The sequence below is a fragment of the Mesorhizobium sp. CNPSo 4670 genome, from assembly GCF_057784235.1.
In genome coordinates, this window is the sequence record NZ_JBWJFQ010000003.1 from 219,374 (window position 1) to 274,237 (window position 54,864).

General features: G+C 64.4%; 57 protein-coding genes and 2 pseudogenes (1 of these 59 running past the window's edge). 27 read left to right on the forward strand and 32 right to left on the reverse strand.

All coding sequences use genetic code 11. The features are described 5' to 3' along the window. The first annotated feature begins 49 nt into the window (after positions 1-49). The gene (locus tag AC0ZT5_RS07365; RefSeq protein ID WP_477283100.1) at positions 50-256 is read left to right on the forward strand and encodes a hypothetical protein; all 207 of its coding nucleotides are present in this window, start codon (positions 50-52) and stop codon (positions 254-256) included. Between the two features lie 378 nt (positions 257-634). Here the strand turns inward: AC0ZT5_RS07365 and AC0ZT5_RS07370 are convergent, their stop codons facing one another. The 14 genes from AC0ZT5_RS07370 to AC0ZT5_RS07435 form a co-directional block, all read right to left on the reverse strand. Continuing rightward, a complete protein-coding gene (locus AC0ZT5_RS07370; RefSeq protein WP_488495881.1) occupies positions 635-1,186 on the reverse strand; it encodes an isochorismatase family protein in 552 nt (183 codons plus the stop codon). Positions 1,187-1,228: 42 nt separating this feature from the next. After that, entirely contained in the window at positions 1,229-2,836 is a 1,608-nt protein-coding gene (locus AC0ZT5_RS07375) for a WD40 repeat domain-containing protein (protein WP_488495882.1), read from the reverse strand. Positions 2,837-2,981: 145 nt separating this feature from the next. Next, entirely contained in the window at positions 2,982-3,752 is a 771-nt protein-coding gene (locus AC0ZT5_RS07380; protein WP_488495883.1) for an exodeoxyribonuclease III, read from the reverse strand. Positions 3,753-3,756: 4 nt separating this feature from the next. Further along, positions 3,757-4,401 (reverse strand): alpha/beta hydrolase family protein, encoded by a 645-nt coding sequence (locus tag AC0ZT5_RS07385; protein WP_488495884.1) that lies wholly within the window; start codon positions 4,399-4,401, stop codon positions 3,757-3,759. 230 nt (positions 4,402-4,631) lie between these two features. Next, complete coding sequence (locus AC0ZT5_RS07390) at positions 4,632-5,312, reverse strand: hypothetical protein (RefSeq protein ID WP_488495885.1); 681 nt, start codon at positions 5,310-5,312, stop codon at positions 4,632-4,634. 5 nt (positions 5,313-5,317) lie between these two features. Then, positions 5,318-6,433 (reverse strand): tetratricopeptide repeat protein, encoded by a 1,116-nt coding sequence (locus AC0ZT5_RS07395; protein WP_488495886.1) that lies wholly within the window; start codon positions 6,431-6,433, stop codon positions 5,318-5,320. Next, positions 6,430-7,338: a non-homologous end joining protein Ku gene (gene ku, locus AC0ZT5_RS07400; protein WP_488495887.1), complete on the reverse strand. Its 909-nt coding sequence runs from the start codon at positions 7,336-7,338 to the stop codon at positions 6,430-6,432. The genes AC0ZT5_RS07395 and ku overlap by 4 nt, the downstream gene beginning before the upstream one ends. Positions 7,339-7,540: 202 nt before the next feature. Further along, positions 7,541-10,033, reverse strand: coding sequence for a DNA ligase D (gene ligD / locus AC0ZT5_RS07405; RefSeq protein WP_488495888.1), 2,493 nt, complete (start codon positions 10,031-10,033; stop codon positions 7,541-7,543). A gap of 69 nt (positions 10,034-10,102) precedes the next feature. Then, a complete protein-coding gene (locus AC0ZT5_RS07410) occupies positions 10,103-10,327 on the reverse strand; it encodes a hypothetical protein (RefSeq protein WP_184875376.1) in 225 nt (74 codons plus the stop codon). Positions 10,328-10,448: 121 nt separating this feature from the next. Next, positions 10,449-10,625, reverse strand: a complete 177-nt coding sequence (locus tag AC0ZT5_RS07415) for a Flp family type IVb pilin (protein WP_477283080.1) — start codon at positions 10,623-10,625, stop codon at positions 10,449-10,451. Between the two features lie 178 nt (positions 10,626-10,803). Next, positions 10,804-12,021 carry a GNAT family N-acetyltransferase gene (locus tag AC0ZT5_RS07420; protein ID WP_488495889.1) on the reverse strand — a complete coding sequence of 406 codons (1,218 nt, stop codon included), beginning with the start codon at positions 12,019-12,021 and terminating at the stop codon, positions 10,804-10,806. 155 nt (positions 12,022-12,176) lie between these two features. After that, complete coding sequence (locus tag AC0ZT5_RS07425; protein WP_488495890.1) at positions 12,177-13,271, reverse strand: GNAT family N-acetyltransferase; 1,095 nt, start codon at positions 13,269-13,271, stop codon at positions 12,177-12,179. Between the two features lie 153 nt (positions 13,272-13,424). Beyond that, a complete protein-coding gene (locus tag AC0ZT5_RS07430) occupies positions 13,425-14,738 on the reverse strand; it encodes an MATE family efflux transporter (protein WP_488495891.1) in 1,314 nt (437 codons plus the stop codon). After that, positions 14,735-15,904 (reverse strand): glycosyltransferase family 4 protein, encoded by a 1,170-nt coding sequence (locus AC0ZT5_RS07435; protein WP_488495892.1) that lies wholly within the window; start codon positions 15,902-15,904, stop codon positions 14,735-14,737. The genes AC0ZT5_RS07430 and AC0ZT5_RS07435 overlap by 4 nt, the downstream gene beginning before the upstream one ends. A gap of 315 nt (positions 15,905-16,219) precedes the next feature. Between AC0ZT5_RS07435 and AC0ZT5_RS07440 the strand changes: the two genes are divergently transcribed. From AC0ZT5_RS07440 to gloA2, 4 genes are all read left to right on the forward strand, one after another. Next, on the forward strand, positions 16,220-17,389 hold the full coding sequence (locus AC0ZT5_RS07440) for a DUF1972 domain-containing protein (RefSeq protein WP_488495893.1): 1,170 nt from the start codon (positions 16,220-16,222) through the stop codon (positions 17,387-17,389). Beyond that, a complete protein-coding gene (locus AC0ZT5_RS07445; RefSeq protein ID WP_488495894.1) occupies positions 17,386-18,642 on the forward strand; it encodes a glycoside hydrolase family 5 protein in 1,257 nt (418 codons plus the stop codon). The genes AC0ZT5_RS07440 and AC0ZT5_RS07445 overlap by 4 nt, the downstream gene beginning before the upstream one ends. A gap of 230 nt (positions 18,643-18,872) precedes the next feature. Continuing rightward, on the forward strand, positions 18,873-19,106 hold the full coding sequence (locus AC0ZT5_RS07450) for a hypothetical protein (RefSeq protein WP_488495895.1): 234 nt from the start codon (positions 18,873-18,875) through the stop codon (positions 19,104-19,106). Between the two features lie 167 nt (positions 19,107-19,273). Next, positions 19,274-19,657, forward strand: coding sequence for an SMU1112c/YaeR family gloxylase I-like metalloprotein (gloA2, locus tag AC0ZT5_RS07455; RefSeq protein ID WP_488495896.1), 384 nt, complete (start codon positions 19,274-19,276; stop codon positions 19,655-19,657). A 288-nt stretch (positions 19,658-19,945) separates the two neighbouring features. On the opposite strand, the gene AC0ZT5_RS07460 is transcribed toward gloA2, so the two are convergent. Then, complete coding sequence (locus tag AC0ZT5_RS07460) at positions 19,946-21,469, reverse strand: winged helix-turn-helix domain-containing tetratricopeptide repeat protein (RefSeq protein WP_488495897.1); 1,524 nt, start codon at positions 21,467-21,469, stop codon at positions 19,946-19,948. A 332-nt stretch (positions 21,470-21,801) separates the two neighbouring features. Between AC0ZT5_RS07460 and AC0ZT5_RS07465 the strand changes: the two genes are divergently transcribed. Then, entirely contained in the window at positions 21,802-22,404 is a 603-nt protein-coding gene (locus AC0ZT5_RS07465; protein WP_477283059.1) for a DUF924 family protein, read from the forward strand. Positions 22,405-22,557: 153 nt separating this feature from the next. Next, a complete protein-coding gene (locus AC0ZT5_RS07470; RefSeq protein WP_488495898.1) occupies positions 22,558-22,893 on the forward strand; it encodes a hypothetical protein in 336 nt (111 codons plus the stop codon). Positions 22,894-23,143: 250 nt separating this feature from the next. On the opposite strand, the gene AC0ZT5_RS07475 is transcribed toward AC0ZT5_RS07470, so the two are convergent. Together AC0ZT5_RS07475 and AC0ZT5_RS07480 are read right to left on the reverse strand one after the other, a co-directional pair. After that, positions 23,144-24,478 (reverse strand): VpsF family polysaccharide biosynthesis protein, encoded by a 1,335-nt coding sequence (locus AC0ZT5_RS07475; RefSeq protein WP_488495899.1) that lies wholly within the window; start codon positions 24,476-24,478, stop codon positions 23,144-23,146. A 13-nt stretch (positions 24,479-24,491) separates the two neighbouring features. Further along, positions 24,492-26,546 (reverse strand): GumC family protein, encoded by a 2,055-nt coding sequence (locus AC0ZT5_RS07480; RefSeq protein ID WP_488495900.1) that lies wholly within the window; start codon positions 26,544-26,546, stop codon positions 24,492-24,494. Positions 26,547-26,861: 315 nt separating this feature from the next. On the opposite strand from AC0ZT5_RS07480, the gene AC0ZT5_RS07485 reads away from it, so the two are divergent. Both AC0ZT5_RS07485 and AC0ZT5_RS07490 read left to right on the forward strand, forming a co-directional pair. Beyond that, the gene (locus AC0ZT5_RS07485; protein WP_488495901.1) at positions 26,862-28,388 is read left to right on the forward strand and encodes a glucosamine inositolphosphorylceramide transferase family protein; all 1,527 of its coding nucleotides are present in this window, start codon (positions 26,862-26,864) and stop codon (positions 28,386-28,388) included. Between the two features lie 89 nt (positions 28,389-28,477). Continuing rightward, on the forward strand, positions 28,478-29,698 hold the full coding sequence (locus tag AC0ZT5_RS07490; RefSeq protein WP_477283049.1) for an FAD-dependent oxidoreductase: 1,221 nt from the start codon (positions 28,478-28,480) through the stop codon (positions 29,696-29,698). Between the two features lie 18 nt (positions 29,699-29,716). Here the strand turns inward: AC0ZT5_RS07490 and AC0ZT5_RS07495 are convergent, their stop codons facing one another. Next, complete coding sequence (locus AC0ZT5_RS07495) at positions 29,717-29,848, reverse strand: hypothetical protein (protein ID WP_488495902.1); 132 nt, start codon at positions 29,846-29,848, stop codon at positions 29,717-29,719. A gap of 69 nt (positions 29,849-29,917) precedes the next feature. Between AC0ZT5_RS07495 and AC0ZT5_RS07500 the strand changes: the two genes are divergently transcribed. Further along, positions 29,918-30,145, forward strand: coding sequence for a hypothetical protein (locus tag AC0ZT5_RS07500; protein ID WP_477283045.1), 228 nt, complete (start codon positions 29,918-29,920; stop codon positions 30,143-30,145). Between the two features lie 19 nt (positions 30,146-30,164). On the opposite strand, the gene AC0ZT5_RS07505 is transcribed toward AC0ZT5_RS07500, so the two are convergent. Then, complete coding sequence (locus tag AC0ZT5_RS07505) at positions 30,165-31,244, reverse strand: LacI family DNA-binding transcriptional regulator (protein WP_488495903.1); 1,080 nt, start codon at positions 31,242-31,244, stop codon at positions 30,165-30,167. A gap of 193 nt (positions 31,245-31,437) precedes the next feature. Between AC0ZT5_RS07505 and AC0ZT5_RS07510 the strand changes: the two genes are divergently transcribed. Further along, positions 31,438-32,469, forward strand: coding sequence for a hydroxyacid dehydrogenase (locus tag AC0ZT5_RS07510; protein WP_488495904.1), 1,032 nt, complete (start codon positions 31,438-31,440; stop codon positions 32,467-32,469). 142 nt (positions 32,470-32,611) lie between these two features. Here the strand turns inward: AC0ZT5_RS07510 and AC0ZT5_RS07515 are convergent, their stop codons facing one another. Further along, positions 32,612-32,827: a hypothetical protein gene (locus AC0ZT5_RS07515; protein ID WP_477283039.1), complete on the reverse strand. Its 216-nt coding sequence runs from the start codon at positions 32,825-32,827 to the stop codon at positions 32,612-32,614. 429 nt (positions 32,828-33,256) lie between these two features. On the opposite strand from AC0ZT5_RS07515, the gene AC0ZT5_RS07520 reads away from it, so the two are divergent. Further along, entirely contained in the window at positions 33,257-33,982 is a 726-nt protein-coding gene (locus AC0ZT5_RS07520; RefSeq protein ID WP_477283037.1) for a Crp/Fnr family transcriptional regulator, read from the forward strand. Here AC0ZT5_RS07520 and AC0ZT5_RS07525 read toward each other — a convergent pair whose 3' ends face one another. Then, positions 33,983-34,435 carry a hypothetical protein gene (locus tag AC0ZT5_RS07525; RefSeq protein WP_488495905.1) on the reverse strand — a complete coding sequence of 151 codons (453 nt, stop codon included), beginning with the start codon at positions 34,433-34,435 and terminating at the stop codon, positions 33,983-33,985. It abuts the gene before it with no gap. A gap of 94 nt (positions 34,436-34,529) precedes the next feature. Here AC0ZT5_RS07525 and AC0ZT5_RS07530 point away from each other — a divergent pair, with 94 nt between their 5' ends. After that, a complete protein-coding gene (locus AC0ZT5_RS07530) occupies positions 34,530-35,270 on the forward strand; it encodes an XRE family transcriptional regulator (RefSeq protein WP_488495906.1) in 741 nt (246 codons plus the stop codon). Positions 35,271-35,449: 179 nt separating this feature from the next. After that, positions 35,450-37,489: an acyltransferase family protein gene (locus AC0ZT5_RS07535; protein ID WP_488495907.1), complete on the forward strand. Its 2,040-nt coding sequence runs from the start codon at positions 35,450-35,452 to the stop codon at positions 37,487-37,489. Positions 37,490-37,507: 18 nt separating this feature from the next. Here AC0ZT5_RS07535 and AC0ZT5_RS07540 read toward each other — a convergent pair whose 3' ends face one another. After that, the gene (locus tag AC0ZT5_RS07540; protein ID WP_488495908.1) at positions 37,508-38,257 is read right to left on the reverse strand and encodes a glucose 1-dehydrogenase; all 750 of its coding nucleotides are present in this window, start codon (positions 38,255-38,257) and stop codon (positions 37,508-37,510) included. A 134-nt stretch (positions 38,258-38,391) separates the two neighbouring features. Here AC0ZT5_RS07540 and AC0ZT5_RS07545 point away from each other — a divergent pair, with 134 nt between their 5' ends. Together AC0ZT5_RS07545 and AC0ZT5_RS07550 are read left to right on the forward strand one after the other, a co-directional pair. Beyond that, positions 38,392-39,285 carry a LysR family transcriptional regulator gene (locus tag AC0ZT5_RS07545; protein WP_488495909.1) on the forward strand — a complete coding sequence of 298 codons (894 nt, stop codon included), beginning with the start codon at positions 38,392-38,394 and terminating at the stop codon, positions 39,283-39,285. Between the two features lie 162 nt (positions 39,286-39,447). Next, positions 39,448-39,759 (forward strand): hypothetical protein, encoded by a 312-nt coding sequence (locus AC0ZT5_RS07550; protein ID WP_488495910.1) that lies wholly within the window; start codon positions 39,448-39,450, stop codon positions 39,757-39,759. A 49-nt stretch (positions 39,760-39,808) separates the two neighbouring features. On the opposite strand, the gene AC0ZT5_RS07555 is transcribed toward AC0ZT5_RS07550, so the two are convergent. Further along, entirely contained in the window at positions 39,809-40,411 is a 603-nt protein-coding gene (locus tag AC0ZT5_RS07555) for a DUF6456 domain-containing protein (RefSeq protein WP_488495911.1), read from the reverse strand. Between the two features lie 243 nt (positions 40,412-40,654). Here AC0ZT5_RS07555 and AC0ZT5_RS07560 point away from each other — a divergent pair, with 243 nt between their 5' ends. Further along, positions 40,655-40,936, forward strand: a complete 282-nt coding sequence (locus tag AC0ZT5_RS07560) for a DUF982 domain-containing protein (RefSeq protein ID WP_488495912.1) — start codon at positions 40,655-40,657, stop codon at positions 40,934-40,936. Between the two features lie 123 nt (positions 40,937-41,059). Next, on the forward strand, positions 41,060-41,368 hold the full coding sequence (locus AC0ZT5_RS07565) for a DUF982 domain-containing protein (protein ID WP_457150586.1): 309 nt from the start codon (positions 41,060-41,062) through the stop codon (positions 41,366-41,368). A 177-nt stretch (positions 41,369-41,545) separates the two neighbouring features. On the opposite strand, the gene AC0ZT5_RS07570 is transcribed toward AC0ZT5_RS07565, so the two are convergent. Next, on the reverse strand, positions 41,546-42,202 hold the full coding sequence (locus tag AC0ZT5_RS07570; RefSeq protein ID WP_488495913.1) for a GcrA cell cycle regulator: 657 nt from the start codon (positions 42,200-42,202) through the stop codon (positions 41,546-41,548). A gap of 624 nt (positions 42,203-42,826) precedes the next feature. Here AC0ZT5_RS07570 and AC0ZT5_RS07575 point away from each other — a divergent pair. Then, entirely contained in the window at positions 42,827-43,531 is a 705-nt protein-coding gene (locus tag AC0ZT5_RS07575; protein ID WP_488495914.1) for an XRE family transcriptional regulator, read from the forward strand. A 28-nt stretch (positions 43,532-43,559) separates the two neighbouring features. On the opposite strand, the gene AC0ZT5_RS07580 is transcribed toward AC0ZT5_RS07575, so the two are convergent. Beyond that, complete coding sequence (locus AC0ZT5_RS07580) at positions 43,560-43,862, reverse strand: hypothetical protein (protein WP_488495915.1); 303 nt, start codon at positions 43,860-43,862, stop codon at positions 43,560-43,562. A 185-nt stretch (positions 43,863-44,047) separates the two neighbouring features. Between AC0ZT5_RS07580 and AC0ZT5_RS07585 the strand changes: the two genes are divergently transcribed. Further along, positions 44,048-44,416: a hypothetical protein gene (locus AC0ZT5_RS07585; RefSeq protein WP_488495916.1), complete on the forward strand. Its 369-nt coding sequence runs from the start codon at positions 44,048-44,050 to the stop codon at positions 44,414-44,416. 101 nt (positions 44,417-44,517) lie between these two features. Here AC0ZT5_RS07585 and AC0ZT5_RS07590 read toward each other — a convergent pair whose 3' ends face one another. The 4 genes and pseudogenes from AC0ZT5_RS07590 to AC0ZT5_RS07605 all read right to left on the reverse strand — a co-directional run bounded on the left by AC0ZT5_RS07590 (position 44,518) and on the right by AC0ZT5_RS07605 (position 48,216). Next, positions 44,518-45,534 (reverse strand): ABC transporter permease, encoded by a 1,017-nt coding sequence (locus AC0ZT5_RS07590; RefSeq protein WP_488495917.1) that lies wholly within the window; start codon positions 45,532-45,534, stop codon positions 44,518-44,520. Further along, positions 45,531-46,604: a sugar ABC transporter ATP-binding protein gene (locus AC0ZT5_RS07595; protein WP_488496104.1), complete on the reverse strand. Its 1,074-nt coding sequence runs from the start codon at positions 46,602-46,604 to the stop codon at positions 45,531-45,533. The genes AC0ZT5_RS07590 and AC0ZT5_RS07595 overlap by 4 nt, the downstream gene beginning before the upstream one ends. Further along, a pseudogene (locus AC0ZT5_RS07600) lies at positions 46,599-47,027 on the reverse strand (ATP-binding cassette domain-containing protein); the annotation flags it as partial. The pseudogene AC0ZT5_RS07600 and the gene AC0ZT5_RS07595, both read right to left, overlap by 6 nt. Before the next feature lie 241 nt (positions 47,028-47,268). Beyond that, positions 47,269-48,216, reverse strand: coding sequence for a substrate-binding domain-containing protein (locus AC0ZT5_RS07605; RefSeq protein ID WP_488495918.1), 948 nt, complete (start codon positions 48,214-48,216; stop codon positions 47,269-47,271). A gap of 376 nt (positions 48,217-48,592) precedes the next feature. Here AC0ZT5_RS07605 and AC0ZT5_RS07610 point away from each other — a divergent pair, with 376 nt between their 5' ends. The 7 genes from AC0ZT5_RS07610 to AC0ZT5_RS07640 all read left to right on the forward strand — a co-directional run bounded on the left by AC0ZT5_RS07610 (position 48,593) and on the right by AC0ZT5_RS07640 (position 53,609). Next, on the forward strand, positions 48,593-48,928 hold the full coding sequence (locus AC0ZT5_RS07610; RefSeq protein WP_477283004.1) for an ArsR/SmtB family transcription factor: 336 nt from the start codon (positions 48,593-48,595) through the stop codon (positions 48,926-48,928). Beyond that, positions 48,925-49,419: an SRPBCC family protein gene (locus tag AC0ZT5_RS07615; protein ID WP_488495919.1), complete on the forward strand. Its 495-nt coding sequence runs from the start codon at positions 48,925-48,927 to the stop codon at positions 49,417-49,419. The genes AC0ZT5_RS07610 and AC0ZT5_RS07615 overlap by 4 nt, the downstream gene beginning before the upstream one ends. Next, positions 49,409-50,233, forward strand: coding sequence for an alpha/beta fold hydrolase (locus AC0ZT5_RS07620; RefSeq protein WP_488495920.1), 825 nt, complete (start codon positions 49,409-49,411; stop codon positions 50,231-50,233). Before AC0ZT5_RS07615 ends, AC0ZT5_RS07620 begins: the two co-directional genes overlap by 11 nt. A gap of 137 nt (positions 50,234-50,370) precedes the next feature. Next, positions 50,371-51,162 carry a pseudouridine synthase gene (locus tag AC0ZT5_RS07625; RefSeq protein WP_488495921.1) on the forward strand — a complete coding sequence of 264 codons (792 nt, stop codon included), beginning with the start codon at positions 50,371-50,373 and terminating at the stop codon, positions 51,160-51,162. A gap of 133 nt (positions 51,163-51,295) precedes the next feature. Next, a complete protein-coding gene (locus tag AC0ZT5_RS07630) occupies positions 51,296-52,042 on the forward strand; it encodes an SDR family NAD(P)-dependent oxidoreductase (RefSeq protein ID WP_488495922.1) in 747 nt (248 codons plus the stop codon). A gap of 42 nt (positions 52,043-52,084) precedes the next feature. Next, a complete protein-coding gene (locus AC0ZT5_RS07635) occupies positions 52,085-53,131 on the forward strand; it encodes an RNA polymerase subunit sigma-70 (RefSeq protein WP_488495923.1) in 1,047 nt (348 codons plus the stop codon). A gap of 76 nt (positions 53,132-53,207) precedes the next feature. Next, the gene (locus tag AC0ZT5_RS07640; protein WP_477282992.1) at positions 53,208-53,609 is read left to right on the forward strand and encodes a VOC family protein; all 402 of its coding nucleotides are present in this window, start codon (positions 53,208-53,210) and stop codon (positions 53,607-53,609) included. Positions 53,610-53,746: 137 nt separating this feature from the next. Here the strand turns inward: AC0ZT5_RS07640 and AC0ZT5_RS07645 are convergent. The 3 genes and pseudogenes from AC0ZT5_RS07645 to AC0ZT5_RS07655 form a co-directional block, all read right to left on the reverse strand. Continuing rightward, positions 53,747-53,976: pseudogene (locus AC0ZT5_RS07645) on the reverse strand (GDCCVxC domain-containing (seleno)protein). Between the two features lie 128 nt (positions 53,977-54,104). Next, the gene (locus AC0ZT5_RS07650) at positions 54,105-54,287 is read right to left on the reverse strand and encodes a hypothetical protein (RefSeq protein WP_488495924.1); all 183 of its coding nucleotides are present in this window, start codon (positions 54,285-54,287) and stop codon (positions 54,105-54,107) included. A gap of 154 nt (positions 54,288-54,441) precedes the next feature. Further along, positions 54,442-54,864, reverse strand: partial view of a histidine phosphatase family protein gene (locus AC0ZT5_RS07655; RefSeq protein ID WP_488495925.1) — the 3' portion only. Its footprint extends 159 nt past the window's final position; the window shows 423 of its 582 coding nt (coding positions 160-582); the start codon falls outside the window, past its right edge — the gene reads right to left on this strand; its stop codon occupies positions 54,442-54,444.

The window sequence follows — 54,864 nt, forward strand, 5'->3', positions numbered from 1 at the left end:
TGTCGCGATGTCTCCGGCGCCGCCGGATCCATATCGGGAGGACAGAACGATGCCGCATCGATCCACCATCGTCAAAACAGGCAACGGCCCGGTCACGGCGATTGCCGTGCTGATGGTGGGATTGATGGCGGTGGGGATGGTGTTTCTCGTCCTGGGCGGCGCGCTCTACCTCAACGAGCAGCCGTCGGATCAACGTGCGCTGTCGTCCGTTCCCGCCCGATCGATTCAGGCGGCCGATCGCAGTGCGGCAAACTGATCGGGCCCGCGCTCGGCGGAACATCCAGCCCTATTCGAATCGACAGCGACCCGCCGGCCAGTTTGGCGTTGAGGAAAATCGTCCGATGCGGCAAGAACGAGAAACTGTTTCACGCCGTGGTGACCAGGACGCCGAATCTGCACTTTGGTCCCGGCCTATTCCGCTTTCGCGGAAGTGTCGGCCGGCGGGCGATGTGCAATGGTGTCAATGCGGCGGTACGAGCCGCCCTGGTTGACGCGGGCGCCCGAGCCATCCCAACAATGCGCCCCCTCGTCCGCGTCGACCACGGCATGCCCTTGGCGGTATCTTCCGATCCGCAACAGCGGACATGGCGTGGCGCGAAGCGACGATCAGCCTGCCGCGAAATTCGTTACAACTTCAGCCGCCGACCAGCGCCTTCGTCGTCACCAGATTGACGCCGCCCTCGGCGAACTCGCCATTATGGCGATCGATGATCTGCCGGGCGCTCTCACTGGCGCTGTCCAATGTGCTGTGCGCATCGGAGACCACGGTGACGCCGAGCCCTTTGGCCATCGCGCCCTTGATGGTCGCAGCCACGCAAAAATCGGTCTGCGCACCCAGCAGCACGACAGCACCTACGCCCTGCTCAGCTACCCAGTCGCCAAGGGCTGCATTGCTGAAGGCATTGCGGACGCTCTTGGCGAAAGTCGGCTCGTCTACGGCCTGACCGAGATTGGGCCACACCGGCCAACCCGGTTCACCGGGTGCCAGCGGATCGCCCGCCGGTCCGTCATGCCTGACAAAGGCGACCTTGCGCCCGCCGCGCCGCGCCCAGTCGATCACCGCCCGGGCACGCTCGGCAATGGCTGACGCGTCATGGATCGGTGGCTCGTGCACGCCGTCGAACATGCCTGTCTGCAGGTCGATCACGATGAGCGGCGCTTTGTCCGCGAGGCTGGATGCTGACATGGTTTTTACATAGCACGACGGGCAAGGTGATCAAGATTGCATTCACCCCGGCGCGCCCGCAAACAGCACCACGCCGTCGCCTCCTGCGGCCGGCCAGTCGCGGATGGTACGGTCATAGCCGCCGGTCAGCACCGTGCCGTCGGCGGCGAAGGCCACCGCATAGATCGGGCCGGTCTGGCTGTCGAACATGGCGATCTGGTTGCCGGTTTCCATGTCCCACAGGCGCGCCGTGCCGTCGAGCGAACCGGAAACCAGGCGCTTGCCGTCGGCCGACAGCGCCAGCGTGTAGACGGTGCCCTCATGGCCCTCGAAGCGACGCAATTCGCGGCCGCTGTCGAGATCCCAGAGCTTGATCGTGTAGTCGCCGCTGCCAGTGATCAGATGGTGGCCGTCGGCGGTGAACACCGCGCCGTAGGTGCCTTGCTCATGCCCATGCCAGCTGCGCAGCTGCTTGCCGCTGTCGATGTCCCAGAGTTTGAGCGTGCCATCGATGCTGCCTGAGACGGCCCGAGTGCCATTGGGCGAGACGGCCACCGCACTGACCGACCAGTCGTGCCCGCTCATCACATGCAGCACGGCACCCTTCTCGAGGTCCCAGACGATGACATTGCCGGTCCCGTGGCCGGTCACGGCGCGTTTGCCGTCGGGGCTCATCGCCAGCTTGTTGACACCGCCATTCTCGCCCGCCGAAAAGACATGCAGCACCGCGCCGTCGGAAAGTTTCCGCTGCACGATCTCGCCGTCGTCGCCGGCGGTCAGCGCGCTGACGCCATCGGGCATGAACAGCGCGGTGCGAGCCATGTCCTTGTGGGCGCCTAGGGTGCGGATCAGGTGCTTGCCGGCGATGTCCCAGAGCTTGATCGTGTGGTCGGTGCTGGCGCTCATGATCGAACGGCCGTCGGGCGCCACCGCCAGCCAGACGACGGCGTCGCGATGGCCCTCCGGCTCAGTCGGCAGCGGTGGCGGAGCCGGGGGCAGCGGCGCGACAGTCGGTGGCGGAATGACCGCGACCTCCGGTGGCGTCGGTGCGGCGGGCGTCGGCGGGTTTGGCGGTGGCGGAGGCGCGAGCGCAGGCGGAGTCGGCGGCGGGTTGGTCGCTTCCGGTGGTGGGGCGGGTGGAGATGGCGCCGGCGGCGCGGCTGCCGGTGGAACTGCCGGCTCTTGGGCCGGCGGCGCGCTGGCGACGTCCTGCCCCTTCGGCTCGGCAGGCTTGGGTTCATTCTGCTTGGGCGCGACGGGCTTGGGTTCGCCGGGCTGGCTGGCAATCTCGCCATCGCGATCATGCCAGGGGCCGAACCGGTCGACGGCCAGCACCGCAAGCACAACCAAGGGCAGGGCGAGAAACGCCTTGCGTAGGCCGGGCCTGCCGGTGTCCTGCACTTCGGCCGCGCGGCCGAACAGCGGCGCGCCGGCCTGATGGTTCGGCCGCCCCGGCAGAAGACCGGCCCAGAACAGTAGCGCGCCAAGCAGGCAAGCGAGTGCCGCCGCCAGCAATGCGGCCAACCGCATCGAGGCGGGATCCCCGGCGAACGACGAGACACCCCGCCAGACGACGACTGCATCGCCAAGCACCAGATAGGCGCGCCAGACGCAAGCTACGGCCATCACCAGCAGGATGATTGCAATCAGCCTGTCGACGACTCTGTTCATCGCCCCCCCTCGGCGCCATCGCAACTTTCGCCCTGCGTGGCACGCCGCACAGTTCAGTTCATGAGATTACCAGTGGAAAAGGTGTTCGCAAAATGGCGCATGCGAAAGGGGCGGCGTCGAGGCTCCCGGCAAGTTTACCCCGCGCTCATCTGAGTTCCACCCAGACCGGCGCGTGGTCGCTGGCGCCGTCTTGCCCGCGCACCTCGCGGTCGATGCCGGCGGCGGTGAGACGGCGCGACAGTGTCTTCGACAGCAGGATATGGTCGAGCCGGAGCCCCGCGTCGCGCGGCCAGCGGTTGCGGCGATAATCCCAGAACGTATAGAGCGTCTCCTTCGGGTGCTTCTTGCGCAGCGCGTCGGTCCAGCCCTGCTCGATCAGGCGGGCGAAGGACGCCCGGCTTTCCGGCTGCACCAGCGCATTGTCGTCATAGGAGCGGGTGGCGTAGATGTCGCGCGGCTCGGGCACGATGTTGTAATCGCCGGCCAGCACCACCGGCAGGCCGGTATCCAACAGCTGCTCGGCGTGTGCCTCCAGCCGTTCGTGCCAGGCGAGCTTGTACTGGAATTTCGGGCCAGGCTGGGGGTTGCCGTTAGGCGCATAGAGGCAAGCGATGACGATGCCGTTCACCGCCGCCTCGATGTAGCGGCTCTGCTTGTCGGCATCGTCGCCGGGCAGCACGTCGCGGGTCAGCACCGGTTCCGAGCCCCGCGCCAGGATGGCGACGCCGTTCCAGGTCGGCTCGCCCTTCCACACCGCGCCGTAGCCTGCCGCGGCCAATGCCGAACGCGGAAACTGCGTGTCGCGCGCCTTCAGCTCCTGCAGGCAGACGACATCGGGTTTTGCCGTCACCAGCCACGCCAGCAAATTGTCCAGCCGGCTGTTGATGTTGTTGATGTTGAAGGAGGCGATCTTCATCGGCTCAGGAAACGATCCGGCCCGTCCACGCCTTCACAGCCTCAGCCAGTGTCTTCAGATGATCGGCGGTGGAGAAACCGGAGATGCTCTTGCGCGGCTTGAGATCATGGTCGCCATCCTCCAGCCAGATAATCTCGATCTGGTCGGAGAGCGCATAAGTCGCGACCTCATCCTGCGTCCCGAACTCGTCGCGCGTGCCCTGGAAGATCAGCGTTGGCGCCTTGAGGTCGGCCAGATGTTTGGTCCGCAACTGCTCCGGCTTGGCCGGCGGATGAAAGGGATAGCCGAGGCACAGCAGGCCCGAAACCTCGCCCTTGGCAAACATCTCGTCAGCAATCATCGAGGCGACGCGCCCGCCCATCGACTTGCCGCCGATGATAATCGGGCCGGTTACGCCCTTCGCCCTGAGGTCGGCGATCGCCTTGACATATTCCGGGTTCACCGTCTCGGCCCGCGGCGGCGGCTTGCGATGTCCGTAGCGGCGGGCGGCCATATAGTGAAATTCGAAGCGCGCAACGCGGAACCCGGCAACTGCCAGCGCCTTGGCGGTGGCCGTCATCGAGGCCGAGTCCATCGGCGCCCCCGCGCCATGGGCGAGCAGGATGGTGACGGAGGCGGTGTCAGGGCCGTCGAAGAGGAAGGTGGTCATGTGGCGGCCCTCCCTGAAAGGTCGCGTTCAGTCCCACCCCCCTCTGGCCTGCCGGCCATCTCCCCCGCAAGGAGGGAGATTGGCTGTCGCCATCGCTTTCGCCAACCATCAACGTTGGAAGACGAGCGGAGCGTTAAAGCTGCTGATCTCCCCCCTTGCGGGGGAGATGTCCGGCAGGCCAGAGGGGGGTGTTCAAGCGCGACCATAGCGATCCTTTGTTCGGGCAATCGCTATGATTGCCCGGAGACTCCACTGCAAACCTGCGACTGCAAATACTCCACCTGCGCGGCCAGCAATCCGGGCCAGCCGGCGGCATCAATACCGCCTATCCATGTGCATGCGGCTTCGCGCCCATGAACTTGCTCCAGCAAGCAGAAATAGGCTGTGTAGCGCCATGATCCACACAACTGCTTATTGCCGTTCATCACCTCCAGCGCCGAAGGCCAGATGAACCATCTCCTGATCCATTCACCGACCTTGCCGTCGAGGTCGGCGGCACACCGGGCTATGAACGCATCGAGATCACCTTCATCTGCCACCCAGAACGAGCCACGACTTCTGACGAAATCGCCGTCAATGGCATCGAGCCCTACCCTGAGAAATGATTTGCTCGATCGCCGAGCGCTTTGGGTTTTGAACTGGGCCGAACTTGGATCCTTGACTTCATACCAGGCGTCAAAATCCTTCCACAGCTTGGCAAACTTCTTCCACTTGAAGACAGCGGCGATCGAGCAGTCATACTCCCCGTACCGGCGGTCCGTGTAGCAATCCAACTCGATGCTGAAGTCCGTCTGACTGTCTGCAGATTTGACCAAGAGCTTGCCACTGTCCGGCTTGAACCATTTCGCGCCGAGGCGGGCATGGAGTTCTTCGGCAACCTTTGTTCGAATGGTTTTTGAATCGAGGACCACGCCCCTCACCCCGCCGACTTCTGCGCCAGTTGCAGATCCACGAACTGTACCCCCTTGGCCGCCACGCGCGCCCATTCGGAATCCGTGTCGAGTTCGAGATAGCGCGCCCAGTTGCGGCGGGCCTCCAGCAGATTACCGGCGTCGAATTCCAGCCGGGCCAGATTGAACACCGGATCGGCATAGTTCTTGTCGAGCGCGATCGCCTTCTGCAGGTGCCGTCGCGCCGAAGCCTCGCGGCCTTGCTCGCTCATCAGCCCGGCGAGGTTGAACCACGCCTCGACGAAGGCCGGGTCGAGCTTTATCGCGCGCGCATAGTCGTGCGCTGCTTCCCTCCCGTGCCCGCCGGCGCGCAGGCAGTTGGCGCGGTTGAAGGCGGCAATGGCATCGCTCGGATCGATGGCGAGACATCGCTGGTAGAGCGCGGCTGCTCCGTGATGGTCGCCGCCCCCCTCAGCCGCTTCGGCCTCGGCGAACAATTCTTCCAGCGTGTCGTCGCCCTCTGAACCGGCGTTGCCCAGATCGAACAGCAATTGCCCGTCGAGCTCGCTCTGGCCGCCCTCGAGATAGATCGCGTCGGGCCGCCCACGCTGCGAGCCGACATTGAGCGACTTGGCGGTCAGCGAAGCCACCGGGCCCGAGCGATGCACGGAGCGCGCAATCGCGCCCCACGTTGCGCCCCCGGCCACCAGCCCGGCATATTTGCGCGCCAGGATCAGGTCTCGGAAAGAATAGGGTTCGCCGTCATGCTCGAAAGCATCGAACAGCGACAACAGGTCGAGGTCGGCGCCTGACAGCCGCGACTGCTCGATCAGTGATTGCCTGGAGAGCGAGGACGCCTCCGGCGCCTTCATCAGCCCGAGCAGGCGCAGGAAACCGTTCTCGCTGATCGGCGTACGTCCGGCGGCGCGCTCGGCGGCGACGCGGCGCTTGATCTCGGCATCGCCGGATTTTGCCAGATGGGTCCGCCCGAACACGACATGCGTGGTGCGCCTGGTGACACCGCGCCGCAACTGGCCGTGCTGGCGCTCGACCTCGCGTGCCGCCAGCCTGAGCGGAAACGCCGCCAGCGCGCCGATCGTGCCGAAGACGGCGCCGGGGACCAAACCGGCCTGTGCCGTCATTTCTTGCTCTTGCCGACCGCCTTCAGCAGATTGGCCTTCAGCGGATTTTCAGCCGCACCGCCTGCTGCCGCCTTGACCTTGGCCGCAGGCTTGGCGACCTCGTCAGCCTTGCTCTTCGACTTGGCCGGCGGCTTCGACTGCGACAGGCTGGCCTTCAGCGCGTCCATCAAATTGATGACATTGCCGCGCTCGGGGGCGGCAGCGATGATCGGCTTGTGGCCCTTCAGCTTCTCGCGGATCATCGCCATCAGCGCGATCTCGTAGCGATCCTCGTAGTTCTTCGGATCGAAGGTCGTTTCCTTCTGCTTGATCAGCGCTTCGGCCAGTTGCAGCATTTCCGCGTCTGGCTTGCCGGCCGGGATATTGCCGAAATATTCAGCCGTGCCACGCACTTCGCTCGGATTCCTCAACGTACACACGAACATGCCGTTCTCGCGCGCGCCGATCGTGACCACGCGCTCGCGGCTGGAGAGCACTAGCCGGGCGATCGCCAGCTTGCCGGATTTGCGCATCGCTTCGCGCAGTACGGCGAAGGTTTCCTCCGCCATCGCGCCATCGGGCGCCAGGTAATAGGGCGCGTCCTGATAGATGACGTCGACCTCGCCCTCATCGACGAAGGCCTCGATGTTCATCGTGTGGTTGGATTCGATGCGCACCGCGTCGAGATCGGTATCATCGATGATGATGTACTGCTTGTCCTCGTATTCGTAGCCCTTGACCAGATCCGAGCGCTCGACCAGCCCCAGTTCAGGATCGACCGGCTTCATGTTGATGCGGTTGTGGGTCTTCTTGTGCAGCTGATTGAAGCTGATGCGCTCGCTCGCGCTGGTGGCGGGGTATAGCCGCACCGGACAGCTGACGAGGCTGAGCTTGAGGTAACCTTTCCAACTTGCCCTGGGCGCCATGAAACACTCCTACGCGGCCATGCACTGTCACACCGGTGTAGCGCTGTTCGTCCGAAGGACGAGCGACGCCACTGAAATCCTACACCGACCCCGCACAATACAGGCAAATCCCTGACGAAATGTTTTAGGTCGGCACGATGTCGAGATGGAAGAATAATTCAAATTGTCGGGACCGTCGATGGACTTCGGTGCCTCACCTCATTCATGGGCGCGAGGAACCCAACTTGTGAAGGGGCAAATCCCGTGCGAACTCATCGATCTCCGCCCAAGGATCACCCGATGTCGCCAAGAGCCCCGGCAGCGAGGAATAGTTCAGATCCTGCGGTGCATCGATCGACTCCAGATCCGCCCAGCTCACCGGTGTCGAGGCCGGCAGATTGGTGCGGGCCCGCAGCGAATAAGGGGCGGCCGAGGTGTGGCCGCGCGCGTTGCGATGATAGTCGATGAAGATGCGCTTCTTGCGGTTGTCCTTGCCCATGGTGGTGGTGAACGTGTCGGGCGCGGTTGCCGCAAGATGCGTGGCGATGGCGCTGGTCGCCTGGTGCAGCTTCTTCCAGTTCTGCTTGCCCGTCACCGGCACGGTGATGTGGATGCCGCTGCCGCCCGAGGTCTTGGCGAAGGGCACCAGCCCGAGCCCCTCGAGCTCGCCCTTGATATGCACCGCCGCATCGACCACCTCGCGCCACGAAATCCCCTCGCCCGGGTCGAGGTCGAAGACGATCTGGTCGGGCTTGTCGAGACTCGTGCGATGCGTGCCCCAAGTGTGGAATTCGACGACGCCGAACTGCGCCAGCGCCAGATAGCCCTTGGCGCCTTCGACCGAGAGATAGGATTTGGTCTCGCCCTCGGAATTGGTCGCCTCGAAGGTCACCACCGAGGGAGGCATGCCGGTGAAGGCATGGCGCTGGAAGAAGCAATCCTTCGGCAGGCCGGTCGGGCAGCGCACCAGCGACACCGGCCGTCCCAGAATGTGCGGCAGCATGAAGTCGCCGACCAACGCGTAGTAGACGGCGATATCGAGCTTGGTCGGCCCGGTCTTGCCGAACAGCCGCCGCGTCGGGTTGGTCACCCAGATGGTGGCGAGATCGGCCTCAGAGATCAGCCGCTTGCGCTTGGCCGACACCGGCGTCGACAGGCCGACATCCCTCAAGCCGCGAAACACCGCGTGGCGCAGCGCGTTGTCCGCGGTGCGGTTGGCATAGTGGATATGGGCCGAAAACAGCGGCCGCACCCAGTGCATCTCGCGCATGATTTCGCGCGGCACCCCCTCAGGCGCCGTCGCGCCTGAGGTGAGCGGCTCTAGCCTGGCCAGCAATTCGGCAGCGGTCCCGGTATCGAAGCCGGTGCCGACCTTGCCGCGATAGTGCAGTTCTCCGTCCTCGAATTCCGCAAGCCCTAGGGCTGCCAGCCCCTCGGCCGCGTCGGAGGTGGTGTAGCCGGCGATGACGAAGTCGCCGGTCGCCAGCGCCTTGGTCTTGGTCCAACTCTTGGTGCGGCCGCTCTGGTAGGTCGCGGTGGCGCGCTTGGAGACGACGCCTTCCAGTCCGAGTTCCGACGCCTGGTCGTAGAGCCCCTGCCCCGAGCCTTCGACATGGTCGGAGAACTGGATGGCGGAATTGGCGCCGAGGCCCGACAGCAGCTGTGCCAGCAACGCCTTGCGCCGGACCAGCGGCGCCTTGGTCAGGTCCCAGCCGTCGAGATGGAGCAGATCGAAGGCATAGAAATGCAGTCTGCTGCCGGCGCCTCCGGACAGCGCTTCCTGCAACAGCGCGAAACGGCTGATGCCCTTGGCATCGAGCACGACGATCTCGCCGTCGATGATGGCGTCGCGGCACGGCAGTTTGGCGAAGGCATGCGGCAGGTCGCCATAGCGCTTCGTCCAGTCGATGCCGCCGCGAGTGATCAGCCTGACCACGCCGTCGGTCAGATGCGCCATGGTGCGGTAGCCGTCGAATTTGATCTCGTGCAGCCAGACCTGGTTGGTGTCCTCGCCATCGGGCGGCTTTGACACCTGCGTCGCCAGTTGCGGCTCGATGCGGCTGAGTGCCGGCGCCTTGAATGCGCCCGGCAGCGTGCCCGGCTTCAGTGCGCCCGGCTTGGGCTTGGCCACCGGCTTCGCGGGCGCCACCAGTTCCTCGATACGCCTACCGGACTTCACGCTTTCCGGCCGCGCTTCAAGGATGTCGAGCGCGGTGTCGGCGGCAAGGTCGCGCTCCTTGAACAGCAGCCAGTTCTTCTTGTTCTGGTCCTCGCCGGGTTTTGGTTTGAGCCTGGTCAGCATCCAGCCGCCATTCAGCTTCTCACCGGCCAGCCGAAACTTGAAGGCGCCGGTCTGCAGGCTCTTCTCGACGTCGTCCATCGGTGCCCAGCTGCCGGTGTCCCAGACGATCATCGGCCCGCCGCCATATTCGCCCTCGGGGATGACGCCCTCGAAGTCGATATATTCCAGCGGATGATCCTCGGTCTCGACCGCCAGCCGCTTGTCGGCCGGATTGAGCGACGGTCCGCGCGGCACCGCCCAGCTCTTCAGCACGCCGCCAACCTGCAGCCGGAGATCATAGTGATCGGCGGTGGCGTGATGCTTGTGGACGACAAAGCGGTTGCCTTCGCCGGCGACGAGCCCGCCAGCGGGCTCCGGCGTTTTCGAGAATTCGCGCTTGGCGCGATAGGCTTTGAGCTTGGGTGGGGTTGTCATGGCATGGATCGAAGCGCAGCCGCCAGGTGCAAGCGTCCCGACAGAGCGCTGCTCTTGAGCCTCACGCTCTCAATCGTCGGTGGCCGGCGTCAACTCGAGCTCGGCCGGCGACAAGCCTTGCTGCAGTTGGGCGAGCCGGAATTCGTCGACCCAGTAGGCTTCGCCATCGACCAGCACGCGCGCCTGGTAGGCGCCGGCCGAAAAACTCTGCGCGGTGATGTAGACCTTGTGGCGGTCGAGCGCCTTGCGCACCGCGGAGCGCTTTGCATTCTGGCCGATGACGGGACTGAACATGACGCTGCCCTCGGTCGCCCCGACACCCACATGGCCGCGGTCCGCAGCCTGGCGACTGGAGTTAAGGATGACGGAGACCCGCCGTCCTGTCAATTTCGCGGAGACGAACCAGGCCCGAGGCTTACGACCCGCTGCTGTTGACCGCGTTGCCGATCACCTTGAATTTGGTGTTGACCGCATTGCCGAGCGCGCCGGCGCCGGCGATGATGGCAAGCGCGATCAGCGCGGCGATCAGCCCATACTCGATGGCGGTCGCCCCGGATTCATCGCGGATGAAACGGGAAAATAACTTCGGCATATTATTCCTATCTTCTAATCCCTCCCGCATCTAATAAACCCCACAGATTGCAGTTCGGTTAAAATTTGACCAAGCTAATGAAGGTGCTCGGACCCCGGCTTGAATTAAGACATCAAGTCGTGGGGCTGCCTGCTGCCGGAGGCGGGACCGCTCGAACCCTCGCCTCGGAGAACTGGCTTCAGTCCTTCAATCGCCGCAGGCGGCGCGCCATGCCTTGGATGGTCTTGAGCAGCAGCGGTCTCGTGCGCACGTAACGCTCAGCTCGGCTGCGAAACAAGATGGCGGCATTCGCCCCCCTGCCCCGCAGTGTCATCGGTTCGCAGATCTCGGACAGGACCGAATTCGCGGCACCAATATGTTCCTTGTAGCCCTGACCGCCAACCGACAGGTCGAAGTAATCGAATCCCCGCTCGCGCCCCCACATCATCAGCTTGGCGATCGTCGTCAGGCCGGGTGACACATTGGCGACCGCATCCTTGTCGATCGCGAGCAGGATGCCATGAAGCGTGCCCTTTCTGGCCAGCACGAGCATGGAGGCGAGCCAGGCTTGCCCGACGCGCAGTCCAAAGAGCCGCACCGATCCGTCGGACAGGCCCTGGAGGGCCGCGTTCCGGTAGAAGTCGACGGCCGATTGCTGCGTCAGGAGATCGAAACGCGCAAGCTCGCGAAAGCGCTTCAGCCGCAGCTCGAGCAGCGTACCGAAAAGCTCCTCCGTCAGGGCGGGCGTGTCGGCCTCTACCAGGCTGAGGCCGCCCAGTTGTTCAAAGCGGCGGCAGTGCTTGCGGAAGTCCTTGGCGAAGGACGGCCTGCAGATGCGCTTGATGAGATCCTCGGGCTCGCCGTGCAAGACCAGGCCCGAGGTGACCTGGATGGAATCGCGCGTCGTCGAAAGCAGAGCCAGCGGATTGGCCACGCCAAAAACCTGTTGCGGGATGCCGGCGATGTGGATGCGATCCACCGGCGGCAGCACCGACAAGACCGCCGCCCAGGCGGCTTCAGCGCCCTGCCTTGTCCACGGGCTGGCATCCGCCAGCAGCGGCGCGGAATAGTCGCAGACGCCGCAGCTCAGCCATTCGACCACATAGTGGCGGTAGGCCCGGCGCCGCATTAGCGGCACCAGCATTCTGGGCTCGCCGGTCGCGGCGTCGCTCACCTCGACGACGAGCAGTTCCACACCCTTGGGCATCAGCCGCGTGGCGATCCCTTCGGCCCAGGCGTAATGCTGATGGGCGGTGCAGATGCCATTGGCCTGCCACTCTAGCCAGAGCGGCTTGATCGCCTCAAGGCTGGTGTGCAGCCGCGCCGTATAGGCGCGTTCGGCGGCGTCAGTACTGGCGGCGGGAGCAGGAGCCTGCGCCGCCGAAATCGGTGCCATCCGCATTGCCTGGCTCGACATATCTGCCTCCTGCCTTTCTCCCGCGACGACCGGATGCGGTCGCCGGCGATCCTGTTTTCAGCCGCATGGACCCGCCTACCAGCGTTCTTCCAGACCAGACAGGCGCATCAACGCGAGCCTCTTTGGTATGGATCAAGCAGGAAATGCGGCCGCCCTCAGCCCTTCGACTTTCGCAACCCGCGCATGACGCCCTGGGCGGTCTTGAGCAGCCGCGGATGAGACCGCACGAAAACCTCGGCCCGGTCGCGAAGCGAAGCGACGGCTGCTACGCCCTTGCCAAGCGGTGTCAGCGTTTCGTCGATCTTGGCCAAAACCGAACTCACGGCGCCGAACTGTTCCTTGTAAGGCTGGCTGCCCACCGACAGGTCGAAATAGTCGAACCCCTGCCGCAGTCCCCAAACCATCAGCTCGCCCATCAGCCCCAGACCCGGTGAGGCGTTGGGCACCACCTCCAGGTCCATGCCGATCAGCAGGGCATGCAATGTGCCTTGCCGGACCAGCATGTACTGGACAGAGACCCAATCCTCGCCGACCCGCAGTCCGAAGATCCGCACCGATCCATCGGACAGGCCCTGGAGTGCTGCGTTTCGATAGAAATCGACAACCGTCGGCTGCGCCAGGAGATCGAAACGCCCCAGTTGGCGAAACCGCTTGAGCCGCATTTCGACGAGGGCGCCGAAGACGAGCTCTATCAAGGCCGGCGTGTTGGCCTCGATCATATCCACGGTGCCGTGCCGTTCGAGCCGGCGCCAATCCTTGTAGTAGGTTTTGACGAAGGACGGTCTGCCATGGCGCTTGATCAGGGTCTCAGGGTCGCCATCCAGCACGAGGCCGGACGTGATCAGGCTGGACCCTTGCGCGATCGCCAGCAGCGCCAGTGGATTGGCCACTCCATAGACCTGCCGTGGAATTCCCGTGATGTGGATGCGGTCCGCGCGTGGCAGGACGGATCGGACCGCCGCCCAGGCGGCTTCGGCAGCCTGCGGGGTCCACTGGCTCCTGTCCGACAGAAGCGGCGCTGAATAATCGCAGACGCCGCAGCTCAGCCATTCGATCACGCGATGTCCGAGCCTCGATCGCCGCATCAGCGGTACCAGCATCTTGAATTCACCGGTCCCGGCATCGGCCACTTCGACGATGAGCAGCTCGGCGCCTTCGGGCATCAGCCGTTTGACGATCCCCTCGACCCATGCATGGAGCTGATGGGCGGAGCACGTCCCATTCGCCTGGCATTGAAGCCAGCGCGGCATGACGGCTTCGAGACTGGTGTGCAGCCGCGCCGTGTAAGCTCCCCCCGCAATGCTTCGGGAAGCATCGATAGCTTTCCCGGCCGGTACTGGCGCTCCAGCCGTCGGCGCATCGGGCGGTACAGTCGTCAACGTCCGTATCGACACGTCCATCTCCTACCTTTTTCCCGTGGCGAGCGGGGCGGGTTCGGTGCGTCGCCACGATTTCGGCTGGCTGTCATGCAGGCCATCCGCACCCTCAAGCGCGAGTATGTGGCGGTGTGCGAAATACCATGAGGCCACGAGCACGACGGTCTCGGAGACCGCGGCACCCGCAAGCGACCATGACGGGGAAGCAATAGCGAGCAAGATTGCGATCAAGACCAGGCCAACGACCGCGCCGGCCGTTGTGATGAACGCCACGACCCGGAATTCGCCGAGTATCTCGAGGACGATGCGCGGCATGATGTAGAGCATGATCGGCACGAAGTTCGCCACTGCGAGAAGCCCGATGACGCTGACCGAAGCTCCCGCGAGCGACTGGGATTTTATCGTCGGCAGGACAAACAGGATGCAGGCTCCGTAAACCAGGCTGCCGAGCCCCATGACAAGCGACCATAGCTTGGCATGCATCCACACCCTCCTGACTTCATTGTTCCCCATCATCTTCGCAAGCTCCGGCTGCAGCATGTTCACAAAGGCCAGGCTGACGATGCGCAGTGGGGCAAACAGGACGATAACCGCCGCGATGGGCGCATAGGCCGCCGGACCTGCGATGCCCGCGACCAGCAGCGCCAGGCACTGACCCTGAATGTTGGTGGTCGTCGCGCTGAATCCCGACCAGCGCAGTTGGCGCCAGAGCCTGGCATAGCGTCGCCGCACGGGCGCTCGGAAACTGATGCGAAGCGGACGGGGCGCCAGGCGGGCAAGCACGGCTATGCCGATCACATTGGCCGCTGCAAGGGCATAGAACACCATTTGCAGCACATTCGGCGCCGTGTAGATCGCCAGCGCAGCCATTGCGGCACCGGCAACGGTGAAGGCGAAATCGCTTATGCTGACGACCATCTGTTGGCGGCGCGCGAAGAACGCCGTGCGCATATGGCTGCGCAGCGACCACGCGCCGACGAAACACCCGGCGGCGATACTGCCCGCGTCACCCCACAACAGCATCAGCAGCGCTGTCGCGGCGCCCATGATCGACGCGACGACCACCGCCGCCCCTCCAAACGTCACGTCGTGCGCGTCGACCCCGGCCCTGTTGGTGCTCTTGCCCATCCATATGCTGGCGGGGACGGCGGTCAGTGATCTGATGTAGGACAGGCCAACGCCCCCCATCACCATCGCGATGGCGAAGATGCCGTAGCCTTCCGCCGACAGCACATGCAGCAGCGCGATGTTCAGCGCGAAGTGAAAGCCGCTCTGTATGGCCTCACCGCCGATCATCAGCACAAGGCGTCGCAGCAGATGGCCTGGAAAAACGAACTTCACGGACTGGTCTCCGCTTCGCGGGCGGCATGCGCCCGGCCAGGCTTCGCCAGCGCCACCCTCAACTTGTCGGTAGCGATCGCCGCGATCGCCGCCGCCGCCACCGGTTCGCTGAAAATCTCCTCGTATCGCGACCGCCCCGCGGCGACGAAACCGCGCCAGGCATCTGGCCGCAGGACGATCTCCCGCAGTTTGTCGGCCAGAGCCGTCGGGTCGCCGGGCGGAACATGCCAGCCGGTCACGCCATCGCTGACCACTTCCACCAGGCCGCCGATGGCAGACACCAGCGGCGGTCGCCCATAGGCCATTGCCTCGATGGCGACACGCCCCAGCGATTCCGGACGCCGCGACGGCACGGTGATGATGTCGGCCCAGCGGTAATGCGCCGAGGGGTCCGTCACGACAGGCAACACGCTGACCCGTTCGGCCAGGCCCATGCTTTCGACCAGTTCGGCCAGCGCGCGCTCGCGCTCGACGCTTTCGAAGGCGCCGCCGACCAGCCGCACCTCGATTCTCGACCGCAATTGCGGTGACATCGAAGCGATCGCCTGGAGCAGGATCTCCTGGCCCTTGATCCTGTTGACGCGGCCGAGCAGCAGCACCCGCAACGGGCGCTTGCCGTCATAGGTCATTGGTTCGGCGGACGCTGGCCCCTCGACACCGTTGTAGACGACATGCGTGCGCGAGACCTTGGGATCGCCGAACGCGGCGCGTGTCGCGCGCGAGTTGAAGATGAGATCCGCATGGCTCCAGCGCATCAGGCCGACGAGTATCCTGCGCATGACGCCTTCGGGGATCTCGTGGATATGCAGGATGGCCTTGTCAGGGAGAAGGCGCGCGGCCAGAGCATAGTCGGCCACGATCGAGGTGTTGACGTAGGTGAGATCGCAATCCCGGAGCCGTCGCCATGCCCGAAGCACGGCCATCGGCAATCGCGCCATCTCGACCGTCGCCAGCCGCAGGATGGCCTGGCGCCTCAGCACCCAGAGCGGCTCGAAGACGATGCGGCTGGCATGGCGTTCCAAGATCTGCACGATCGGCCCGCTGCGCGGCAGCACCACCTCGATGTCGGCGGACGGAAACGCGGCGCGCAGCGCAGCAACGCTCTCCGCGAAGCTGCGGTCGGAACCATAGAGTTCATAGCCCTGATGAACGCAGGCAATCCGCATCTTTGTATCCCGCCAGGTGCCGCAGCCATCGCACCAGGCGCTGGAATGCGGGAACCTTTTCGCAAGAACCATGCCTGATTGATCCGCCCGACTGGCGGACGCCCAATCCCTGGCAATGCCTCGTTTCGACACAGATACGCACAGAAGGGTTGACCGATAATGAAACAACCACGGGGTTCAATACAGTTTTTTTACAACCCCGCGCGATGATCATCCGCCCGAACGCCGAAATCGTCGGATGGCATGGAAGTTGCCCATCCGATTTTGATGATGCAGCAATCGCTAATATATAAAGTTCCGAAAGTGCCAGCGGCCATGAAACCAGAGACGCCTGCCATTCTGATCCTGGGGACGCGCGGCATACCCGCTGCCCATGGCGGCTTTGAAACCTTCGCCGAAAGACTGGCATTTTTTCTTGCCGGGCGCGGCTGGAAGGTCGGCGTCTATTGCCAGGAGGAGGTCGAGCGGATCGACCAGAGGGCACGCAGCGAAACCTGGCGCGGCATCGAACTCATCCACGTCCAGGTTGCGTCGAGAGGGCCGCGCGCGACCTTGGAATTCGATTGGCAATGTGTGCGCGACGCCGCCAGGCGGCCGGGCGTCTGCCTGGTGCTCGGCTACAACGGCGCGGTCTTCCTGACCTGGCTCAGGCTGAAGGGGCGCAAGATCTTCACCAATATGGACGGCATCGAGTGGCGGCGCCCCAAATGGGGGATGGCGGCGCGCGGCTGGTTCTGGCTCAACGAATGGATTGGCGCCTGGGCCTCGCATCGCCTGGTTGCCGATCATCCTGCCATCGCAGACCATCTGGCGACGCGCCGGCCGCGCAGCGCCATCGCCACCATCGCCTATGGCGCCGATCCGGTGACATCGGCACCAGAGGCGCCGGTCCGGGCACTGGGCCTGGAGCCAGGGCGCTATCTGATCTCGATCGCGCGGATCGAACCCGACAACAACATCCTGCCGATCGTCGAAGCCTTCTGCAGCCGCAAACGCGACATGAAGCTGGTGGTGCTCGGGACGCTGTCCGACGAAATCCCCTATCATGTCGCCGTCCGCAAGGCGGCCAACGGATCGGTGGTTCTGCCGGGCGCCATCTACGACCAGGCGACGGTGAAGGCACTGCGCTATCACGCACGAGCCTATCTGCATGGCCACACGGTCGGCGGCACCAACCCGTCGCTGGTCGAGGCGCTGGCGGCCGGCAACATGGTGATCGCGCACGACAATCCGTTCAATCGTTGGACCGCTGGTGCCGCCGCGATCTACTTCACCGACACCGACAGTTGCGCCGAGCGGATGCAACAGGCGCAGGACGATGACGCCCTGGTCCGGAACTGCGGCATCGCGGCCAGGGTGCGCGCCCGCGAAGCCTTCCGCTGGGAGGATGTCCTGGCTGCCTATGAGCGTGAAGCCTATCGGCTTCTCGGTGTCACCGCCGACGAGGCCGTCGCGGCCAATCGCGCATCGCCCGGCACTGCATGACAGGCTGGTCGCGCCGGCGGGTGCTGCGGACGGCGCTGTCGACCGCGGCACTTGGCTCTCTCCCGTTCGCGCCGCTCGCCCGCGCCGACGAGCCTCCCTTTCGGCGCGGCGTCAACGCATGGCCCTGGTTCTCGCTGACGCGTGAATTCCCGGCACCGCGCACCGACTACGGCTGGCCGCCCTTCCAGCAGCAGCGGCCGGTTCCGACCGCCCACGACCTGCGCCGGTTGCGCGACACCGGGCTCGATTTCATCCGCCTGCCGGTCGATCCCGGCCCGTTCATGGCGGCCGACGCCACCACGCGCGGCCTGTTGCTGGACATGCTGGACGCGGCGGTCACCGCCACCCTCGATGCAGGTCTCGGCATCATCGTCAACGTGCAAGCCAATGGCGCCACCCATTATTGGAATCCTGACCGCATGGTCGCCAGCGTCACCGCGCCCGCCTTCGATCTCTATCGCGGGCTGATCGGCGAGCTCGCTGGCAGGCTGGAGCGCTTCCAGCCCGGCAAGGTGGCGCTCGAAGCCGTCAACGAGCCGCCGCAGGCCTGCGCTTCGCAGGCCTGGTCGCAGGTCCAACTCGCGCTTCTGACCGCGGCAAGGGCATCGGCCGCAACCTTGCCGCTGGTCGTCACCGGAGGCTGCGGCTCGATGGTCGGCGGGCTGACCGCGCTCGATCCGGCACCGCTGTCGCCGTTCGAGCCGATCCTGTTCACCTTCCACTTCTATGAGCCCTATCTGTTCAGCCATCAGGGCGCGCCGTGGATGCGCGAGCCCATCTACCGCTCGCTCAACAACGTGCCGTGGCCGGCGTCCGCAGGCTCGTTGGAAGCGACGCTGGCGTCGGTCAGGGCGCGCATGGCGCAGGATGCCGAAACGACGGATGAGGCCAAGAAAGCCGCTTATGCGGAAACCGAGCGCGTGCTGAAGGTCTATTTCGACGCCCAGCCCGACCGGCGCTTTGTCGACAAATATCTCCGCCAGGTTCGCGCCTGGGGCGACAGTCACGGCCTTGCGCCGGAACGCATCATCATGGGCGAATTCGGCGCGCTGCGCACCGACGCCCGCTATGTGGCGGCGCCCAATCCCGATCGGGCACGCTACATCGCCGACGTGCGCCAGGGTGCCGAGGATCTCGGCTTTGGCTGGGCATTCTGGAATCTCTTCGACGGCATGGGGATGATGGACGACACCACGCGGGCCCTCGACCCGGACATCATCGCAGCACTTGGCCTGACCATGCCGGCGGACTAGGGTCAAAACCGACCTACGTCTTCCATGCCGCGAACGGCAACTTCGCGCCGCAACTTGGACGTAGAGTCCAATTTTGCGGTTGCCCGAAAGCAGACATCTCCAGCGACCATCTTGGGGTCGGGATGCGCCAGGATCCTGCTATGCCGGTGGAGACGACTTCAGTCTCATCGGTATCGCCAGAGCCGCGAAACTGTGGTAGCCGCCGCTCAACAAACCAAAGGACGACACCAGTGAACGAACCAACCGTGGCCCAGGCGACCGAAAGTATCTATGTCTCGCTCCGGGCGGACAATGCCGACATCGACGCACATATCGCGACGCTGAAGGCGGCGCTGACCCGAGAAGGGCTAAAACAGGCGGTGTTCGATCCGACCAAATTGGCGCAGAACAACCGCTCGGGCCGCAAGTTGATGCAGGCTTATTTTCGCCAGCGCGGCGTGAGCGTTAAGTTTTCGGACCAGTAGAGCCGCGCGCGGGTCTCAAGCGCGTCGGCGGCAACATCATGCCGCCGATTGGGCGCAGATGAAAATCCGTATGGACGAGGCGGCCTGGCGAACGACGACATCAACAAAAAGCCGCGCACCCAATGGCGACCTTGGCCTCAAATCCCAGCTTGGCTAGAGTTCGCGGCATGCTGAACGCCATTCACCACGTCGCGCTCATCTGCACCGACTACGATCGGTCGCGACGGTTCTACGTCGAACTCCTCGGCCTCGAACTGATCCGGGAGGTCTATCGGGAGGAGCGGCAGTCATGGAAGGCCGATCTGCGGATCGGGTCCGTCCAGCTGGAATTGTTCTCCTTCCCTGCACCAGTGATGCGGCCGTCCCATCCAGAGGCGACAGGCCTGAGACATCTGGCATTTGCCGTGGCAAATCTTGATCCCGTAATCATGCGCCTGGAAGCCGCCGGCGTTCCCGTCGAGCCAATCCGGATCGACCCATATACAGACCAACGGTTTACCTTTTTCAGCGACCCGGATGGATTGCCGCTGGAACTCTACGAAACCCCGTAAGGAACGGTTCGCTTTTGCGACCATGTCATCGGAGGTGGGAACGGCGGTCGGCAATATGATCCGTCAACTCGGGTGCGCCACCGGGCTCCTTGCCACGGGCCAGGAGGCCGACGGCTCTGCGCCGCATATCGGTCGTTGAGCAGACCCTAGCCGCATCCCGAATGCGGACATCCGAGCGAACAGCCGAGGCGGCACGTTTGCCAACCAGCTTCGCAACTGGCCTTATCCGCGCGGCTTCCTTCACAGGGACTAGGGGAATATCCGAGGATCCACCACCGGAATTGTGCGCTAGATCGGCAAACCTGCTTTGGCGGCACCTTCAACAATTCGCTCCGGATCGGACGGACTGGCGAACCAGAAGTTCGAAAGGCGTTCCCGAAGTGAATACGCTGGGTTGATGGCAGTTAGATCGTTCCAGACTCGGCGGGCCTCCTCAACTTGACCCAAATGACCAAGCGCCGAGCACAAGTAGCCGCGCGACATATCGGTTTCTGGGACCAGCAGGATGCGCGCCCGGAGCAGCGATGCTGCCGTTTCGTAGCGTGCTCCGAACAGGTATGCCGTTGCAAGGTGGTGCAGGTTCTGGTGAGTCAGCGCCGGGTCGAGCCGGATGGCCTCCTCAAAGTAGGGGATAGCTTCCAGTGGTCGGCCGCCATGCGTGAACGCATTGCCGCGTCCCACTTGAACGAGGGTATGGTTGGGGTTGATTTCGAAGGCCTTGAGGGAGTCGCTCTCGACGCGGGCGCCGTCCTTTTCCATCAAGGCCACTATCGACGAGATGCCGTAGCCCAGTGCAAAGTCCGGATCGATTTCGACGGCGGCATCGGCGCATCGGCGTGCTTCAGCGATCCCGGCGGTGACGTCCGGTAGCCAACGGTTCACGGCCATGGTCAAGAACGCTATTGAAAGGGCGACGTAGGGCCCGGGCAGGGTGGGATCGACGGCAAGCGCACGGCGCATGAGTTCGATGCCGGCGCGCGCCCGGTCCAGAGATGGACTCTCTGCAAACAGTATCGCTCTGCCTCTAAGGGAGAGGTCCAACGCTTCGAGGTTCGCCGACTTTCCTTCGAGCTCGACTAGAGTGGTGCGCGGAGATATCGAAAGGCGAAGCGCGTCCGCGACCTCGCGAGCAACCTCATCCTGGATCGCGAAAATGTCGGTAAGATCGCGATCGAACCGCGTCGACCAGACCTGCGAGCCATTTGCGGCGTCGGCCAGCTCTACATACATGCGCAGCCTCTGGCCGGAACGCTGCACGCTTCCGGTCAGCACGAACCGGACCTCGAGGTCGGCGCCGACTTTTCTCACGTCAATGTTCCGGTCGCGATAAGCAAAGCTCGAGTTGCGAGCGATGACCGACAGTCCCGGAACCTTGCCCAAGACACCGATGATTTCTTCCGCCAGGCCGTCGGCGAAGTAGGCTTGCTCCTGGTCTTCGCTCAGGTTGAAGAAGGGAAGAACCGCCACCGACGGCCTTTCGCTGAGCGGCGAGGCAGGACGGCCAGAGACGTCGGGCAATGCCAGGCGATATCCGATGCGGGGCACCGTAACGATGATGTCGCCGTGAGAGCCCTTGCCGAGGATCTTCCTTAGCGAGGCAACCTGTACCGAAAGGTTGCTTTCCTCTACGGCTCGCCCTTCCCATGCAGCATCCATCAGCTCCGATTTGGTGAGAATGTCGCCGCGGCGACTAAGCAGGGCTGCAAGGAGACGGGAGCCTCGAGAACCGAGCGACCATGTTTCGCCGTTGCGGCGGACCGATTCCGTCGCCGGATCAAATTCCAAATCGCCAATATTCAAGCGCGGGTGCATGTCGCCGGTCGATCTTGCTGGCTCACTTTTCGGAAGTATTTCGGACCCTCTTCGATACTCGATCCGCGCCCTTACGCCAATCTCCCATAATCATCGATCAATACGGGAGGAGGCCCCGATGTTTCCCTACGTTTGGCATGACCCCTTCGCCGAGCTTGCACTGCTCCGTGACCAGAGTGCGCTGCAAAGAAAGACAATAGAAACCCAGCACGAGACAGCCAGGGGGCCATCGACATGCTTGCTGCTGGCGATCCTCTTCAACTTCGCAACGGCTGCGCTGGTGGTGGCGCACTGGATCTTCCAACCCGCATCAATCGAGAGGAGCTCATCGGATGGACAAAGCGGATCTCAGCCACATCTACCAGTTCTGGTTCGGAGGACAGCCCTGCACTGAGGCCATGGCAGGCGAGCGCGTCAGGTTCTGGATGGAACAATCCGACGCGACCGACAAGGTCATACGCGGAAGGTTCGGTCACTTGATCGCTGCAGCTGCTGGACAAACGTGGGCCCCGGAGCAACTGGGCCGTCAGGAAGCGATAGCGCTGGTCGTTCTTTTCGACCAGTTTCCACGCAATATCCACCGCGCCAGTGCCGAGGCATATGCCTACGACCCGCTCGCCCGAGATCTCGCGAGGACAATGGTTGCGGATGGATGGGAGGCTTATGAGACGCTCGAGCAATTCACGCTGGGCCTTCCTTTCGTGCATCACGAGGACCTAGACGACCAGAACTACATCCTGGGCCTAGCCGAAGGCAGGCTGGTGGCGGCGTCCGCCGAATCTCGGCCCCTCTGGCAGCCGACTGTCGACCAAATCCGGAAGCATCGCGATATTATTGCGCGCTTCGGTCGCTTTCCACATCGGAACGATGTCCTCGGGCGCCAGTCCACGGTCGAGGAAAGGGCGTTCTTGTCGAGGTGCGGGAGAGGCTTCTGAACAGTACGTTTTCGCCGAGCCAGCCTGATAAAGGGAAACTACGACGAGGCGCTCGCTCACAACTGCAACGCGATCGAACTCAACCCGACAGACGCCTACATCAAAGCAAGATGCGCAGCGATTTTCACGTTCGTCGGAGAAGGAGAGAGATCGTTGCGGCTCCTCGACGAAGCCGAAATGCTTGACCCGTTCCTCCCGGTGTGGTGCGTCGAGGAACGCGGCGTAGCCCTTTTCGCACTGGGCCGATACCACGACGCACTTGCATCCCTTGGCAAACTCACCTTTCAAACCAATCGGTCGCGGCTTTACCGCGCCGCGGCGTTCATACAACTCAATCGAGCCAACGAAGCTCATCGCATGGCGAGAGAGGCTTTAGGGTGCAAGCCCGATCTTACCGCCTCCGGCTTCGCGCGTGGCGAGCGATACCGAGATCCCGAGAGGGTTCGCGAACTCGAGCGTTTGCTGGTAGAAGCAGGTCTGCCCGCATGAGCCAAATTCCCTGTGGCTCTCAGCAGGTTCATCGCGCGGAAAGTAGGGAAATGGCTCGAATCGGGTCCTTCCACGCTGCAGGCTCGAACGTCTCGAAGGGGTCACGTCACGACATCTGACCTTGGAGGTTGAAGGTCCGCTATCGTAGTTCCCTCCACCACAAGCTGACCTACTGCTTCCGACCCATCTCGGCCATTGGCGGCAGCCGGTTGATTGAGCTTTGTGAAACGGCTTTCCGTCCGCAATTGCATCAAGAAGATGTGGAGCGGTTCTGCGGTTCCGCGAAAGGACGAACCACGCTGACCGGCCTGATCACCGACCGTGCTGGCCGATAAAGGGCAAGGCACAGCACGGCGACCTTGGTGAGCAGCGTGGTCTTGGAGGAGATGCTTTCCGAGGTGTTGAGAAGAATGAGCCAGCCCACCACCGGCAGCCACACGCCAGGATGGCAGCGGCGCGCCACCTCATGCATGAACAGCCCGAAGCTGGACATCATCAGAAGGGTGAAGAAGGCGCCCTGGTACACCGTCATGCGCACGAACGGGTTCTCGATACCCCATTCGAGGCCGTTGATCCGGCGCAGGCTCTCGACGAGATCGACACTCGGCCCGACGATCACATCGCGCAGCTCCAGATAGTTGAAGATCTCGAACATCTCGACGCGGGCATTTGCACTGCCTCCATCCGACACGAAACGGCCAAGCAGCGCATCGAAAAAGCCCTGCGAGGCCAATACGGCGATGGCAACCGGCAGCAGCGCGGCCAGCATCATCGCCAATGCGGCGCCGAGCAGGTTGACGCGTCCCGTGCGCAATTTGCGAAAGCCGTGGAAGAGCAAATAGCTGCCGCCGAGGAGTATAGTCACCACCATCGCCGACCGGCCGCCGAACGCAACGAGCGCCGCGCACTGCAGGCCGATCATCGCCAGCCGCAGCGGAGCCGGCAGCGATCTTGAGCCGCTCAAAAGGGCAAGCACATAGACCGACGTCACCGTGGCATTGACAAGCGGATGCCCCTGCAGCGCGCTCGAGCGCGGATCGGTGGCAAACACCTCGCCATCGAAACGATAGGGAAACACCAGCGTCTTGGTGGCGAATTCGACAAGGGCGAGCAGCCCATTGACCGTCATGACCGCATGAATGACGGTGGGCAGCCGGGCGAATGTCCATTCGTCATCCTCGCCGAGCATGAGCACCAGCAGCCCGGAAGCCACGAAAGTGTCGATCATGCCGGCCATGCCCGGACGTTGCCTGACGATGACGACGACCAGGAGCACGACGGCGATGACGCTCATCAGTGCGGTGGCGGGCCGCCTGTCGGCGACGTGGACGCAATAGCCGACCGGATTGCCGAACGTGCACGAACGCCAGGCAAACAGCAGAATGATGAGATAGGTGGAGGGATGTATCTTGGTCGCCGCGCTGCCTGACAGGCCGTCGTAATTGTAGCCCAGCAGCCAGAGCATGCCGCCCGAGACGGCGAACAGCACCAGCACGGCTACGATCAGTCCAACCTGGGTCACCGCATCGACGGAGGTGCCGGCGCGGGGCGCGGCAGCGCCGAAATTCGAGGCTGTTCCGCTCAAGCCGGACGCCATGTCAGGCCGCCTCGTCGACCAGCAACGCGCCTGTCGGCACCCGCCCCATGACGGAAATCGCCTGCATCGTCGCCGTCACATCGCGCATCGGCGTGGCGTTCAGCCTGGCGACGACTACGATCTCGTCGACCATGGCGACAAGCGGCGAGGCATTCAGATTCTCGGCCAGCGCGCCGCCATCGACGACAACGAGTTCGAAACTCCGGCTCGCCTGGGCCAGCATATGCTGCGCGAAGTAGACGCCGTGCGCTTCCTGGAAGATCGCCTTGGGTCGGCCCCTGCCTAGAAGGGCGACGTTGCTGCCCGGGGCGTACCGGCTGACGGCTTCAAACGCATATTCGCCGCGCAGTACATCAAGGATGCCGGGCTGCGGGTCCTTCTGGCCGTTGCTGGTGTTGGTATCGACGAACAGGACCCGGCTGCCCCTGGCCGCCGCGGCGTTGGCGAGCAGCCGTGCGATCCTGTGGCGCTGCTGGCCATCTTCTGGCGGCGACGTCACCAGGATCGACGGCACCAGCGGCCAATCCGCCGGACGCCGGCCCGAGCTGAACATGCGCCGGAGCGCGAGACCGATGACGGCGTCCGTCTTCTGGTTGGTCGCGACGGTCGGGCTGGTGCCGAAAGGCCACCAGCGCCGTCCCGCCTTCGCTCCCGCAGGCAGGATGCCAAGCACCGGGGCATCGATCGTGAATTGCATCTGGGCGCTGGAAAGCACAGTCGGCGAGGAGTATTCCGCAATCAGCGCCAGGCCGGTGCCCAGCCCCAATCCGCCAAACACCGCGCCAAACAAAAGCAGCCCCAGCGGCGGCCAGCTCTTCTTCTGGGCCGGCATGGCATCCGAAATGACGCGCGCGTTGGTGCTGTCGACGTTGATCTGCTCGCGTGTTTCCTGAGCCCGCTGCAGGTAGGTTGCGTAGACGGAACGGACCGCCTCGAGATCGCGCTGCAATTCGCGCAGCCGCACGGATGCCTGGTCGGTGTCGAGCGACTTGTTCTTGAGGCTGGCGACTTTCGTTTCAAGCGCCTGCTGGTTGGCAAGCGCCCGCTCGTAATCGGTCTCGGTGGCCGTCTGGATCCGGCCGAGTTCGCGCGCGATCAGCTGCCGCGTGTCACGCAGTTGCTGCTGCGCGGCGATCATCGACGGATGGCGCGGCCCCAGTTCCGTGCCAAGCTGCGAGACCTGGTCGACAAGTGTTGCTTCCTGCGAGCGCAGGCTCGAAATCACCGACGAGCGCATCGCTTCCGAGGTTGCATCGGGCGTGCCGCTCTGCTTGCGCATCTGGTCGACCTGCGCCTTCAGCGTCGCCGTGCGGCTTTGCGCCGCCGAAAGCTGCGTATTGAGCTCGGTCAGTTCCTGGTCGCTGACCAGATTGCCTGCCGCCATCACCATGTTGTTGGCGGACTTGTAGGCTTCGACGGCATTCTCGGCCTGCTGAACGCGCTTTCGCTGTTCGTCTAGCCGCGCGGTGATCGACTTCGACGCATCGGTGGCGGCCTGCGCGCGCGAACTCGCCTGGTCGGCCAGATAGGCTTGCGCGATGGCATTGGCCAGAAGTGCCGCCTTGTCGGCGCTCTTGGCGGTGACGATCACGTCGATGACCAGGACCTTGTCCGCCCGCTTCACCGCCAGGCGCCGGCGCAGGGCGTCGAGCGTTGCCACCGTCCTGTCGGTCGCGACCGAACCGGAACCGAGGACGCGCGACACCATGCCCTGCCCGTTGAATTCCGGATCCTCGGTCAGTTTGGTCGCGGCGATCGCCCGCAGCAGCACGCCCGTCGATTGGACGACGCTGACCTGGCTTTCAACCTGGGTGATGCCGCCATCGGGCGCCAGTCCGCTCGGATTGATATTGTTGGTGACCACTTGCAGGTCTTGCGGATCGATGATGATTTCCGCCACGGAGCTGTACAGCGCCGGCGTGAGGAGGCCGTAAAGCAGGGTTGCGAGCGTCAGCAGTACGGCGGTGCCGATGATCCAGAGACGGCGGCGCACCAGAATGCGTTTCAGATCGCCAAGCTCGACGGTCGAGGGTGCGTATGATCCCGCTGGTTCCACCGATCCTGCTTCCGGAAAGTATTGCTGAGGCACAATGGGCAGAGATGATAGCATAGCTGCCTCCTACAATACTCCATTTGCCTGCAAGACCAAATCGCGGGCATGAACCTAGCTATTACTCCAATTGTTAAAACATTATTAATTATGTTTGGAACCCGCATGAATTTTGGCACGGAGTTTGCTTAGGTAAACGCACTGGGGTGTTGACACCACGCAGCTGAACGAGAGACGGACGAAAATGGGGCAACACTTCAACCGGGCCGACACCAGTGTCCCATGTTCTGACGTCGGCCACGAAAATGCCAGGTGTTCAACATGCGGCTAAGCCTGCGCCTGGACGGCGATTGCGTCCGTGGCTTCCATGTCCTGCTCGCTCAACGCCTGTCCGCGCTCGCGGATGTCGAGTTGTTCGTCGATGCCGGGCCGGCTGGCGGCGGTATCCCGCGCAGCGCCGAGGCCTTGTTCCAACTTGAAACGGCAATCCATGGCCTGCCCCGCGATGGGCTGGCAAAGCGCGTGCCGCGTTCGGCGCTTGCCCGCTATGGCTCGCCGCCCGCTTCGGTCGATCTGGTGGTCGACCTCTGCGGTGACGTTCAGCTCGAAGGCACACGGATCTGGCGCGTCACCTATGGCGGCGCCAGCGGCGAAGCGGCCCTGCTCGCCCTGATCCTCGCCGGCCAGACGCCACTCGCCCGCGTCGAGGAAAACGGGGCTGCGATTGCCGCCGGGCGCCTGGGAACCGAATATGGCGGCATCGCGCTGGCGTCCTTCCAGGACATGCTGGCGCGTACGGCAAGCCTGATCGTTGCGGCGATGTCAGGCGCAGCGTCGGCCGTGCCGGTTCTGCCCGAGCCGGCGCGGGCCGGTGCCCCGCCAACGATGCCCTCGGCCGGCAAGCTTGGCGTCAAGGCGGCCAAGGCGCTGGCGCGGCGGATCGTCCAGAAGATCTACCATCTTTGCTACAACGCGCCGCACTGGAAGGTTGGCTGGCGCGAAACCAAGGGCCGGGATCTGTTCGACCTTCGCGCGCATCCGGCATCGGGCTGGCAGGTGCTGCCGGACGATGGCAGCCGCTTCTACGCCGATCCGTTCCCAATCCTCTATCAGGGCCAGCTGACCCTGTTCGTCGAGGACTATATCCACCGGCTCGGCAAGGCCATCATCTCGGCTGTGCCGTTCGGTCCGGACGGCCCGCTTGGCCGCCCTGAGCCGGTGCTGGAACTGCCCTGCCATCTCTCCTACCCCTTCGTCTTCGAGCGCGACGGCGAGGTCTGGATGGTTCCGGAAAGCTGTGCCAACGGCACGGTCGATCTTTACCGGGCGACTGCCTTTCCCGGCGGCTGGGTCAAGGAGGCGACGCTGCTGTCCGACATCGTCGCCAGCGACGCCACTCTGGTCGAGCACGGCGGCAGCTGGTGGATGTTCGCCACCGTCCGGGACGGTGAACCCACCGTCCGGGATGGTGCAGGCGCCTTCTCCGACACGCTGCATCTGTGGTCGGCGCCGGATTTTCGCGGTCCCTGGACGCCGCACCCGAACAATCCGGTGCTGATCGACATCGCCTCGGCGCGCCCGGCCGGCCGCATGGTGAAACGAGGCGATCAATTGCTGCGCCCGGTGCAGGACTGTCGCAGGAGCTATGGCGCGGCGCTCGGCATCGCACGCATCTCTCACCTTGATTTGATCGGCATGGAGCAGGTTGTTGAGACGATCTTAAATCCAGGTGCGCTATGGGATGGGCGCAAGCTCCACACGCTCAACGAGGCGGGTGGTTTCGAGTTCATCGACGGCTCGGCGATTGCACCGCGCTGGAGGCAACGAGGCGGCCCGGTATTAACCTAAACATTGGTTACTACCAGCCGCGCGTGCAGGTTGCTTGAGGTTGATTTGAGACCGGACGTATTTTCCACCAAAGGTTGCAGAGCGGAAAGATGACCAGCAGAAAGGGCGGTGAAATGAGTATCGCAGAGGCTGGCCCAGCCGAAGTCGATGTGGCGATTGTCGGCGCCGGGCTGGCCGGAACCACCCTGGCGACGGTGCTTGGAAAAGCCGGGCGCAAGGTGGCGTTGATCGATCCGCACCGCGTCCATCACGACGAGTTCAGGGCTGAGAAGATCGGCACGAAGCAGATGCAGCAGTTCGAGAGGCTGGGCCTCGACGCGACGCTTCTGCCTCTCGTCACTCCGATGGACGAGGTCCATGTTTTTCGCCTCGGACAATTGTTCGCGCGTGAAATGCACCGCGAGTTTGGATTTTCCTACGGCGCGCTGATCAACGGCCTGCGCGACGCGCTGCCGCCGCAAGTTCCGTTGACGGTGGGCAAGGTCGCCGAGATCACCACCGGACCGGACAAGCAGCGGCTTGTGCTCGCTGACGGCTCCGTCATTGACGCGCGGCTTCTGGTGGTGGCCACCGGCTACAGCGAAGCGGTGCGGCGCGCCATCGGCGTGAACCGTATAGAAGAATCCAAGGCATTTTCGCTATCGATCGGCTTCGACCTCGCCATCGCGCCGCGTGACTTCGCCTATCAGTCCGTCACCTGCTACGCCAAACGGGCCGGGGACCGTGTCGCCTACATCAGCGTCTTTCCGATTGGCAACAAGATGCGGGCAAACATGTTCGTCTACCGGCTGGTGGCCGAGCCGTGGACCAGGGCGTTTCGCCAGGAACCGCAAAAGATGCTTTGCGAACTGATGCCCGAGATATCAGCGCAATGCGGGAACTTCGAGATGGCAGGCCCTGTCGAGGTCAGGCAGATCAATCTGACCACGACGCAAGGCCATCGCCGCGACGGGGTCGTCTTCATCGGTGACGCCTTCTGGACCACATGCCCGACGCCGGGCGTCGGCATCGAGCGGGTGATGACCGATGTCGATCGGCTCCATTCGGTTCACATTCCGCGCTGGCTCGAAACACCTGGAATGGCGGCTGACAAGATCTGCGCCTTTTATGACGACCCGGTCAAAATCGCCTCCGATGAGAACGGCATGCGGGTGAGCTACTATGCCAAGGAGATCACCACCGGCACAGGGCTGGAATGGCGCATCCGCCGCCTGCGCAACAACACCGCGCGCCAGCTGATGATCGTCGGCCGCAAGATACGGCATTTGGGCCTGCGGCGGGCAAATGCTGTCGCTGGCGAAGCGTCATAGAACACACCGTCGCCCGGATCACCCCAGCGTCAGCCCCGCCTTGCGTGCTTCGGCGCGCAGGAACGGCAATCCGACGCCAATCACATCGTCCGGATCGTCCGGCCACCGGCCGCTACGCCGCCAACCCGCCGGCAATGTCCACATCGACATGGTTCATGTTTCGCGCCGTGTGCGCAGGAAGCGGGAACGAAATCGCCCGCCAGGTGTTAGAAACTTATGATGAACACCACGGAACCCCACGGTCACGGGATGGTGGCCGATATTTTGAGCTTGGAAGTTGCCAATGCCAGGCAGCGCATCAACCGGACCGAGCTCGCGATTCAACGCACCGAAGAAATGCTGGCCGAGAACATTGCGCTGCGCAGCAGGATACAAACCGCGCAATGGCGCCTGGTCGAGGCTGCGGAGCGCTTGGTGAAGATTTCCAGCGCAACGGCGCCGCTGTAGCCGATAGCGGCGATCGCCTTCACCGTCGGTTTCCTCCCCCGGAATGCGGACTGTTGCCTGGCGAGCCAACGGATTCCCGCATCAAAACCTGGCAAGGCTCGAGCTGTGCTCTCGGCGGCCCCTCCCCGCCTTCAATCCTGGCAAACAGGGCGTCCATGGCGTGGCCGGCGATCTGGCGCACCGGCTGCACCACGGCGGCGATGGCCGGCCATGTCACCTGCATCCACTCGGCATCGTCGAAGCCGACCAGCGAAATGTCGTTGGGACAATGCCAGCCACGCCGGCGGAATTCGGACAGCGCCACCAGCGTGCCCTTGAGGAACAGCGAATAGACGGCGGTCGGGCGTGGGCCCCCGCCCCCACCTTCGCCTTGATTGAAATAGTCACGCAATTGCGACCTGAGCGGTTCGACATCACTTTCGGCAAGCACGACGTCGATGCGCACATCCGGCGCCAGCGCCAACGCGGTGCCGCGAAAGCCGTCGAGGCGAGCGTGCATCGTGGCTGCCTGTTCGCCAAGGCCGACAACCAGGATGTGGCGGTGGCCCTTGCCGATCAGTTCGCGCGCCACCTCGGCACTTGCCGCCGCGCTGTCGGCCGACACGGTGTCGAACGCATCGTCCGACAGCACGCGGTCGATCAGCACGCCGGTCATGCCGTTGGCCTTCATGAACCCGGCCGCCGGGCCGTGCTCGTTGCGCACCGGCGCCAGCACGACGCCGGCCACCCGCCAGTCATGCATGCGTTCGAGGATTTCCTTCTCACGCGCCTCGGATTCACGGCTCGATGCGGCCACCAGCGTATAGCCGCGCTGCTCGGCCAGGCCTTCGAGCTGGGTGATCATCTGGCCGAAGAACTCGCTCTCGAACTCCGGCATGATGGCACCGATGATGCGGCGCTTGGCCCGCCGCATGTCGGAGGCCAGCGGATCGACGCGGTAGCCCAAAAGCTCGACGGCGTCGAAGACACGGCGCGCATTCTCGGGCTTCACCGTGGTGACGCCGGCCATGACCTTAGAGACGGTGGCGGCCGACACGCCGGCATAGCTTGCCACGTCGTGGATCGACGGACGCCGCCGCTGGCCCTGCCTATGCGCCATTGGTCCTCCTCACGAGGCGCGGACGTCAGTATTTTTCGTCCGCTACCACACGAGTAAATCGATTTTTCGTGATTGTAAATCGTTTAATCGGAGGTATTTTGTCTCCGTGCATGTCGCCCAAAAGTGTGCAACGGGATAACGACATGTGCAAACTAAAAATGTGCGATGAGGTTCGCGCCCGGAGGAAATTGCTATGTCAGACAGCACCTTGCCGCTGGTCATCAGCGCGCCGGAACCGCGCACGCTCGACCTCATCTTCACGCCTCCGCAGTTGGCACGCTTCCGGAAAACATACCGTATCGTCGAGACGACACTCGACGGCGTCGCAAAATTGCCGGCCGATGTGCTGGCCGAAGCCCGCTACATCGTCGGCCAGCCGCCGATCACGCCTGAAACGCTGGACAAGATGAAGGCGCTGCGCTGCGTCTTCAACGTCGAGACCAACCTGATCAACAACATGCCCTACGAGACGCTGTTTGCGCGCGGTATCCATGTTGTCACCACCGGCCTGGTCTTCGCCGAGCCGGTGGCCGAGCTTGGCCTTGCCATGGCGCTCAACCTCGCCCGCGACATCGTTGATGCCGACCTCGCCTTTCGCCAGGGCAAGGAACTGTGGGGCGGCGACGGCAACCGGACGGCCCGGTTGCTGTCGGGCGCCGATGTCGGCATCATCGGCTTCGGCGATCTCGGTCGCGCGCTGAACCGGCTGCTGTCGGGCTTCCGCACCCGCACAAAAGTCTTCGATCCCTGGCTGCCGCCGTCGATCTTGATCGACAATGGCGTCGAGCCAGCCTCGCTCAACGAGGTGCTGTCGCAGAGCGACTTCGTCTTCGTCGTCGCTTCGGTGACCAGCGAGAACCAGGGTTTTCTCGGCGCCGATGCCTTTGCCGGCATGCGCAGGGGTGCGGCCTTCATCCTGCTCAGCCGTGCCGGCGTCGTCGATTTTCCCGCCCTGATGGCGGCGGTGAAAAGCGGCCATATCGTCGCCGCCAGCGACGTCTTCCCGGAAGAGCCACTGGCGCAAGACCATCCGGTTCGTGCCTTGCCCGGCTTCCTGCGCTCGGCCCACCGCGCCGGCGCGCTCGACAGCGCCTTCAAGCGCATGGGCGACATGGTGCTGGAGGACATGGACCTGATCGATCGTGGCCTGCCGCCGCTGCGCTCCAAGCGCGCCGAGCGCGAGACGGTATCGAGGATGCGTTCGAAGCCGGTGGATAAGAACTGAACCTGCCCGGTTGGCGCGCCATTCGATCCGGAGCTCAATCAAATACCGCCAGGGGATGTCGCGCGCGATCTCCGCCCGATACTTGTCCTGGCCTCGCAACTCAATGCCGCCCGGGTGTCCGAGAACATGACCCGGACTTTGGTCACTGGCGGGTCCGCCTGAAACTCTCAAGCAACTCGGTTTCATTGCTGCAGCCATTCTCGAACAGCGAGAACACCGTGGCTGCGAGCCGCTGCACGTCCGGCTCCGGCGACTTCGGATCAAGTTTGCGTTCAGAGCAGACCTGGTCGAAGACGCGTTGGCACAGTTTCAGATCGGAAGGATAGAAGCCGGGATGGCGCTTGTTAAGGCTCGACATGAGAAGCCCCCTCTTGGAACAGCGGCCACTTGCCTGACGATGTCCGCGCCGCCAACCGTAAAAATCGTACACTTTCCCGCCTGCCAAAGAAAGACGCGAGTCATCAGCCACGCTTCGAACGGATGACCAGTTGTGACATGGTGCCTTTGTCGTTAGCCGGCGGATTTTATCGACCGCCCCCGTGATCCGGCGTTCCGACTGGATATGTCGGTTTTGTACCAAGACGGGTTTGGTACGTTTCCGACACTAACGTTCAGGTCGATCTTTTCGTATGCGAACGGTGGTGGGGGCCGCCGTGCATCGAAATTCATACCGCATTCCTAGGTTTTTTAGTTCAAACTCCCTATATACGGGCCATCGTCGGCACGTTGATACGGGGCGCGGACGGCTGGGAGATGGGATGGCTCTTGCCCTGTATTGGGCCGCGCCATGACCGATCCTGATAAAAACCATCAATACCGAAATCAACTGCTGCGGCGCATGCCGGCGGATGACTTGGCGCTGCTCGAGCCCCATATGCAGCGCTGCGACCTGCCTTTGCGCCAGATACTGGTGAGCCCCAATACTCCGATCGAGGCCGTCTACTTCATCGAACGGGGCATCGGCTCGGTGGTCGCCAGCACGACCAGCGGCCACGAGGCCGAAGTGGGCTTCATCGGCTTCGAAGGCATGACGGGATCTTCCCTGGTGATGGGTGACGACCGTGCGGTGCATGCCTGCTATGTGCAGCTTGAAGGCGAGGCCATACGCATCGAAGCCGGCCCTTTCAATGCAGCCCTTGCGGCAAGTGCGACCTTGCGGATGTTCCTGCTGCGCTTCGTCAACGCGCTGCAGACCCAGGCCGGCTGCACCGCGCTCGTCAACGCGAGGCTGAAGCTCGAGGAGCGGCTGGCGCGGTGGCTGCTCATGTGCGACGACCGGGTGCCTGGCGAAACCCTCTCCATCACGCACGAATTCCTGGCCATCATGCTTGGCGTTCGGCGGCCAGGCGTCACCGTTGCCCTCCAGTTGCTGGAAGGCCGCGCGCTGATCCGTTCGCGCCGCGGCGAAATCGTCATCCGCGACCGCGCCGGACTGGAAGAACTCGCCAACGGCAGTTACGGCGAAGCCGAGGCCGAATATGTCAGGCTGGTCGGCGAGATCGATGCCGACTGATCAAGAACGCCGTACCGACGGCTTGCCCGATGACGTCGCTTTGCCGGGCCGCGTCGCACCGACTTCATAGGCATCCGCCGCGCTGTTCCGGCTCATCGGCCCCTCTCTGCCGATTGGCCCATCTCTGCCGATCGGCAAGCCTGCATGCTCCAGGCTCGCGAGCTTGCATTTCGTCTGTTCGGCCGCCGCTCCGACAAGGCAATCTATGGCGAACATGTCGCCGACGTGATCGCTCGCGGCCACCGCCTGGCGTATCTTGCTCAATTGCGTCTGCGTATAGTCCAGAAGCTCGACCAGGCGGGTATGATCCAAACCGCCCTCCATCATAGGATGTCGAGTGGCCGATCCAGGTCGCTCTTGGCTTTTTGAAATACGCCCATTTGCCTGGCTTGCATAGGCGGATTGTCGAAAACGTACAGTTTGCAGCTCGCAGCCGGCCGCGCTATTGGCCAAAGGTCCCTCTTCGCGAGGCCATTGCGGCATGCGAGGTTGAGAAATATAAGCTATCGCTTGGATAAGCGCTCCGTACGTCGCGGGGGGCGATGTCGTGCCAATTCGCGAGAATCTCGCCGCCAACCTCAGGCGGCTGGTGCAACGCCACGCTTCCGTGAGCGCGGTGTGCCGTGAGCTTGGCATCAACCGCACCCAGTTCGAGCGCTATCTGCAAGGCCAGGCCATTCCGAACAAAGCCACCGCCAGGCTGATCTGCGGCTTCTTCAAGATTGACGAGAACGATCTGTATCGCGAGCCCGCTGCCGCGGCAGCCAGCGACAGCCACGCATCGCTACGCCAGAGACTGTATGAGACCATGGTGCATCCCCCCTCGCCGGCCATCGCCGGTGGCACCTATTTCACCTATTTTTCGGTCCCCGGCCGCCCCGACCTTCTGATGCGCTCGATCACCTTCGTGCAGCGTGAGACCGAGCTGGTCACCTTCAGGCGCGTGACACGGTGGGCTCCAGGCGACAGCCAGGGCGGAGCACGAGCTCCCGGCAACCACTACGGCGTGGTGATCTCGCGCCTGAACTGGATCTATTTCAGCGGCATCAACAGCCGCCCGACCGGCGAGCCGTCGATCATGGCCGTGCAATGGGCCCCCATCTCGGAGCCGGTCCTGGTCGGCAGGGCCATCGTCCTGACGGAATCAGGGCCAACCTTCGTGTCGGCCATCATGCGGCGGGACCTCACCAGGATCAGCCTGAAACAGGCGATGCGGATGGCCCACATCGTCAGGCTCGATGACCCCGACGTCGATCATCTGGTGGCCAGCCTCGCGCGCGAGGCCTGACGCAATAGATCCGGAACAACAGACGATGCGGCGCTGCCGGTGGAAGGGCGCCTCCCTTTTTCCGCCATGTTGCACTGCGAAAGATATGTTGCATTGCGGTGTCAGCCTGCCCGGCCGACACTTGCGACGGGCTGGGCCAAGAGGTGGGCCAAGCGCTGGGCTTGCACGAAGGAGCCGTCGTGGCAGCATCGTTCCGGCCGGACATACAGGGATTGCGCGCGCTCGCCGTCGGCGGTGTCGTCGCCTATCATTTCGGCCTCTCCGCTCTGCCCGGCGGCTTTGCCGGCGTCGACATCTTCTTCGTCATCTCCGGCTGGCTGATCACCACCCACCTTATGCAGGAGATCGGCGACACCGGCAGGCTCGACCTCTGGCGTTTCTATGCCAGGCGCGCGCGGCGCCTTTTGCCGGCGGCACTGTTCGTCATCCTGGCCACGCTTGCCTCCGGCTACTTCATCCTGGCGCCGCAGGAGCAGGCGCTCTATTCGCGCGGCGCCATGTTCGCCTCCGCCTACGCCATCAATCTGTGGCTGCTGCGCTGGTCGTTCGACTATTTCGCCGCGGACGCCACCAGCAATCCCTTCATCCACTTCTGGTCGCTGTCGGTGGAGGAGCAGTTCTACCTGGCCTGGCCGGCGCTGCTTCTGCTGGCGGCCTGGTTGCGTCCGGGCCGGCGAACGGCCGCGGCCGTGATCGGCGTCGCCGGCCTCGCCTCCTTCGTCGCCTGCGCCTGGCTGACCAGCGCGGCACCGGCATGGGCCTTCTATTTTTCGCCGCTGCGTGCCTGGGAGTTCGCCGCCGGCGGTCTGGCGACGCTGGTCCCAGTGACTTTCCTGCTGCATCGTCCATGGCCGCGCGCTGCCCTTGGCTGGCTCGGCCTGGCGCTGATTTCGGCGGCCTATCTGTGGCTGAGCGAGGACCTGCGGTTTCCCGGCTACCTGGCGCTGCTGCCGGTTGCCGGCACTGTGCTGGTGCTGTTGAGCGGGGCCGCCGAGGAGCAGGTCGGCAAGCGGACCAAGGGGCGGACCGACTGGCAGGCTATCGGTCCGGCTGCCGCTCTGTCGCTGCCGCCCCTGCAATGGGTCGGCGCGCTCTCCTATTCCCTCTATCTCTGGCACTGGCCGGTCATCGTTTATGCCCAGATGCTGGTGCCGGATCTCAGTGCGCTGCAGCGCCTCGGTTGCGGCGCGCTGGCCTTGGCGCTGTCGGTGTTCACCTATCGCCTGGTCGAGAACCCCGGACGGCGCGCCGGCTGGCTGACGGTGGGCGCCAGGGTTCCTTATCTCAGCGCAATTCCAGACGGAAAAGCGCGTCTCATTTTTCCTGCAATTGCGCTCGCTCCCGCGCTGGCGCTGACCGGTGCCGGCGTGGCGATGGCGTATGCCAATGCGCATCTGGCCCAGCGCAACATCGACCCTGAGCAGCGCGGCATCGAGCAGGCGGCCGAACAACCCTCCATCGCGCGCGCTGTCGACAAGAGTTGCCTGCTCGACTTCCACACGGTGACGCCCAAACCCTGCACATTCGGCCCCACCGATGCCGCCCACACCATCGTGCTGTTCGGCGATTCGCATGCCGACCACTGGTCGACGCCGCTGATCGAGGCGGCCAAGCGCAACGATACTAAGGTGGTCACCTATCTCAAATCATCGTGTCGTGCCTCGCGGCTCTCCACCTTCAACACCGTGCTGAAACGCGACTACACCGAATGCGACGCCTGGCGCGAGCAGGCGATATCGGACATCATCGCCCGCAAGCCGCGCCTTGTGGTGATCTCGGAATTCTCCATCGGCAATCTGACGCGTGACATGCCCGCCGCCAGCCGCACCGCCGAGACCGCGCGCTGGCAGGCAGGCCTGCGCTCGACCTTGCAAGCGTTCAGCCGGGCCGGCGTCGAGGCCGCGGTGATCCGCGACACGCCGATCAACGCAAGCTTCGCCGACTCCTGCGTGGCGCGCGCGCTGTGGTGGCGCGAGGCGCCATCGCCGCACTGCGACACGCCAAGGACCGAGGCCGCCAATGACGGCGCGGCCGCCGCCGAGCGCGCCGTCGTGACCAGCGTGCCCGACACGCTCTATGTCGACCTCACCGACCATTTCTGCGGCCACACCGCCTGCCACGTCTTCATCGGCGGCAAGCTGGCCTTCCGTGACCGCCACCACCTCGCCACCGCGTTTGCCGAGACGCTGGAGCGGCCGCTGGAAAAGGCGTTATTTTGAAAACCAGCGCCCGCCCTCCTACCGCCACCCACCCGACGCCGTAATCCGCTCTCCAGTTACCCAACCCGCCTCGTCGGACGCCAGAAACACCGCCACCCGCGCAATGTCGTCGGGCTGGCCAAAGCGGCCGAGCGGGGTGACCGCCACCAGCGCCTCCTCGTGTTCGCTGCCGACGATGCCGACGCGCTGCAACCCTTCGGTGTCGACACCGCCCGGGGCGATCGCATTGACGCGGATGTGGCGGCTGCCCAGCTCACGCGCCATCGACAGCGTGATCGAATCCACCGCCGCCTTGGTGGCGGCATAGACCAGCGAATTGGGCTGCGGGTTGAAGCTGGCGACCGAGCCGATGTTGATGATGCTGCCGCCGGCCGGCCCGAAATGCTTCACCGCTTCCTGGATGGCGAGCACGACGCCCAGCACATTGGTGTCGAATTCGCGGTGGAACTCGGCCTCTGTCACCGCCTCCAGCGGCTCGAACTGGAACACGCCGGCATTGTTGACCAGGATGTCGGCGCCGCCGAACAAGGACTTTGCCGCTTCGAACAGGCCGCGCACGTCAGCCGCTTGCGCGACATCGCCCTTCACCGCTACCGCCCGGCCGCCGGCATCCGCGATGGCGGCCACGACGCGCTCGGCCCCTTCCCGCGATGAGGCATAGTTGACCACGACAGCCGAGCCCGCCGCCGCCAGCCCCTTGGCGATGGCTGCTCCAATGCCCTTCGATGCGCCGGTGACGATGGCGACCTTGCCGTTCAGACTGCTCATCCATGCTCTCCTTGTGATCCTGACGATGAGCGGTATTTAAGCGCGCCTAAAAAGCGTATTAGATTATCAGAACGCCGTTCTTTCTTGCCTGGAATTCCGTAATCAGTTTCTTCTCGACATGCGATGATGCCGTCATGACCACCATCCTCGAAAAGACCGCCGGCCTCGTCGCCTTCGTGCGCACGGTGGATGCCGGCTCGTTCCAGGCCGCCAGCCGGCTGATCGGCTCCAGCCCGTCGGCCGTGTCGAAGAGCGTGGGTAAGCTGGAGCGGCGGCTCGGCGCAAAACTCATCCAGCGCTCGACGCGCCGGCTGGGGCTGACCAGCGAAGGCATCGCTTATTACGAGCGCGTGGCGCCGCTGCTGCGGGCGCTCGACGATGCGCAGGACATCGTGCAGAGCACCGGCACGGCGCGCGGCCTGTTGCGTGTCACCGCCCCGGTCGAACTCGGCCGCGGCCTCGTCGCTTCATGGGTGCAGCTGTTTCTGGCAGAGCAACCGGAAGTGAAGCTGGAACTCAGCGTCACGGACCGCCACGCCGACCTGATCCGCGAAAACTACGATGTGGCGGTCCGCATGGGCGCGCTGGCCGATGCCGGGCTCACGGCGCGGCGCATCGCCAGCCTGCCTATCGTGTTGGTGGCCGCTCCCGCCTATCTCCAGCGTCGAGGCTTTCCAGCCTCGATCGACGATCTGCGACACCACGATTTCGTCCGCTATGTCTCGGCCGGCCGCCCGCGGCCCATCACCTTCGCCGACGGCACGCAGATCGTGCCCGACGGCCGCTTCGACACCGACGACGGCGGCGCCATCCGCAACGCGGCGCTTTCCGGCGCCGGCATCGCCCACCTCATGCAAGTCGCCGTACAAGACGACCTCGACACCGCCCGCCTCGTGCGCGTCCTGCCGGAGGTGCCGATGCCAACCATGCCGGTCCACATCCTACATGCCTTCGGCCGCCAACTGCCGGCGCGGGCAAGGCTCTTCGTGGAGTTTTTGGCGAGGCAGATGGGGAGGTTGGGAAGGTAGTTCCCTCTCCCGTTTACGGCAGGGCAATCGCCTATAAAATTCCTGACATGTCGCCCGGCACCGCGCCCCCAGTGTCCGCATTGTTCGTCTCATCTTACAAATCTATGGAACGGGGCCGCGCCTCGGGGGTTATATTAGGCTAACCTTGAAAAGGAGGTAGCCATGAAGAAGCTCCTGCTTGTTTCGGTTATCGCCATTGCTTCAGCGGCGGCGATGATCGCTCCCGCGGATGCCGGTAGTCGCATCACGATCGGCATCGGCGGCTATGCCGACGACTATTACGGCAACGGCTATTACAATGGTTATGGTGACTACGGCGATCGCTACGCCTATCGCCGCTACTACCAGGACGAGTCCTACGACAACGGCTACAGGCCGCGTTATTACCACCGGCACCACCGTTGCCACATCGAACTGGTCAAGCACTGGCGCCATCACCACAGGATCATCGAGGAAATCCGTGTCTGCGGATAACCTGATCCGGGAAGATTGATCCGGCCGGCATTGCCGGTCGGGTCGCCTGTCACCCGACCCTTCTCCCCACCATCATCCCATAGTGCACCGCCAGCAGGTCCAGTCCGACCTTCAAGAGCTTCGTCACCACATCCCGCCCCTCGCCGGTCTGCTCGGCCAGGCTCTTGATCGAGCCGCCGGCGCAGCAGACTTTCTGCACCACGGCGACCACCTCCCAATGGCATAGCGCCCTGCTCGCGGCGGCGTGGGCGCGGCCAGCGTCGAGCACGCTGTCGGCGATGCCGCCGCCGTGCCGACCGCCGTCGACGCGCTCGCTCCAGCGCATCGGCTTCACGCTCGCCTGCTGGCTGCAGCGGAAATCCTCGCGGTAGCGCAAGCCGGCCTCGCGCTGCTGACGCGACAGCGAGGTGATGCCCAGCAGCGGATCCACATTGCGCACTCGCACGATGCCGCCGGTGGAGGTGAAGCCGTCATTCGACACCTCGTAGACGCGGCCCGCTTCCAGCGTGCCGGCGGCCAGCCGCTTGCGGCCGAAGTCATCGTCCTTCAGCGCGAAATCATGGCCGATCTCGCGGCGGATGCGCACCTGCTCGGCCTCGCTCTTCGGCAGTTTTGGCGCCTGCGGTCTTGCGGCTCTGGTTCTCTTGCTCACGGGAGGCTCCTGGCTGGAATTGGGTTCTTGGACTGGGCCGTACAGAACCTGGGTTCTGACACCCCGCCCCTCGCCGCGAGAAACTCGCGGATAGCGCGGCGTTTTGCGCAACTCGATGCAGAGCTGCTCTGGAGGGGCAAAACCAAGCCTTGCCACGGCTGCGGCCATATCCGCGTCCGGACTAATGGAACCAGCGCGAACTTTCGACGTTATGTCGCGTCCATACCAAGGGGAGGTTTGCCAATGACAGCTTTCGTGCCGGTTACGCTGCGCTTTTGCGACAACAGAACAATGCTGGTCGGCTCGGTGGCCGAGGCCGCCGACGCGCTCAGGCAGCAATGGCCAGACAAGACAGCACCTGGCTATGTCGAGGCGGCCCGGCTCGTCGCCCTGGCCGTGGACGGCACCTGTTGCCAGCGCATTGCCTTCGACGCCCTCACCAGGGCGGCCAGGCAACAGAATATATTGGTGGCCAGGCCAAGAAGCCGCGCCCATGCCTGGCTGGACGCCGTGGTCAGCCCATGAGGGTTGTGAGGTTGGTGGGCAGGGCCGGGCCGAAAATGTGATGCAACCGCCAGCCAGCGTGGCGCGTTGATAAGAGCGGGGTTTCCAGCCCCGCGCAGAGTGAAGGTGAACGCCGTGGGTACGATGAAGACCGGAGTGCCGCTGAAGGTGCGGATCGACGGGCAGATCGAAGAGATCGACTGCGTCAACGACGCCGCCGACTTCCTGCAGCGCTGGCCGCTCGAGCGGCGCGGCCATGTCTACCGCAGCGCCCTTAACGCCTGCAGCGCTGCGATCGCAGCGCAGATTTCCGAATCCGACGCCATGAAAGTGTTCACCGGCTTTGCCAGGGTGGCCGACATCCTGGAGGCCGAAGGCGGACCGGCCATGACGCTCGAGACCAGGACCGTGCAAAGCCGCATGCCCAAGCAAGGCCGGCAGATACCGAAATAGGGCGACGAGGTTTCTTTCTCCCCGTTCACGGGGTGAAATGCCCGCCAGGGCAATGAGGGGCGGCGCCAGCGCTTCGGTCGGATGCTTCAAGTTCATATCTGTTTTCAATCCCGCCACGTCAGCGCCCTCCTCATCCGCCTGCCGGCACCTTCTCCCCCGTAAACGGGAGAAGGAATGCTAACCCGCCTCCGCCTCAAAAACGCGGCGGCGGAAGCGCGCCTGGTGATAGGTGCAATAGCTCTTCAGCGCCTTGGTCCGCATGCCGCAGCACAGCATGTCGGCGCCCGGCCGGCCGCCCGGCGTATCCCCCTCTTCGGCAATGGACTTGTCGAGGTCCGCCTCCAGCGTCAGGTCCAGCGGCGCGCGGCAGCGGCCGAACAGGCAGTCTATGAAGCGCGTCGCCACGCCATGTGGCTGCCGGCCGAGGGCCGCACGAGGCGGCACTGGCATCTCCAGGCGATAGGCTTCGCCGTCGGCCACCAGCACACCCCCGCGCACCAACAGTCGTGGCGGCTCGCGCTTCGGCCGGACCGGCATGCTGGCGACGCCGGTGACGCGCGCGATGTCGATCGTGCTGGCGGCCACCTTGGCGATGGCTATGCCCGTTCCATTCGCCCGCTTGCTCGCCTTGCGTTTGCCGGCTGGCAGCCGCTTGCCACTGGCAAAGCCGATCGCGTCCAGCATGGCGTTGCGGTGCACGATGCCGATGATGGCGTTGCGTGACACGCGCGCGCCGCGCAGCGCAGTGAAAGCCGCCGCGATCTTCGAGGCGGAAAGCCCGTCCTTCAGCCAGCGGGCGATCTCTTGCAATTCGGCGTCGGTGTAGCTTGCCATCTCAGGGCTCCATCCAAAGTTCCAAAGTTCTGCCTTCGGCTGCCCGACGTCAGGCAAACGTCAGGGGTTCGTCCCAGTTGGCCGGCCCGCAGTCAGGGTTGTCCTGTTCGAGGCCGACTGCCGCCGGTTCGCCTCAGGCTGCGCGGGCCCGCCGCCTGGCCGGGTGAGCGAGGCGTGAAAGCCGTGCCTCGGCAATTTTTCTGTCGGAGGCGGAAACCGCCTCACCCGTCAGCGCGTCGAGCAGGATGACAGTGCCGTCCTGCGTGCGGATGCATGACCGGCCTGCTGGACCGGCAGAACCCGGGCCAGGGCCATCTCGATCGAATGGGGGGCCGGAGTCGCTGGGAGCGGCGGCTCCGGCCGTTCCGGTCGCCCGTGACGGGCGGACCGGACCCGAGGCCGATGCAATCAGGCAAGGAGCCTCGGGCTTCGCCCCGGCCGGGGAGGACGGCCGGTGCGGAAGGAAATGGCTGACGGTGGTGGTGACCGCCGGATGAGCCTCGCGTGAGGCCGGCGCCACGGCGCCATGGAGACTGGACAGGTTTTGCATGACAATATATAAGCATAACTCAAAAGTGCATGCAAGCCATTCTTTCATAGACGAGAGCCACTTTCATCGCTCACATGGGCGCCATGGCAAAAACGCAACTGTCGATCAAGGTCGGGGCGGCGATCCGCCAGGCGCGCAAGCAGCGCGGCCTGGTCATGCGCCATATTGCCGAGCACAACGACACCGATGTCGCCGCCGTCGGCAATTGGGAAACCGGGCGCAACCTGCCCAAGACCGAGAACCTTTTGAAGACCGCCGCCTTCCTGCGCGTCGACCCGGTGGCGTTGGGCAAGGGCGAGGTCGTCTTCCTCGACGATGCCGGCCCGGTCGCTGACGTGGAGATCGTCACCGATGCCGGCCCACCGCCCGCCGGACCGATGGATATCCCGGTGCTGGGCGCTGCCGTCGGCGGCGACGACGGCGATTTCACCTTGAACGGCGAGCCGGCCGGCTATGTCCAGCGTCCGCCCGGCATCCGCAACCTCCCCAAGGTGTTTGCGCTGCACGTGCTGTCCGATTCCATGGTGCCGCGTTACGAACCGGGCGACATGATCTATTGCGGCGGCCGCGAGGCGGTGCCCGGCGACCATGTCGTCATCGAGACCTTTCCCGAAGAAAACGAGCGCAACGGCAAGGCCTTCATCAAGAAGCTGGTCAAGCGCACCACTGCGGAGTTGGTGGTCGAGCAGTACAATCCGCCGAAGACCCTGACCTTCAACCGCTACGCCATAAAACAGGTCTGGCGCGTCATCCCGCTCAAGGAACTTCTGGGGTATTAGGGCGCCGGCTCCCGCAGCGCCCCTCTCCTCACGCCCGCCTCGAACCCTCCAGCGGCGCCTCGCGGTCGTTCAGCATCCGGGCTTCGCTGCGCACGCGCTGGCGCTCGTCGATGAACGCCGCCTGGATCGAAATGGCCACGCCCGGCAGCCCGTCGGCGCGGCAGGCCGAGCAGACGATGCGGCCTGAAAGGGCGGCCAGCGGCGTATTCCCCGACACCCCGAACCGCTTCAGCTGATCGGGCCGCCACCATCTGTTACGGCCGCAATCGGCGCACTCGACCGATATTGAGGCGACATGCGCGATCACTGGTTCCTTGCCTGGCAATGCCATCGCCCCTGCCTCGCCTTTGTTCCTGATTTGTTCGCATAATCCTGTGTTTTAGGCCGCGAGTCGAGTCGCCCATCTCAAAGATTCCCAAAAGTTTTTCTTCTACATTTATTTGAGTTATGCTTATATCAACTCACAAATGTGAGTCGGGGCGCGAACCGCCCGCCGCATCGTATCCGGGAGTGACGATGGACGCCCTTGCCGCCGATTTCGCCCGCGCCTGCGGTTACACCGGCGACAGCCCTGCTCTGCTCGAAGCTTTCGACACGATCCGCCGCAACGGCATCGAGCGCGCCCGCGAGGATCATGTCAGGCGCAAGGCCGTCATCGACGCGCTGAAACATTCGGAGGCGCTGTTCCTGGCGGCGATCGGTCCGGCGCTGTCGGCGCAAGAAGCCCTCGAGGACGCCGCCCGCTTCATCGCCTTCTGGCGCAACATGCCGCGCTTGCGCCAGGAGCGGCGCCTGCCCGACCTCATCAGAGCCAAACAGCAGCGCCTGGTGGCACGCTACTTCCGCCGTTACGGTCACCGGCTCTGGGCGTTGGAAGCGGCCTGACGAGCAGGCATCCAATAGCTTGCCTCCCTATCCGTCCAGCACCCCTCATCCGTCTCGGCGCTGTGCGCCGACCCAACCTTCTCCCCGAGAGGGACAAGCGACTATTTTCTCACCCGCGACTTCAGCCAGCGGTCAAACGCGACCGCCAGAATCAGGATCAGGCCGATGACGATGCTTTGCGTGTAGGACGAGACGTTGTTGAACTGCAGCCCGTTCTGCAGCACGCCGATCAGGGCGGCACCCACCACCGTGCCGCCGACCGAACCGATGCCGCCGAACAGCGAGGTGCCGCCGATGACCACGGCCGAGATCACCGTCAGCTCGTAGCCGATGCCGGCCACCGCTTCCGAGGAGTTGAGCCGCGCCGACAGCACGAAGGCGGCCAGACCGGCGAAGAAACCGACAATGACATAGACCGAGACCAGGATACGGTCCACGCGCAGGCCCGACAGCCGGGCCGCTTCGGCATTACCGCCGACGGCATAGACGGCGCGGCCGTAGCGCGTGTAGCGCAGCACGATGTGGCACAGGATGGCGGCGGCTGCGAATATCAGCGCCGGCACCGGCACAGGTCCGATCAGGCCAGTGCCGAACCAGCGCATCGAAGCGTCGAAGCCCGAGATCGGGCCGCCATTGGAAATAGTCAGCGTCAGCCCGCGAAACACCGTCAGCCCGCCCAGCGTGACGACGAAGGGCGGCACTTTCAGCCTGGTGATGGCAAGGCCCTGCACGCCGCCTGCTGCAGCGCCAACCACGACGGCGGCCAGCAGGGCGGCGAACCAGCCATAGCCCAGCGTGCCTGAGGTTGACAGCGACAGCGTGTTGGCGGTGCCGCCCTTGGCGACCACGGCGGCGACCATGCCGCAGAAGGCAAGCAGCGAGCCGACCGACAGGTCGATGCCAGCGGTGAGGATGACGAAGGTCATGCCGAGCGCGATCAGGCCGGTGATGGAGATCTGGCGCGTGATGTTGAACAGGTTGATCGGGTCGATAAAGCTCGGCTTCAGCACAGTGAAGACGACGACCAGTGCGGCCAGGAATAGCAGTGGCCCAAAGCTCATCAGCAGCCGCGCGATGTTGATGCCGCTACGCTGGTTCTGCTCTCCCGCCACGCTCATCGTGCCTGCCCCTTTGCTTCCGGCCCGTTCGCATCCCGCTTGTCGAGTGCCATCAGTTCCATCAGTTTTTCCTCGCTTGCCTCGATCCCCGGCATCTCGCCGGTGATGCGCCCTCGGCGCATGGTGACGATGCGGTCCGACACCGCCAGCACCTCGGGCAGTTCGGACGAAATCATCATCACCGCGATGCCGCGCGCCGCAAGCTGCACCAGGATTTGGTGCACCTCGGTCTTGGCGCCGACATCGACGCCGCGCGTCGGCTCGTCGACGATCAGCACTTTCGGATCGCGCGCCAGCCAGCGCGCCAGGATCACCTTCTGCTGGTTGCCGCCAGACAGGCCCTCGATCGCCTGTTCGACCGAGGCCATGCGGATCGACAGCATCTTGCGAAAACCGGCAAGCGCGTCGCGTTCGCGCCGCTCGGCCATGAAACCCAAGCCGTTGCTGAACGTGCCGAGCGACGCGACGGAGAAATTCGGCAGGATGCCGAGTGCGGCAAAGATCGCCTGGTGCTTGCGGTCCTCCGGCACCAAGCCGATGCCGAGTGCTATGGCATCCGCCGGTGACGCGGGAGCGATTGGCTTGCCGTCGAGCGTGATGGTGCCCGCCGCGATGCGGTCGGCGCCGAAAATGGCGCGCGCCAGTTCCGTGCGGCCCGAACCGACGAGGCCGGCGACGCCGAGGATTTCGCCGGCCTTGAGATCGATATCGACGCCGTCGAGCACGATGGCATGCGGCGCCTCGGGGTCGCGCACCGTGCGCAGGCCGCGCACCGACAGCACGACATCGCCGGCGACCGCGCGCTGCGCCGGCCGCGCATAGAGTTCGGATGCGGCGCGGCCGACCATCTTCTCGATGATCTTCGGCAGCGCGATCGGCCCGCCCTGGCGGTCGAGGTGCCCGGCCAGCCTGCCGTCGCGCAGCACCGTCATGCGGTCGCAGATGGCGGAGGCCTCCTCCAGCCGGTGGGTGACGAACATAATGGCGACCTTGTCCCTGCGCAGCCGGTCCATGATTGACAGCAGCCGCTGCACCTCGGTCTCGGTGAGCGCCGACGTCGGCTCGTCCATGATGATCAGCCGGCTTTCCAGCGACAGCGCGCGGGCAATTTCGACCAGCTGCTGTTCGGCCACCGACAGCGCCGACACCGGCGTCATCGGATCGATCGAGAGGCCGACGCGGGCGATGATCGCGCGGGAGTCTTCCTCCATCTTGCGCCAGCTGACCAGCCCGAGCGGACCGATCGGTGCGCGGCCGATAAAGATGTTCTCCGCCACCGTCAGAGTCGGGATCAGGCTCAGCTCCTGGTAGATGGTGACGATGCCTAGCCGCTTGGCATCCTGAGGGCTGGACGGGTGATAGTCGGCGCCGTCGAAGGTGATGCGACCGCTCGACGGCGGCATGACACCCGACAGGATCTTGAGCAGCGTCGACTTGCCGGCGCCGTTTTCGCCAAGCAGGCCGAGGATTTCGCCCGGCCGGATGTCGAGCGAGACGTCGCTCAGCGCGGTGACGCCGGAGAAATGCTTGGTGACGCCCTCGACGGCAAGCAGGACGGGCGGTGACGATACAGCTTCAGCTAACGGCAATGGTTGCTCCCTGAATCATCGAACGTCAGCGCCGCCCCTCAGCGTCAGAGCGATTCCGTTCTCCCCGTCGCTACACGGGGAGAAGGTGCTGGCAGGCGGATGAGGGGCGGCGCCAGCTTCGGCGATCTGTGCGCAACCTGCCCAACTACTTCGTCTCGCCAATCCGCTCGGCCTTGTCGAGATTGTCCTTGCCGATGACGATTGGCGTCAACAGCACCAGCTTCTCCTTCGGCTCGGTCTTGTCCTTGGCGTAAGCCACCGCGATGCGTACCGCCGTGCGCGACTGTTCGCCGGGAAACTGCTCGACGGTGCCGGCGAGCTTGCCGTCACGTACAGCGACCAGCGCTTCCGGCAGCGCGTCGAAGCCGTAGATTTTCACATCGGTGAAGTTGCGCGCCGCACACGCCTCCATGGCGCCGAGCGCCATGTCGTCATTGGCGCAGACGATGGCATCCGGCTTGCCGTTGGCGGCAAGGCCGGCCTCGGTCACCGACAGCGCCTCGGCGCGGGCGAAGTTGGCGGTCTGCTCGAATATGATCTGGTACTTGTCCTTCAATGGATCGAGCACATTGTGGACACCCTTGTTGCGATCGATCGCCGGGCCGGCGCCTGGCTGACCCTGCAGATGGAAGATCTTGGCGCCATCGGGGAACGCCGCCACCATGGCGTTGGCCTCCGCCTCGCCGCCCTTGACGTTGTCGGCGCCGACATGGGCCAAAATGCCCTCGACACCGTCGACGCGGCGGTCGATCGTCACCACGGGAACACCGGCCTTGACCGCTTCCTCGATTGCCGGCGCCAGCGCGTTGACGTCGAGCGGCGAGATGACGATGGCGTTGACCTTCTGCACCAGGGCCGCCTCGATGTCGGCAGTCTGCTTGGTGGCCGAGTTCTGGCCGTCGCTCTCGGTCAGGTTGACGCCTTGCACGGCGGCCTCGGCCTTGATCTCGTTCAGCATGTGCACGAAGAATGGGAAGCCGAGATTGGGCACCGAGCCGAGGATGGTGAGCTTGTCCTCGGCAAACACCGAGGGCGCGGCAAGCATCATGGCGCCAAAGGCCGCGGACGACAGCAGGAATTCACGTCTGTTCATAGGGTTCCTCCTCCACAGGGACGCATCATCCCCAAGGCCGTGATTGGTCTTGGGAAGGGATCATGCGCCGGTTCAAAGTGTTGGAGCATCCTCCGTGCGCCCGAAAACGCGTGCAGCTCCAGCTGATCGCCGCTGTTGAAAAGTGCCTCCCATCGACGTCAGCGCGGGATGCTAACCCAGGGTCATCCGTTTACGCAATAATCGATAGAACGGAACTGTTGGGCAAATTATCGGAATTGTCGGATTTTTGGATTTCTGGGGTCGGCAACGCCTTACCCTTCGCGGCCAGCGTTCTGTTTGCGAGCGTTTTTCCGATTGACGCGGCAAGTGACGTCTTTTATAGAACCAAATAGTTCCAGAACTAAATGGTTCCAAAATGGCAACCCAAATCTCCCTCGACGACACATTCGCAGCGCTGGCCGATCCGACGCGCCGCGCCATCCTTGCCCGATTGCTTGACGGCGAAGCCTCGGTCGCCGAACTGGCGCAACCTTTCGCGCTGACCGTGCGGGCGATCTCCAAGCATGTCGGCGTGCTGGAGCAGGCAGGCCTGGTCACCCGCAGCCGGTCGGCGCAGAAGCATCTGAGCCGCATCGAACTCAGGCCGCTGCGCGACATCGACCGCTGGCTGGACGGCTATCGCAAGCTTTGGGAAGGCCGCTTCGACCGCATGGAGGACTTGTTGCGGCGCGACGCGGACAAACCGGCATGAGCGCGCCCATGACCTCGACGGCCGACCGCAGCTTTGCCATCGAGCGGACTTTCGACGCCCCGGTCGAGCATGTCTTCCGGCTGTGGACGGATCCTGTGCTGGTGGCGCAATGGTGGGGTATCAAGGACTGCACCATCCCGCATTGTGTGCTCGACCTACGCGTTGGCGGCCGCTGGCGCATCGACATGCGCACCTCGAGCGGCGCGCTCTACCGCAACCAGGGCAGCTATCTCGAAATCGTGGGGAACAGCCGACTGGTCTATTCCGACGAGCCGGATCCCGAATTGCGCGAATGGGCCGGCAAGCCGCCGGGGCAAAGCCGCCATACGGTGACCTTCACGCCGGATGCGCAGCGAACCCACGTCCATTTCGAGGTGACGCTGGCCAGCGCCGCCGACCGCGAGCGCCTGTTGGCGCTCGGCATGCGCGGCGGCTGGACGCAGAGCTTCGACCGGCTCGAGCAGTTGATAGGAACGACCCATGCTGGCTGAAAACGCCGAGCCGACCACGCAGGCCGTCCTGTCGCGGGATGGAACGCCGATCGCCTGCGAGCGCCGTGGCAAGGGCCATCCGCTCATCCTCGTCGACGGCGCGCTTTGTTCCCGCACCATGGGTCCGAGCCTTCAACTCGCCAAGGCGCTTGAAGGCAGCTTCACCGTGTTCCGCTACGACCGCCGTGGTCGTGGCGACAGTGGCGACACCGCGCCCTACGCCGTCGAGCGCGAGATCGACGACATCGAGGCCGTGCTCCGGGCCGCCGGCGGCGAGGCCTTCGTCTGGGGCATGTCGTCGGGCGCCATGCTGGCGCTGATGGCGGCAAGCCGCCTGCCCGGCATCGGCAAGCTGGCGCTCTACGAGGCGCCGCTGATCGTCGACGACAGCCGCAAGACCACGCAAGGCGACTGGGCAGCGATCCGGGCCGCGGTCGCCGAAGACCGGCGTGGCGACGCCGTGATCGCCTTCCTCAAATCGGTCGGCATGCCTGGCCTGCTGATTGTCTTCATGCGGCTGACGCCGATCTGGCGCAAACTCAAGGCGGTGGCGCATACATTGCCCTATGACGGCGCCATCGTCGCCGGCGATCAGCTCGGCAAGATGCTCGACCCTGCCCGCTGGGCCTCTGTGCGCGTGCCGACCCTGGTGACCGATGGCGGCAAGAGCCCGCTCTGGATGCAGCGTGGAAACAAGGCGCTGGCCGAGGCGCTGCCCAATGCCCGTTACCGGACGCTGGCCGGTCAGAACCACATGCTGAAACCCGCCGCGCACGCACCCGTGCTGACGGCGTTTTTCAACGGGCGGGAATAGCCTCTTCCGGTAAGAACAGCTTCGTGGAAGGAGACAGCCCGCCATCGCCGCATGTGAGCGGGCCTCGCCGCATCCGGCTTGCGAAACCGTCGTGGCCCGTGGCATCTGTCTGACACAACGGACCGATCCGCAGCAGCATGGCAGCACGACCATCACCGCCCAACAGCAGGCCACCTGCCGGCAACGCTCGCCCTGGCAAGCCGCACACTGGCAAACCGCCTGGCGTCAGCCTCAACCGCGCGCTGTCGAAGCTCGGCCTGTGCTCGCGCACGCAGGCCGAGGTGCTGATAGCGGAAGGCCGCGTGCGCGTCGGCGGCAAGGTGGTGCGCAATGCGACCTTTCGTGTCGACCTCAACCGCGACCGCATCGTCGTCGACAACCGGCCGGTGGTTGCCGAGCGCAAGGTCTATCTCATCCTCAACAAGCCGCGCGGTCTGGTCACCACCCGCGACGACCCGCAACAGCGCGACACCGTCTATGCCTGCCTCGACGGGCTCGACCTGCCCTTCGTCTCGCCGGTCGGTCGGCTCGACAAGGCGAGCGAAGGCTTGCTGTTGATGACCAACGACACCCAGTTTGCCAACCGGCTGATGGACCCGGCCTCGCATCTGCCCAAGACCTACCACGTGCAGATCGGCACGGTGCCCGACGCCGCGATGCTGGAAAGATTGCGCGCCGGCGTGACCGTCGACGGCGAGACCCTGACCACGAACGCGATCGAGCTTCTGCGCAGCGGAGGCCGCACCGCGTGGCTGGAGATCGTGCTCGACGAGGGCCGTAACCGCCACATCCGCCGCCTGCTCGCCGCGCATGACATCGAAGTGCTGCGGCTGATCCGCATCGCCATCGCCCGCCTGCAACTCGGCGACCTCGCCAAGGGCACCGCGCGGCACCTGACGCTGGAGGAACTGGCGCTGCTGGCGGGGTAAGTGGCGGGTGCAGGCCTCTTCAACCTCGACATCTCAAAAAAATCTTGGCCCCACCGATGATTTCCGCTCACCCGCGCTGTCCTGATCTACAGGCGCTGGAATGGTCCGGCCGCCGGAAGAAGCGAGGTGATCCATGGCATCGTTACAAGGTCAGAATGTCGTCGTCGTCGGAGGCAGCCGGGGTGTCGGCCGCGCGATCGTCGAAACCACACTCAGCGAGGGCGCGACGGTGCTCGCCGTAGCCCGGGGGGCAGCCGATCTGAAGCAGCTGTCCTGGGAGAAACCCAGAGTGAAGACATTGGCGGTCGACGCGACGCAGGAGACCGCGCCCGATGCGGTGTTCGCCGCGCTGGAGCCGGATGTACTGGTGATCTGCGCCGGCGCCCTTGCCCCGTCGGCGCCGGTCCAGGACCAAAGTTGGGATGACTTCTCCGCGAACTGGGACATGGACGTCAAGGCATCGTTCCTGTTTTGCAAGGCCGCACTTCAGGGCCGGCTGAAGCCGGGCAGCCGGGTGGTGCTGATCTCCAGTGGCGCGGCACTCAGCGGCGGCCCGCCGAACTCCGGCGGCTATTCCGGCGCCAAGCGCATGCAGATGTTCCTTGCCGCCCATTGCCAGAAGGAAGCGGACCGGCTCGGCCTTGGCCTGCGCTTCATGGCGCTGGTGCCGATGCGGATCATGCCGAACACTGGCGTCGGCCAGCGCGGCATCGACGGCATCTCGGCCTATCTCGGCATCAGCCCGCCGGATTTCCTCGCCAGCATGACCGACATGCAGACGCCGGCCGATGTCGGACACGCCGTGGTCGCGCTTGCCGGCGGCACGCTACAAGGCGTCTCCTTCACCGTCAGCGGCAGCGGACTTGCCGCGGCGGCATGAGGCGCGCAGGATGCCAGTCGAATTCAACACGATGGGCTCGACATGACAGACGCTCCTGGCCCGCTTGAGCCATTGGGCGAACAAGGCCAGCCGGCCCTCGACCGGCTGGCCTTCGAGCGCCTGACATTGGCCCACCGCCGCGAACTCAAGCTGCACTGCTACCGGATGATGGGCACGCTGCACGAGGCCGACGACCTCGTCCAGGACACGTTCCTGAAAGCCTGGCGAAGCCGGTCGCAATTCGACGGCCGCGGCTCGCTGCGCGGCTGGCTCTACACGATCGCCACCAACAGCTGCCTCAATGCCATCAAGGCGAGGTCATCGGCGCATCGCATTGTCGAGCAGCCAGGACGGCCGCCGAGCGAAGGGCGGGCCGCTGCCGGACCCGCCGCAGAACTCGCCTGGCTGGAGCCCTACCCGGACACCGAGCTGCCGGACCTTGTCGACGGCGAACCCGGCCCGGAAGCGCGCTACGAGGCCCGCGAAGCGGTGCAACTCGCCTTCGTCGCCGCGATCCAGTCCTTGCCGCCCAGGCAGCGCGCCGCCCTTTTGCTGTGCGACGTGCTGGGCTGGTCGGCGCTCGAGAGCGCGCAATTGCTGGGCGGCTCCGCAGCTTCGATCAACAGCGCCCTGCAGCGGGCCCGCGCAACGCTTGGGGCCCGCTATCCGCAGGGGCGTCCCGTGCAGCGGTCACGGCCCACCAGCGAAGAGGGCCTGTTGCTGGAGCGCTACATGCAGGCCTGGCAGGCGGCTAACCTCGACGGCTTCATCGAACTGCTGCGCGAGGACGCCACCTACCACATGCCGCCATGGCTGGACTGGTATCAGGGCCGCCAGGCGATCCACGGTTTCTTCAAGACTGTGTGGGGCAATTTCGCCGGCTATCACGCGGTCGCCACCCGCGCCAACGGCCAGCCCGCGGTTGCGATCTATGCGCGGCGCCACCAGGATTCCGAATGGCGCGCCCAGTCGCTGCATGTCATCGAGCCGACCGACGGCGGGATCGCCTCGCTTACGGTCTATGTCGGCCCCATCGGCCCCGGCCTTTTTGCTCCCTTCGGCCTGCCGCCGGTCTGGCAGCCCTCCTGACGGGAAGCTGTCAGGAGGGCTGGTCTATATCTGCGCACGGGGGCCGGCAGCGGCTCCGGCAACCAGGGAGCATGCAATGAATTTCGTCTCCGTCCGCATCATCACGTCGGATGTCCAGCGCCTCGTGCACTTCTACGGCGAGATCACCGGCATGCCCGTGACGATCTACACCGAAGACTTCGCCGAACTGGCGACACCGGCCTGCACGCTGGCAATCGGCAGCACGCGCACCTTGCAGCTGTTCGGCGGCGACGTCGCCCGCCCCGCCGACAACCACACCGCCATCATCGAATTCCGCGTCGGCGACGTCGATGCGGAGTTCGCCAGGCTGTCCGACACCATCAAGGACGCAACCGTGCAGAAGCCGACCACCATGCCCTGGGGCAACCGATCGCTGCTGTTCCGCGACCCGGACGGCAATCTGGTGAATTTCTTCACGCCGGTGACCGCCGAGGCGATCAAGAAATTCGACAAATAGCTGTCGATGGCGACCCTGCCGCAGGTCGCCCCAGGTTTCCATGCTGTCGCGCCTTTGGCAAACGAGGCGCCTTGCGGGAGTGGGTCAGTTTGGAATTCAACGCTCCATCATGCGCATGACGCGCACGGCATTGCCAACTAAGCCGGCGGAGGCTTCTGGCCGTTAGGAGCGGCGGTCACGGCTATTTCCTGAAGCGGCGGGCATGCCAGATCGGCATATGAGCAGAAAACGCAGCAATCACCCGCTAAGGCTTCAAGAGCACGCCGCAGTTTTTGCATTCGTAGAAGTGAACACAGGCGTCGGTCGGCATCGTTTCCACAGACTGATGTCCGCACTCAGGGCAAGTAAGGGTGCTCTCAAGCTTCATTGCCACTCCGAAGCATTGCGATCGGGGCGAATTTCAAACTGAGACACTGGCCTTCACGATCACTACAATGGCATTGCCGATCACGTCGGCGGGCGTTTTGGCCCTTAGGTCCAATTGCCAGCTATTTGTCACCCTGCCTTGCTGAAAACGACCGTGCCGTCATCTTTGCGAACCTCCACCGCTACAATGCCGTCCTCCAGCTTTCGAGCGGGGAAAGTCGCCATGGCGTGATCCCTCGCAGCCTTCTCGGCATCGAATGGCGTCTTTGCCACAATGCCTGTTTTCCCATACCATATGACAATGAAGGCCATGGCCGATCCTATGCCGTGCACTAAGCATATAGGAGATCGGAGATGCGACAACGGATCGATGTCGATCAAAGTGCAAGCCGACACCGCGCGCTTTTCTGAGCCACGTCGAACCTTTCGGTCGCGGGACAGCTTTGGCAGTTGGCGCCTGCGCCCCCTATTTCTGGTTCCATTTGCGGATGACCGGCTCGGTCAGATCGTGCTCGTAGCCGAGCACGCTGATGCTTGCGGTGTCCAGCACGAACAGCCCGCCGCCTTCCGGCGCCAGGCCGATCCAGCGCGCCGCCAGCACGCGCAGGAAATGCGCGCTGGAAAACACCAGGATGTCGGCATTGGCCTTGCGCAGCGCCGCGATGATCGTGTCGGCCCGCGCGCCGACATCGGCCGCCGTCTCGCCCTTCGGGCAGCCATCGCGAAACACGTTCCAGCCCGGCCGCTCGGCCAGGATCTGTTTTGTCGTCAGCCCCTCGTAGGCGCCGTAGTCCCACTCCTGCAGATCGTCCTTCTTGACGCTCTCTGCGCCGAAGCCGGCCAGCACGCTGGTGTTGTAGGCACGCTGCGACGGGCTCGACCAGACGGC

Bases quoted from the DNA above. Each gene is read 5' to 3' on its own strand.
- AC0ZT5_RS07570 (WP_488495913.1), bottom strand. From the start codon at position 42,202: ATGGCAAGCTACACCGACGCCGAATTGCAAGAGATCGCCCGCTGGCTG.
- AC0ZT5_RS07440 (WP_488495893.1), top strand. From the start codon at position 16,220: ATGAAACCAGAGACGCCTGCCATTCTGATCCTGGGGACGCGCGGCATA.
- AC0ZT5_RS07560 (WP_488495912.1), top strand. From the start codon at position 40,655: ATGACAGCTTTCGTGCCGGTTACGCTGCGCTTTTGCGACAACAGAACA.
- AC0ZT5_RS07425 (WP_488495890.1), bottom strand. From the start codon at position 13,271: ATGCCGCGCTGGCTTCAATGCCAGGCGAATGGGACGTGCTCCGCCCAT.
- AC0ZT5_RS07630 (WP_488495922.1), top strand. From the start codon at position 51,296: ATGGCATCGTTACAAGGTCAGAATGTCGTCGTCGTCGGAGGCAGCCGG.
- AC0ZT5_RS07380 (WP_488495883.1), bottom strand. From the start codon at position 3,752: ATGAAGATCGCCTCCTTCAACATCAACAACATCAACAGCCGGCTGGAC.
- AC0ZT5_RS07495 (WP_488495902.1), bottom strand. From the start codon at position 29,848: ATGTCGATGTGGACATTGCCGGCGGGTTGGCGGCGTAGCGGCCGGTGG.
- AC0ZT5_RS07485 (WP_488495901.1), top strand. From the start codon at position 26,862: ATGCGGCTAAGCCTGCGCCTGGACGGCGATTGCGTCCGTGGCTTCCAT.
- AC0ZT5_RS07505 (WP_488495903.1), bottom strand. From the start codon at position 31,244: ATGGCGCATAGGCAGGGCCAGCGGCGGCGTCCGTCGATCCACGACGTG.
- AC0ZT5_RS07465 (WP_477283059.1), top strand. From the start codon at position 21,802: ATGGACAAAGCGGATCTCAGCCACATCTACCAGTTCTGGTTCGGAGGA.
- AC0ZT5_RS07415 (WP_477283080.1), bottom strand. From the start codon at position 10,625: ATGCCGAAGTTATTTTCCCGTTTCATCCGCGATGAATCCGGGGCGACC.
- ligD (WP_488495888.1), bottom strand. From the start codon at position 10,033: ATGACAACCCCACCCAAGCTCAAAGCCTATCGCGCCAAGCGCGAATTC.
- AC0ZT5_RS07490 (WP_477283049.1), top strand. From the start codon at position 28,478: ATGACCAGCAGAAAGGGCGGTGAAATGAGTATCGCAGAGGCTGGCCCA.
- AC0ZT5_RS07620 (WP_488495920.1), top strand. From the start codon at position 49,409: ATGCTGGCTGAAAACGCCGAGCCGACCACGCAGGCCGTCCTGTCGCGG.
- AC0ZT5_RS07520 (WP_477283037.1), top strand. From the start codon at position 33,257: ATGACCGATCCTGATAAAAACCATCAATACCGAAATCAACTGCTGCGG.
- AC0ZT5_RS07565 (WP_457150586.1), top strand. From the start codon at position 41,060: ATGAAGACCGGAGTGCCGCTGAAGGTGCGGATCGACGGGCAGATCGAA.
- AC0ZT5_RS07365 (WP_477283100.1), top strand. From the start codon at position 50: ATGCCGCATCGATCCACCATCGTCAAAACAGGCAACGGCCCGGTCACG.
- AC0ZT5_RS07635 (WP_488495923.1), top strand. From the start codon at position 52,085: ATGACAGACGCTCCTGGCCCGCTTGAGCCATTGGGCGAACAAGGCCAG.
- AC0ZT5_RS07650 (WP_488495924.1), bottom strand. From the start codon at position 54,287: ATGGCCTTCATTGTCATATGGTATGGGAAAACAGGCATTGTGGCAAAG.
- AC0ZT5_RS07370 (WP_488495881.1), bottom strand. From the start codon at position 1,186: ATGTCAGCATCCAGCCTCGCGGACAAAGCGCCGCTCATCGTGATCGAC.
- AC0ZT5_RS07575 (WP_488495914.1), top strand. From the start codon at position 42,827: ATGGGCGCCATGGCAAAAACGCAACTGTCGATCAAGGTCGGGGCGGCG.
- AC0ZT5_RS07610 (WP_477283004.1), top strand. From the start codon at position 48,593: ATGGCAACCCAAATCTCCCTCGACGACACATTCGCAGCGCTGGCCGAT.
- AC0ZT5_RS07595 (WP_488496104.1), bottom strand. From the start codon at position 46,604: ATGGACGAGCCGACGTCGGCGCTCACCGAGACCGAGGTGCAGCGGCTG.
- AC0ZT5_RS07590 (WP_488495917.1), bottom strand. From the start codon at position 45,534: ATGAGCGTGGCGGGAGAGCAGAACCAGCGTAGCGGCATCAACATCGCG.
- AC0ZT5_RS07605 (WP_488495918.1), bottom strand. From the start codon at position 48,216: ATGAACAGACGTGAATTCCTGCTGTCGTCCGCGGCCTTTGGCGCCATG.
- AC0ZT5_RS07625 (WP_488495921.1), top strand. From the start codon at position 50,371: ATGGCAGCACGACCATCACCGCCCAACAGCAGGCCACCTGCCGGCAAC.
- AC0ZT5_RS07585 (WP_488495916.1), top strand. From the start codon at position 44,048: ATGGACGCCCTTGCCGCCGATTTCGCCCGCGCCTGCGGTTACACCGGC.
- AC0ZT5_RS07640 (WP_477282992.1), top strand. From the start codon at position 53,208: ATGAATTTCGTCTCCGTCCGCATCATCACGTCGGATGTCCAGCGCCTC.
- AC0ZT5_RS07580 (WP_488495915.1), bottom strand. From the start codon at position 43,862: ATGGCATTGCCAGGCAAGGAACCAGTGATCGCGCATGTCGCCTCAATA.
- AC0ZT5_RS07385 (WP_488495884.1), bottom strand. From the start codon at position 4,401: ATGACCACCTTCCTCTTCGACGGCCCTGACACCGCCTCCGTCACCATC.
- AC0ZT5_RS07540 (WP_488495908.1), bottom strand. From the start codon at position 38,257: ATGAGCAGTCTGAACGGCAAGGTCGCCATCGTCACCGGCGCATCGAAG.
- AC0ZT5_RS07500 (WP_477283045.1), top strand. From the start codon at position 29,918: ATGAACACCACGGAACCCCACGGTCACGGGATGGTGGCCGATATTTTG.
- AC0ZT5_RS07460 (WP_488495897.1), bottom strand. From the start codon at position 21,469: ATGCACCCGCGCTTGAATATTGGCGATTTGGAATTTGATCCGGCGACG.
- AC0ZT5_RS07375 (WP_488495882.1), bottom strand. From the start codon at position 2,836: ATGAACAGAGTCGTCGACAGGCTGATTGCAATCATCCTGCTGGTGATG.
- AC0ZT5_RS07510 (WP_488495904.1), top strand. From the start codon at position 31,438: ATGTCAGACAGCACCTTGCCGCTGGTCATCAGCGCGCCGGAACCGCGC.
- AC0ZT5_RS07395 (WP_488495886.1), bottom strand. From the start codon at position 6,433: ATGACGGCACAGGCCGGTTTGGTCCCCGGCGCCGTCTTCGGCACGATC.
- AC0ZT5_RS07515 (WP_477283039.1), bottom strand. From the start codon at position 32,827: ATGTCGAGCCTTAACAAGCGCCATCCCGGCTTCTATCCTTCCGATCTG.
- ku (WP_488495887.1), bottom strand. From the start codon at position 7,338: ATGGCGCCCAGGGCAAGTTGGAAAGGTTACCTCAAGCTCAGCCTCGTC.
- AC0ZT5_RS07615 (WP_488495919.1), top strand. From the start codon at position 48,925: ATGAGCGCGCCCATGACCTCGACGGCCGACCGCAGCTTTGCCATCGAG.
- gloA2 (WP_488495896.1), top strand. From the start codon at position 19,274: ATGCTGAACGCCATTCACCACGTCGCGCTCATCTGCACCGACTACGAT.
- AC0ZT5_RS07435 (WP_488495892.1), bottom strand. From the start codon at position 15,904: ATGCGGATTGCCTGCGTTCATCAGGGCTATGAACTCTATGGTTCCGAC.
- AC0ZT5_RS07550 (WP_488495910.1), top strand. From the start codon at position 39,448: ATGAAGAAGCTCCTGCTTGTTTCGGTTATCGCCATTGCTTCAGCGGCG.
- AC0ZT5_RS07410 (WP_184875376.1), bottom strand. From the start codon at position 10,327: ATGTTCAGTCCCGTCATCGGCCAGAATGCAAAGCGCTCCGCGGTGCGC.
- AC0ZT5_RS07420 (WP_488495889.1), bottom strand. From the start codon at position 12,021: ATGTCGAGCCAGGCAATGCGGATGGCACCGATTTCGGCGGCGCAGGCT.
- AC0ZT5_RS07545 (WP_488495909.1), top strand. From the start codon at position 38,392: ATGACCACCATCCTCGAAAAGACCGCCGGCCTCGTCGCCTTCGTGCGC.
- AC0ZT5_RS07445 (WP_488495894.1), top strand. From the start codon at position 17,386: ATGACAGGCTGGTCGCGCCGGCGGGTGCTGCGGACGGCGCTGTCGACC.